The following is a 57671-nucleotide window of genomic DNA, read 5'->3' on the forward strand; positions in this document are numbered from 1 at the left end:
GCAACGACGGCAGCCGATCGTTCTGGTCGGTTGCCGTCGTGTCATCATTGAGCTATAGTGTCCCGTTAGTTTAATCCCGAGGGACGGCGAATGCCCGGCACGAAGCGTGAACACAGTGTTATAGGATGTCGGCATCTTCTTGGAATACTAACGTATTCTTCTAATTACTCTTTCAACAATTAAAAATAACAATGACCCTACAATTCCAATTTCATAAAACATGATCATCTCTTTTTCAAAAAGTCTACTATAGCGTTCTCTTCTAGATATTGCATAGAAAATAATTGTTGATACTACTCCACTGAAAACATATAAGAAGGCCAATAATAGTGTTCTCTTGAACTTACTTATCATTTTTATCCTTGAGAAATACATATCAATTAAGATTGATACTGGAACTCCGATCACTGAATAGATAATCACAAAAATTACTGAACAAAATAGACTAATGGACCAAAAATCCTCATATCCAAAAAAGATAAGAGCGCAGCCAATGGCCATAATAATACTTGAAATTAAAGATGTTAATAGTTTCACTATCACTCTTTTCTTCATTGATGAACCTCACTATATTTTTTATAAAATAATATGCCGATTTCCTATAACGTCTTATTCACGAACTTCGTAAACAATTCCATATGTAGGGTATTCGCGAAACTTTTGAACTATCCTGCCGTTACTTCAATGAAGAAGGGAGCAGTTGCCACGGCGATCTGCTCCCTGTCTAATTCAACTATCGTGTCCCGTTAGCTTAACTCCGAAATTAGGGATTCCTTATTTACCACAGGATATACACGCCCAAAGCAACAATCACCAAAATGTAAGTGCAGAGCAGAACTTTATCACGAATACTCAATGGTTTTTTTTTGATTTTTTTCTTAAAAACTCAACTTTCGCAGCTTGAAACTGGCAGATAGGCCTTGATGTAGCTAGGCAAACCGGCAATCCACTGCTGGAGTTGACGTTGTATTAGCACGGAAATCGTTTTCCCCGCCTTCACTGCGATTTCGTTGATCAAATCAAGCAATTGTTGAAGGGCTACTGCCCAATCGATCGTGCCTACTTCGTCGCATAGCAAATAGAACAGTCCGCTCATCGCTGACCCCTGCATCGAAGAAACGGCTTTTAGCACTTCATGCTCCCTTACACACCCCCTTCTCTAGCATCGGCAAACATCGGCACATCGTTCGAGCATGAATAAATTCCGCTTGACATTGTTACACCTGTAAGATATTATTTACACATGAAAGATAACAACATTCAACTCAATGGTGATCAATTACTCGCAATGCTCTCAGCACTTGCTAATCCACACAGGCTGCGAATTATCGCTGCGTTGACATCCGGTGGACGTAACTATGTCAGTCAACTTGCACGCGAGATTGGCATCAGTCGCCCGTTGCTGCATCTACATCTGCAGAAACTTGAAGACGCCGGCCTAGTATCCAGTCAGATGGAACTGTCTGATGACGGCAAAGCACTCAACTATTTTGAAGTTACCAACTTTGTCTTCGAATTCTCTCCGACGACCATCGCTGAGGCTACAAAGTCACTGACAAAAAATCCTGAAAAGTAGAGGTCTCTATGTCCGAAAAAGTGTATTTTTTAACGATCATCCTTCCGCTCGCGACGCTTTTGATTATCTTCGGTATGAGATATTACTCAGCCATTCAACAGGCAAAGTTTCGCTTCGCCAGTGATGAAGCCTACCGACAGATCACGGAAAAAGCCGTTGCCGCCCAAACCCAAACAGCGAACGCGCTCGCATCACTCGATGCCACACTTGTGGATGTCAATCAACGCTTGACAGCGATCGAGAAAGTACTAAAGGAAGTCGAATAACCAATAGGTGGACTGGGCGAAAAGAAACCGATTGAAACAACCAATCAAAAGGAGATGTCAAATGAACGAAGTGTCGCTGTTTCGCCTATATTTACTCAGAGCCGTGTACCTTTTTCTTGCCGTAGGGGGCATTGTTTTCCAATGGCCGGGGGTTATCCATCATGTCATCTATCAGGAAAAGCCATGGGAGTTTTATGAAGGCGTGGTTTCATGCATGCTTGTAGCCTTTAGTCTGCTTATGCTCGTGGGAATACGCTATCCGCTCCAGATGTTGCCTGTGCTTTTGTGGGAAATGATTTGGAAATCGATATGGCTACTCATCGTTGCGCTCCCACTGTGGTTATCCGGTCAGATAGACGAGTCAACCATTGCGAATGTCATTGCATGTTCAGTGGGATTGGTTGTTCCAATCGCTATGCCTTGGTCCTATTTCTTTGCAAACTATATACGGAAAACAGGAGAACGGTGGCTAAACGCTTCAGTGCGAGGGACAGTCGGGGTTAATCAGGAGAGGGCCAATTAGTTCGGAATATAGGATTAACCAGTTTCTTTCTGGTTTGATCCTTTTTTATTTGGCTATGTTAAATCATATTGTTGATTTTTCGAATTAAGGAAAACCGCCTCAAAGGGCGGTTAATTGAAGTATCATATCCGTTATTTGCACATCGTCAGGAGCCCCCATCCCGATTAGTCCCATAGGGTCAAATTCATTAACAATTTCTCTGATAGCTAAGAAATCACTCATATACTCCTTGGACAACTTCTTTTTATTAATAACTACCAGCCCCCAAAGCAGATTTTATACTGACTTAATGGTACCACATATTGGAAGTATCCTGCCCGTTAGCGCAACGCGGCTGCCGATCCATGTCGGCGGCCATGATTGTTTATTAACAGATGTATTTTTTGAATCACGCCCTGCTTATATAACCTTAAATCAAAAAGCCCGCTAATTTGGTCTTACCCCCGTCAAGTAGACAGTGAAAAAAAGTCAGATTATGCAACGGCCGTTTCCCGGTACTCAACCGGGGGACGGTTATTTAGTTTTTTCTGAAATCTGTTGTGGTTGTAAAACTCTATGTATTCTTCAATCGCTGTGTAAAGCGAGTCAGCTGTTTTGGGGCGAGTAAGATAGATCTTTTCTGTCTTCAGATGTGAAAAGAAAGACTCTATACATGCGTTATCATGACAGTTTCCACGTCTAGAATGGCTTGCTATCATCCCATACTCCTCTAATCGCTTGTTATAGTGCTTTGTTGTGTATTGAAATCCTTGGTCTGAATGCAGCATAGTGCCGTGGAGATCTGTGGCACTGTGAAGCTTCTCAAGCGTCTGTATGACGAGCTTCAAGTCATTACGTATCGAAAGGTGCCATGCGACAACTTCGTTATTGTAGAGATCTTGAATCACCGACAGGTAATAGAACTGCTCTCCTGCACGAATATAGGTTATATCGGTAACCAGTTTATGAATGGGTCTTTCTGCCCGAAACTCCCTATCAAGACGATTAGGGTTTACAATGCACACTTCTTTACTAAAGAAGCGTCTTTTCTTCCGTATTACAGACTGGATCTCTAGACGCTTCATCAATCTATAGACGCGTTTATGGTTAATTTGTAGGCCTTCTCTTCGCAACGCTGTGGTCATTCTTATGTAGCCGTAGTAAGGATGGAGACGATGTATGGCCATGATATGATCCCTTACCGTCTGTTCTACTTGTCGTCTTGAGTTTCTTTGTGCGCAGGTCTTAAGCCATTTGTAATAGCCTGCACGAGAGACATGAGCAATTACAAGCAGCCAGCGTAAAGGGAACTGACGGCGCATCTCTTGTATGATTGAAAACCGTTCGCCTTTTCGCGTCACTCCTTGTGTAGATTTGGATACTGCTTTTTTAGATATTCATTCTCCGCCTTCACATAAGCCAGTTCTTCTTCCAGACTTGCAAACTTCGTTTTAGGCCGTCCTTTGTGGAAAGTGTTCTGTCTACGACCATCTTCTAACGAAACTCCTTTTTGAGACTTCTTAACCCAAACGAGCACCTGACATTTACTACGGATATTCAATTGCTTCGCTACTTCTCGAGAACTCACCCCTGACTCATAAAGTCGAATGGCTTCGTTTTTTAATTGTTCCGTGTATTGGATGAATACTTGTCCCTTTTTTGCCATGAAAAATCCCCTCCGGTTGCAGCTTTCAAGTCCATTGTACCAGTGGACTTTTCTTCACTGTCAACCATAAGGGGATAATATCAATTATGCGGACTTTTATGCTACAAATCTATTTATTCTTCATATTAATTTTAAATCGATCCCCCTTATTACCACCAAAAACGATCATCCCACCTTCAGGTAGTACTACCGAATGATTGTTCGTTACCTTTGAAAAGTTCACAACCATTCCATTCGCGTCATAAACGGCAAATCCCCCACTTACCGGAGTCTCAACGTTCATGACTCGATTGGCTGATTTTCCATCAATTTTATACCACACAGCTTGACCATTGGATGGTATGTTGCAGAATGAATCATTCCCATCATAAATGGGGTGAATCGCATCTTCTCTGATATAAGATTGTCCATCGATCACTAAATGCTCTGCATGGTTCACGTTATAGAAATTCAAATCAAAAGTATCTCTTCCCTTCATAATAGGAATACTCATTACGTTTATTGCTTTATTCTTATCAACAATTTTAGTACCGGATGCGTATCCATGGTTGATATCAACGGATATATTTTTGGCCACCAGTGCTTTAGTAAGATACATGCCTGAAGTTATCTTTTCATCCAAGGCGTAGTAACTTTTTCCATTTCTATCTTCCCATACCGTTTTAGTTGACTGATTTAGAGAATTAGAATCTAACTTTTGATATTCATACATCACCATAACCGTTTGACCTAGTCCTGGAATATTTATGTAAGCGTTAAGCTTTAAATAGGTTTTTCCATTCTTCGGTTGGTCAAAGCTTAGAGTTACATTCCCATCGTTGTTTTTGAATTGTCCATTGCCCGTATATACATATTTTTGAGGCGGCAGCAATCCATTTCCTAGAGCAGGTAGATCAATCTCTCCGTTCTTTATCTCCAGATTTACCGTTTTACCTACGGTACCGTATAGTCCAGTGTAAGCAATCAAATCCGATGGCATATCCACTTTCAATGGAGCTTCAAATGTTTTTTCAGGTAGGATCTCTTTAATGATGCCCTTGGCTCTTGCATATTCCAATAGAACATTAGAAGCAAGCATACTATTGTACAAAGAACTCCCGCCCGATGAAAGCACAGCTATAGAAATATCATGTTCGGGTAGGGTAGTCAAAGCCGCGTGATACATCAACGTATCTCCACCTTTATATAATGCGGTTATTCCGTAATCACTAAACGGCGCTAAACGTACGGCATCCCAACCAAGACCATAATTAACGGTGTTTGTCTCTTCAGAAACCCACACCCCTTTTCTATACTCATGACTTTGCATGGCCTTTGCTGACTTCTCGGATAAAATATCTGTTCGATTCCCGATTAATACTTCTGCGAACTTACTTAATTCCTCAGCTGTGGAGTAGATGCCCCCTGTCCCAAGGAGATTGGCATTCTCAACGGGTAAAGACTGGTCGATCCCAGGAAAATAAGTTTTTGTGAGCCTGTCTCTATCAAATGAATCACGTTGTGTTTTGGTTGAGGTTAATTGAAGAGGTTTGCTAATATAGGTTGCAAGAAATTCGCTATAACTTAAACCGCTCACTCGTTCAATCAAGAGTTCAAGCAGCTGAAAACCATTATTACAATATACCGAAAACTCGCCGGGGTTTGACTTTAAGTGTTCTGATTGTAATTTGATCAATAATTCATCATGATTTTTCGCATCATTATCATCAAACAATACACTATTCGCATAGTGACTACCGTAAATTCCTGAAGAATGATTCATCAACATGCGTGGCGTAATCTCTTTATATCGTTCATCTGCCATTTTAAAGTCCTTGATATACGTGGTTAGCGGTTTATCAATATCAATTTTTTTAGAATCAGCTAGTATCATCGTTGCAGCAGACACATACGTTTTACTTACCGAGCCAATTCCAAACATCGTGTCTTTGGTGATCGGACTTTTGGTCGCTTTATCGTATACACCAGCGCTATCGGATAGAACAATGGATCCATGATCCATAATTGCATATTGCAATCCACTTACACCATAATCAGACATGATCTTCGAAGCCAGCTCCTGTGCCTTTTCCTTTACAGTATCATGGTTCGTTAGAGCAAAAGCAGGGGTGACCGGTATTGCAATAAGTACAGCGGTCATGAATACAGAAACCATCTTCTTCATTAATAATTCCTCCTCGATTTCTTTCTAGATGTGACTTGCTGAATTCATCATACAAGGAAGAAGGCTGTTATATGAAAAATCACCCTGAAACGAAAAAAACAATCCCTAAACAACATGTTGTCTAAGGATTGTTCGTTTAAAATGGCAGTAGGACCATATTATGAAATACGTTATGTTTCGTTTCAATGGTCATATGACCACCGTACTTGTCGCAGATTCTAGCTATGTTTGTTAATCCAATTCCATGAAATTCCGGGTTTGGTTTGTGGCTGTATAAGTGGGCAACTTCATTCTCCATATGATTCAAGATGTGAATGAGAAGGGTAGACTCGGTAGAATGTATTTTGATAAGCATGTACCTATCTTCTGCGATTTTCAACTTTTTAGAAGCTTCTATTGCGTTATCTAGCATGTTTCCAATGACAACACATAAGTCATAACGGTCAATATGGACTTCGTGTGAACATAAGTTAAGCTTCGTATCTATTCTTATGCCATTGGCTTGTCCAATATTAAGCGTATTCGTGACAAGAGCATCGATAACCAGATTCCCCGTATTCACCCGGTGATAGGCTCCCTCGACTTTATTTAATGTCGTCTTAATATGTTCCATGGCTGCTGATAACTCATTTCGTTTAATACACTCTTCAATATACAGAAACTGTTGATTCGTATCGTGAATGATTCTTTTAATGGATTTGAAGCTGTGAACGACTTTTTCATAATTCGCATCCTGATAGTCCATCTGATGTTGCAACTGCGAATTCTCATGCATGAATTGAAATTTCTCAACGATATGATCAAAAATATAGACAATCATAACGTTTAAGAAAAGAAATCCAATAACGGAAATGAAAGAATAAACGTCCTTATAAGTTAGAATACTCAGCTGGTATATACTTACGATAGGAATAACCAAGAATAATACGTAGTAACGATTATCCAAAGATAAACTTCTGCGTTTTGCAACTAGTCGTATAATCTGAATGATCGCAAACATGATCACACAACCGAGTAAAATAGCTTTCGTGTTGGCTATTTGATCTTGTTCATTTACAGGATCAAAGCTAAAGTCAACTGAATCTATGGTATAAAAAAGATAAAGGGATATAAAATTAGTGAGAGATATTAATACAGCGTAAAGTATTGAAAAAGTGAATTTGGTTTTAAATTCTACTTTATAAGATAGCGAAAAACTAAATATCATTAGCAAGGTGAGAATCGAAGATAAAAAAGGAGTGACGGGAATAACGAGATATAGGTAATCGATCAACCCAAAGATTATGAAGTAAATGAATCGGTTTTGTTTTTTAGCTGATTTATCAAAAATCGAGTTGAAGAAAAAATTAACTTGAATACCCATCAGAAGTACAATGCTAAAGACAATAAGAAAATTATTTTGAATCATATCATTCGACCTTCATAATCATAAATTTGGTGTAAACATCTTTAACCTCTTTGATTTTAGAACGTCCTATGGGTAATTCCAACCCATTGGACATGAGAACAACTCCGCTAGCAAACTTCCTCACATGAAGCAAGTTAATAATGATGGAACGATGGATTTGCAAGAAGTTACAGTCTTTTAAGGCCACAGAATAATCTGAAATGGTGCCTTTGCTTTCATAGGTTTGGTTCGTGGTCGTAAAATGCAGTTTGCTTTTTATGGTTAAACTCTTGGCAGCTTCAATACTAATAAGTTCATCATATTTTAATACCACTTCTTCATAGCCTGACTTGATGACCATATATTTTTTATTAAGTGCTTGAAAGTATTGGTACAGCTTGATGATTTTCTCTTCCAAGATCGAAGGTGCAATGGGTTTTATCAAATATTGGAATGTCATGACGTCAAAACTTTCCATCATATATTGAGGGTAACTTGTCAGAAAAATAATTTGTTCATCCAGGTTATTTAACCCTCTTATTTTACGGGCTGTTTGAATCCCGTTTATCCCACACATTTCAATATCCAAAATTAAAATATGGAATGGAGTTTCATGGCGCTCATAATAGGATACCAATTGCTCTCCCGAGCCGAATAATTCGATTTCAAATTCTATATTTGTCTTTATCGACAAAGTAATCAGGATGCTATTAACAAGCTCTCTTTGTTTCTCCTCATCATCGCAAATAGCCACTCTATACATAAATGATACACCCCTCACTTCCATTACCTTTATTCTAGAACTCTAAGTAAGCATGATACAACTTTTTGACTCTGTATAGATAACTTTTGGATGAAATGCAAATTTGAATCCCTCAATCACTTCTCACGTGATGAATGCCTAGAGTCTTAACCTAATTTGTCTCAGAGTGGATCACCAAATAAAAGGCAGCCGATCTCAAGTAGTCAGCTACCTTCAAATGTCTTTTATTGAGCTATCGTTCCCAGTTAGCGTAATGATTTACTGTGATACGGTTCACCGCGCTGTCTGTAACGGCAATTATAAGGCCCTCCTTGCGGGATGGCCACCTTCATAGCGGTAATATCTTGCACATATGCTCATTCAAGTCGTTCGAATAGACCATCTTAACGGACGGTACTTTCATGCCCCATTTAGCCATAACATTTGTGGCATCTTTAATTATCGATGCTGCCATACTCTCGTCTACTATGTAGAGGAATCTTTCTTTATTTTGTTCCGTTATATTCACTCCACCCATTTTCTGTAGAATGCTTACCAGAGGGATCTGTTTTTTCAGTGATGCTGAAACACAGTTGAACTGAAACCAACCATAATTATTAAAACGGTACAACTCTTCCTTACCCCATTTTTCTTTTGCATAATCCAGATAAACTACATCTTTTGCTGCAGGCCGGGTGAATCTCGGCAGTGTATCCGATACAATTTCCTCTAACAATTTTAACTTTCCTTCCTCACCATAGTACCGCCAGTAGGCTACTGCAAAATCGTTTACCAACTGTTCTTCCTCCACAGGATTTGAAGATTCCTCTAAATTCGATGCAATCAAAGCATGTCCTAACTCATGAATCACATTGTACCAGTGGAAATAAATTTCATAGTATTCCTCAACCTTATCCATACCAAACAGATTCCCCACAAGCTCCTGCTGTTGCTTGCTTCCATTTTTATACACCCCGGTGGTGATTTCTACAAAATGAGTTGTCGTATCATACATACTTATATCCCTCCTTAAAAGCTATTTTATTTGAATTCGAAGCCCTCAACAATGCTTGATCTCACCAACAAACTTGCCCTAACTTGTGGTACGGTTCTCCGTCCATGATCTTGAACTATCCTGCCCGTTAGCTTAATAAAATGAGCAGACTGCGGTAGCTGTTCCCCGTTAGCGGAATAACTTCAACTAGATTTCTTAATTCCTTTACTTAATCCAATTATTAATAAAATTAGTCCAAGTATTAAGAAAATCCCTACGAATATATTATCAAAAACACCAGGCATAGTTGGTTCAGATGGATACGATCCAGACCCTTTAATTTTTACTGGAGCAGCATCCCCAATATATTCAAAAACAGCAATAAATCTTTCCACTGTGTATAAAATGCCGCTTAATGCAATTAGTCCCAGACCAGATATAAAACTGCTCTTCCACATTTGTTGTTTCACCTCGCTTGTAACTATAATCCTAGGAGACTGGAAGATCGTTTGCTCAGCAGCCTTGTTATTAAGCTCTCGTGTCCCGTAAGCTTAAAGAAATATTTTTCCATTACGACAAACTTTCTAGGTATTTTTTAATAATGATTTCCCAAAAAAATCCTTTACCTGACTCAAAAATGGGGTTTCCAACACGATCCCATTTGTGTCAACGATAACGTACATAGGAAACTCCTTAACTCCGATTGCTGCCCACTTAATATTACGTTCTTGTTCTTGATCCCAAAATTGAACTTTTATAATTGCTTTCGTAAATTCGGGATTGGAGTTATGGAAGATGTTCAATTCTGTTGTTTCACTATCAGGAAGATTGCTTTTGTAAAACAAATGAATTGCATATTTTTCTGTCTCTGCTGGCTTCAATTCTTTCATGACATCTTCTTTTGTTGGACCTCCACAACCCGATACCAAAGAACCAGTGATAATAATAAAAGTTAATAAAACAAGAATTTTAAGCTTCACAAGCCCGCCTTCCTTTCTATGGAATTATACGTTTCCAAATAAGTTATTGTTGCGCTAAACTGCCCGTTAGCGCAACGCGGCTGCCGATCCATGCCGGCAGCCGCGTTTTAGTTATTTTATTTAATCCATAAATTGATAAGACGGTGGAAAAAATGCTTCTTTCGGTCGATTGTATTGATCATACTCTTGATACAGATTCAGGAACTTCTCAAGCACGACCTGTGCTTTTTTCATCAGCAAATCTTCATCAATACCTAATAGCTTTTTATTTTTCATTAGCATTTTTCCATTAATAATGGTATGTGTTACATTGCTTCCTGTGCAGCTAACTATCATTGTACGAACAGGATCTTCATAGGGTCCTACCGCAATATCATTGAGGTCTATTGCAATAATATCTGCTTTAGCGCCTACAGCAAGCTTACCTATGTCCGTACGATCAAGTGCTTTTGCTCCGTTTACTGTTGCCGCGTCAAAAAAATCGGCTACAGTCATTCTTTTGTACTCAGGTTCATCTTGGAACGTATTCATTACACTGCCATCCTCTTGATAACGTCTGAATATTTGTCGGTTATGACACATGACGTCCAAGTCCCGAGCAAGCCGCATATTTCTTATCATATCAACAGGTTGAGCATCTGTTCCGATTGTTAGATTAATACCATAATGCTGATACTTGGCGAAGGAAAACAGAGCCGTCCCCCCTTGTATTTCGGCAAATGGGGTTGATATAACACTTATTCCATACCGCGCAAGCGTTTCCAACTCACGGTTAGTCGCAACAATACAATGAGGGATAAGCAGTTTTGGGGAAAGCAAACCGATACGCTCAAAATATTCAATAGTTGTATTACCACCTAAGGCTCTTATATGTTCCCATTCGCCCAAGCCTTCGCAGGCATGAAGACGCATAGGAGCATTTTTCTGTTCTGCATAACGGATTGCACGCACTAATAGATCTTCTTTGGTCCAGCGTATCTGGCAAGGGTTTATAAATCCGCGGATAAGACCGTTCCCTTTGCCGTCAAATTCCTCAAAGTGCCGAAGTGCGTCTGAGAAGCTTTGCTCACTTCGTTTATCGTCATAGCCTTCACCAATGCCAACATAAGAACGGAAGGACGGACCTACATAGAGTCTCATCCCCATTTCAAGGCCAACCTCTGACATGATTTCATGTTCACGGTAACTTTGGCTCCAGCCATGAAAAGTTTCGCCTTCAATTGGCATTGCCGTAGTGATTCCATTACGTATCAACTGTGCAATAGAATACGTTTGTCTTATTTTAAAATCCTCATCTGTATAAGGGTCAATCGTACGATATTTATTTCCCATGACAAACCTATTTTCAGGTGAACTAGGAAAGGCAACATCAATAAGTGCATGGTCTGTGTCGATATCTGCTTCCAAATCAATAAATCCGGGGCTGATTATGGATAAGCCTGTATCAATGATCTCATCTACATGACCTTCAAAGTCCTTTCCAACAAAAATAATGGTGTCATCCTTATAAACAACTTCACCATCACGGTAAAAAACATGCTTACTGCCATCATGTCCAATCACAAAATGCCCTTTTATTTTTGTCGTTTTCATTAATAATGTCCTCCATCCTGCCTCTGCCATTCGATATCAAATAATTCTTCCGTTTCCGTTTTTCTTGCCATACCCCAATATTGATTATGCAAATAGGCAAAGCCGTTTAGTTTTGCTCTTTCAATGGTTTCTTCCGCTTCCTTTTGTGCTTGTGTTAATACTGTTCTTTCATCCACTGTCAACACTTTGTAATCACGGACCACAAATTCCCCGTCAACTAAAACATTGTCAACATCACAGCCCTGAGCACTCATGACAAGAGAATGTAACGGATTGAAATTAGGAGTAAGACGAGGATTCATTAGGTTAACCGTAATAATATCCGCACATTTACCGACTTCTAGCGAGCCTATCATGTGGTCAAGGCCAACAACCTTAGCAGCATCAATCGTTACAAGCTCCAGCATCTTCTCATGCGGTAACAGATTTGAATCCTGTGCTATTTCTCTATAAGCTTGCTGAAATTGCCTCATGCAAGCAAACATATCCAACCCTGCTCCGGATTTGGGACCGTCTGTCGTAGCAGCAATACTGACCCCCATATCGAGCATTCTGTGTATCGGTGCATGCGAGCCGGGGGCTGCTGTGGCATGCGTTCCTGTATCGGCAAGAATCTTAACTTCCTCATCGGAGAGGTAAGAGCAATGTTGTAAATGCACATGAGGGCCTAACACTGCGTTGTCCAAGTCCTGCATAGCCAAATAAAGCATACCGCCAAAACAGTCGGAATGAATGCGGGTATTATATTCCTTGGCAATACGAAGCATCTCTCTTGCCTGAAGTTTATCGTGCTCTGTCAGCTTTGTCAGTTTTTCCTTCGGTGTTGCTCCGGAAGGATTTATGGAAGTAACCATCCCAAACGGAGTTACATAGGCATAAGTTTTGCCGCCATTGGTATTATTCAGAGTTTTTATTACCTTTTCAAGGCTTGAAACCGCCTGTTCGAAGGAGACTGAGTACAGGGTACGCTTTCCGCCTGACCAACGGCTGAAATTGTGAGGCCACGGCACGTGGGAAGGGCCGGAACACACAATATCTCGAATACCGACTTCAGCATAGGCTTTAGCATTGTTTATTGCGAATATCGGATCATCACAGCGCGGCTGTGAGCCCATGACGCAGACACCTGTTGTAACACCAGCCTTCACGCGTTCAAGAGCGGAAACACGACCTTCTATATACCAGAAATCGTCTGTAACATAATGTTTGTATGTATGTGTCATTGCCGGCATCCAATAACGAGTATCTTTGACAACAAACCGGAATGCAGTATGTCCTGCATGGCCGTGTGCATCAATGAACCCTGGCATTATGATATGGTTTGAGCAGACGATTACTTCTTTAGCTGAATATTTTACTTTTACTTCTTCAGAATCACCGACGTAGATAATTTTACCTTTATCAATCGCTACAGCACCTTTTTTGATCACATTACGTTTCTTATCCATTGTAATGACGAGCCCATCCAATAAAATGCAATCGATCATTTTTTTACGCTCCTTTGGTAAGTAAAATACACTGGTAAAAATCCAATCCCTATGCTCTTTGCCAATCAAGGCTCCTCTGAGTCGGACTCAATATTCTGACTCGAAAATACTCTGCAACTTTCACGATATCTTTCTATAAAAAAAGGACGTGAAAGTTTTCATTCTCATAAATTTCATCACATTTCTTTTATTTATATTTATTAAGCTAGTTTCCCGTTAGTTCAATACGGAATCCCTCGGGTGGACTAAGAAGCTTTATGGTTATTAGATGTTCTCTGTATCTTCATTTGATTTACTTCTGAAACATATGATGTTGCCGTCAGGGTCACGAAAAAGTACTGATCTTGCTCCCCAAGGATAGGTTGTAGGCTCAGTTACAAATTCAACATCGAATGCCTTTAGTCGTTCATACTCCACATCAATATCATCAACATTAAAACTCAGTGTAATATTACCTGATCCCCAATATCTTGAAAAATCAAATTTCATATCTGATTCTGCAGCTCGTTTCGAATATATCGCCAATCCAGCACCATTCGTTTGAACTATTGCATGGGTATGATCTCCTACGGCTTTTGCTTGCAAAATGACTTCATAAAATCTAGTCAAAGTTGTAACTTCCTCTGTAATTAGACATACATCAGAAAAATTCATAACTTTTATCTCCTTTGGAATAGTTTTATACCTCACAAAAAACCACTTGATATTGAAGAATTCACGAAGCAGATGAATATTCCTTTAGTAAGATTTAACTAAACTGCCCGTTAGTGAAACGCGGCTGCCGATATATGCCGGCAGCCGCGTTTTAGTTATTTATTCCCAATAGTTCAATAACTTAGCATCATAAAGCTCGTGAATCGAGTTATTACAGCGTTCGGAGTTCCCTACGGATCAATTCGTACACATCGTTCCTATCTGTGAATACGTCTGTCATCGCATATCGCCGCCCTCGATACTCAAATGCGCTTTACTGCGAGAGGGCTTGCGATAAAATCCACTTGAAGATCAGGGAGTGCTTCACGCACCATCTCCACGACTGTTAGCATCCCTGCCTCTTCGCTGTTCTGATGTCCCATAATAATCAGCGCCTTTGAAAGTCCCATATCCGTGGCATCTCTCACATATTCGTTCGTCTCCCATTCATTCGTCTCGCCAACGATTAGGAGATCGATATTACTGCTCTCCAAGTATTTGATATGCGAACGGCCGCCTGACGCACCAGGCATCAGTCCGAATCGTCTCACTGGCATTTCCGGATCTCCGACCACTAGCATGCTATCGACTTCGAGTTTATTTTTCAGATGGGTGACTATGGTGCGGACGGTATGCTGCTCATCTGTGGGGAACGTAAGTAGGTTCATCTTCTCTGCATTGGCGTAAGCTTCCCATTCAAGCATCTTTAACATGCCTACAAGAATGCCGTCTGGCTCGTATTTGTGGACATAATCGTGTAGTCGGAAGATCGATATCCCTGATTCCTCGATGAGCATTCGCTTCCTCTCATATACGTGGTCCCCTTCCAACCATTCAACTTCATCCATATGGTTGTAGTAAGTCGGCTCGTGCGTGATTAGCAGATCGACACCCGATTCAACCGCTTGCTTGATTACAGCATAAGTCGCCATGAATACAACTGCGACTTTCCGGACCTCTGCATCCAAGCGTCCGCTCTTCAGCGTATCGACGGTCAGCTCCAGATTACCAACCGGTTCGATGAGGCGATTCAGCACTGTCTGTACAGTAATGATCATGTATTAGACCTCCTTATAGATGGATTATGTTGTTTATGTACAGCTGTATGCACTAGTTGAAGCCAATCCAGCAAATAGACTGCCACGGTTTAAATGGGCTAGAATGATCGGTCTAACGATGTGTTTTTCTAATTTCTCTTACTTTCGTTTTTCGTCCATGTTATTTCGTCCTATCTGCCGAAAGACTTCGTTTATTTTCTTTAAATAATAATTCAAGGCAGCTGTCACGTTATCCTGCCCGTTGAGTAAAGGCCGCCGTTCCTTTCGGGAGTCTTTGACTGAACTATCGTGTTCCGTTAGCTTAATCGATTTTGCCGTAATACCAACTAATGAATGTTACTGGTTTGCAAATTACCGCTTCCCATTTCTTTTCCTGGATGATTTTTTCGATATTCTCTTCTCTGGCGAGGAATACGGTAATGAATGAGTCGTAAACACATAAAAATGCATAATCCATTTTTTTCGTCCGTGATAACTATCTCGACAGGTGCCAAGTCGGTTTAGCCGCAAGATAACGAGTTATACGACCTCGTACTACCAACCTACTGAAGAACCTCGTCAAGATGAACATAACGACAAAATGTATGATAAGTGGTGCTGTTATTCTCAGGAAGTCCAATACCGCCATGAAGGAATAAAATAGAACGTATTTAATTAACCCCTGCACCCAATCCTTATGCTCGGCGTATCACTCTAGAGGTGAAAAAAAGGCACCCTCTTATCAAAGGCGCCTTTACTCGTTTACTCTAAGCATGCACTTCAGAGTCGGTTTCCAAAACAGAAATCCGCTTATTTGGAGATGAGATTACCTGCTTTCCACTGCTTTTCGCCTAGATACCAAACGTTCATCGACGACAGAATTTGTCCATTTTCACGCATGAATGTCCCGTCTGTCATCTTGCTCGGCAAGTATCTCTTTATCTTCCGCGTTATCCCTCGTCACTTTCTGAACGCCAATTGCGCTATATGATATCAAAAGAATCACAGCTATGTAATACCCCTTTACATTTAATTCAAATGGAGCGTTGTAAAGGCCAATTAGGAACATCCCATACCCGATAATCAAACCCGCAAAAGACATGCCTGTAAAAGCTGCTGTATTCCTCATCCGGTGTTTCGAGTTTTCCAAACGAATTTCATTATCTTCTGTATTGTCTCGAACGACCTTCTGTACAACGACACAGCTTATCGTGATTAACACCATGCAAAGCAGATAATAACCTTTCACGTTCAATTCCCAATCTGCGTTGTACACTCCTAGACAGAATAGAAAGAGACCTGCAGCCAAAGCAAAATACGATACTGCCGTAAAGGCAAGCGTGTTCCGTTTGCGATATTTCTGATTCATCTGACGATTCACTCCCGACTATAGAATAGAATGGTGCTGCATTCTTCTCCACTATACATTGGAGATTCGGTATAATTCTACACTATATTAGTTTTTTTGGTAATATTTAAATCATAACTAGATGATATCCACGCCTAAGAAGAGTAGCAAATTAGTTATTTCGGCCAATTCTTCTGGATGATTAACATTGATAAAAGTCTTTAGAATGGCTGAGGTTTGGTAAGGATTCGTATAGGAAATTAAAAATTTTAAAGGGTGATATTTTTTGAACTGGGCAATAAACGGGTACCCATAGGCTGGACTGTGAGTGCATTTTTATTTGGATCAATCTGTTAAGATCGGTTGAAATATCCCTACCTAAAGCGGACATTCTCTCCAAGAGGGGAGCGTCCCAACAGAGTATTGCTTTGACCCTTAATGACGATCATTTCATCGCTCCCTTTGCCTGTTCACTATGATATGGTCTACGAAGATCACCAGACGAAGGTGTGTATAGGATTTAAATCGCTGTAGGAAGCTCTCCCTAGTCAGCCGCTATTCGGAATCCTAATTGATGTACTTCATTAACTTCTAATTCCAAATTACCTGAACGATACTGTTGATATTGCTTTAAACATGTCCGTAGTTGGTCTCATATGAAAGGTACCGAGAATTAATACTTTTGGCTTAACAGACTGAGTCATTGAACACACCTTCTTTGTAGTAAATTGGAATCTTTTATCAACCCTAATTTTACCATTAAACTATCCTGCCCGTTAGGTTAACAAAAATAAGCAGGCCTCGGTAGCCTACCTAGCAAGGGTATATTGAAGAAATCCTGGGCGGAAAATTTTTATTCAGCTTGTTTTGTCTCTTCTTGCTTTCTATTGATATGAGCCGTTTCCGTTTCTTGGTCCCAGCTTACAATGCAGCCAAACGTTTCAGCGACTAATCGAAGCGGAACATAGGTCATTTTGTTTTTAATAAACGGCGGATGCTTTGCTTTTATGGTATTGGAAACCGTATTCACTTTCACATTGCCAACCGTAAAGTAAGCTGTCTTCTCATTGCTTTCGTAGATAATGAGATTGTCTATTGTACCTGAAAAATAACCGAATCTAAGCTCGGGTGTCGTATTAAACGCATCAGAAGAAACGAAAACAACTCCCTTTACCATAAACGGTTTATATTGATCCGTAACGTCTATGCCACTTACCTCAACATGTACGCTTGTAGCAGCGTGAGATGTATTGGAAAAAACAAATATGAAAATCATACACACAAGAAATGCAAACTTCGTCTTCATCTCTTTTACTCCTTAAATTTTTTATTTTCTGATTTACAACCCAAAATTTAGCCTGATTTCTTACCGCTTCCATCACTTCGACTATTCGCTAGTAACTCTCCTTGTTTGGCATAATACTACCCTTTAGCTGAGGAAAGGCTGCCATATGGCAGCCTAAATACAATGAACTATCGTGTCCCGTTAGCGTAATAAGAAAAAAGTGTTACCTTATGGATTTGTATCACTGATCGTCGTCAGAAAACCGTTCTGTCCGGCAGTATCAATGAACTGATAAATCGATTGAACTGCTGAATAGGTAAACGAATACCATTGGTTTTCAGTCGCATCATATAGCATAACATCGGGATTGCCCTTGGACTGTGATAAAGTATAAAGATTAAATCGTTTAATGCTGTTCCCTTTTTGATCCAAGAAATCAAACTGTCCACTCATGTAATAGTCCCCCGGTGTAAGCTCTATAACGCTCGAAGTGTACCTAGCAGGGGCATTCACCTTACTTCCTTTGTTCTCAAAAATATGATAAATCGCTTCGTTATAGGAACTCACATTCATTTGTTTTACTATGCTGCCCATTGTATAGTAAACTTCGTGTTGCAATGCTTTCACTGTCACGCTGTCTAGTACAAATGGGGCAGGTTCAACAGATACTGTTGAATTTCTGAATTCGACGCTACAGTTAAACGTTTCTGCAATAAAGCGAAGCGGAACCATGATGCGATTATTCTTAATATAGGGTGTTGCATCGAGTAGCGCGGGTTTACCATTTTTCACCGCTGTATTGCTCTTCAATTTTAAGATGACCTGCATATCGTTTTTTACGAGCGTAACTTTCGAACCCGACCAGTTGACCTTGGCTCCCAAATTTTCACTGATAAAACGCAAAGGCACCATCGTACGATTGTGCTTAATTTCGGGCTTCACATCGGAGGCAATAGTAATACCCTCAACTTTTATTTGCATATTTGCCGCCGCGTAGGCAGGTGAAGAGATAGATAAAATTAATGCAGCGATAATTCCTGTGAGAACCTTTTTCATTATATTATATTCCTTTCTTAGCATATTTTGGAGAACTATACTATAGACGAGAATTATGAAGTAATGTTGCGCTAAACTGCCCGTTAGCGCAACGAAGGCAGCCGATCGTTCTGGCCGGCTGCCTTCGTGTCATCGTTGAACTATAGTGTCCCGTTAGCTCAATAATGTCTTTTGTATTTGTTGAGATACCAGGTTTCAATTACTTTATAAGTGTCCTCAATTTTTTTGTTAAAACTATCAATATACTCATTCTTAATGTCCCTTCCGTTATATCCGTACTCTTCATAACAATCAATCAATATATCTCTTACATTCTCTAATTTATGGTCATACAAACATCGAATTAGTTTTTGAGTCACATTATCATGTTCGTTTTCTGGAGCTCCTCCTTGGACTAAGCCGAGAGGGTCAAATTTATTAACGATTATTCTTAGTTCCAGAAAGTCTTTTGTATACTCTTCAGATATTTTCTTTTTTAGGTCTTTATCTATGTCCCCTCAACCTCCTAATGATTGGACTATCGTGTCCCGTTAGCGTAAATAAATATCGGTTAAAAATACCCGAAATGCCTCGGGCAGACCCTATCTTTATACTCAAATTAACAACTTGCGGCTCCACACAGATTGGCAAAAAGTTTCTGGATAAAGTACATTCCTATAATAAATGCTGAGGTTAGGATCAGTAGAAACACACTAATCAAGTATATAGAGGTTTTTATAGCCCTCTTTCTTTTAACATTTATTTCTTGAACTTCTATTATTTCTTCATTCTTATTTATGGTTTTTCATCTCCTGTCGTATTTCAGATAACGCCTTTTTTACGAACTACGCAATTTCCCCATATTTGAATTATTCGTGAAGTGATTAAGCAATCCTGCCCGTTAGCGCAACGCGGCTGCCGATCCATGCCGGCAGCCGTGTCTTAGGTATTTATTAAGCTATAGTGTCTCGTTAGCTTAAGATACATTAACCTCTTGCCTGCCAGATTGTTATACGATTTCCATCTGGGTCATATAACTCAAAGTGCCAACCACATTCACCTTCCTCGATAATGTCCTCTGTACGAACTCCCTTTTCGTTTAAATACTCGTGGTACCCGTTAATATCATCCGAAAAATAAGCAGTTCTTGGAAGTGCTTTACCGTCCACCATATTTTGAACCACGGGTGCATCCGTCTTGAGCAATTGAAGGTCAGGTTGCAATATCGCATGCGTGTCGAACACGAGGTCGGGTTTAAAACCGAGTACCTCTACGTACCAAGCAGCAGAACGCCTAACGTCTGTTACCGGAATGTACGTAAAGCAAATGCGAGCTACTTTACTAATAACTTTCTCTTTGAATGCCTCTCCTAATTTGTTTGCGGTGATTACGTCAACAGTCATATCAAACAACTCCTTTTTTAATTTTTCCCTGGTTCTTCTTAATCGACTTTCAACTGTATTTTTAGATACATTCAAAAAGCTCGCGATTTCCCTCGTATCAAATCCGCTCATGTAAAACAAGACGATGACATTGCGCTCTTTATCCGTTAATTCACTAATTGCTGCCCATAACAATGTCTGCCGCTCATTTCGCAGAGCAATTTCCTCCGTAGACTCAGCCTGATACACATTTTCTAAATCATCTAATGTTTTTAGAGGATATTTGTTTTCTTTTCGGAGAAAGTCAATGGATATGCGTTTAGCCGTCGTATAGAGCCAGCTCCCGAATTTCTCAACCTCCCTTATTCGTTCGAGATTGTGCCATGCTCGAATAAAAGTTTCTTGAGCGATATCCTCAGAACGATGGAAATCCCTTACTATTTGAAAAGCAGTAGCATATACAGCATTGGAATACTTATTCACGAGGTGACTAAAAGCTTCTGTATCACCATTGACGGCCTTTGTGAATACGACAGTATCTGATTCGGTAACATACCGCATAGCATCATCTCCTTTATACAGACGAACAATCACATGATTAGCGTGCATCCTTAATGTTTTTCCCGAAATCAGAAACCTATTTGGTAAAATTATTCAATACCAACACCACGTTATCCTGCCTATTAGAAGAGCAAAGGCAGCTGATCTAAGCGATCGCTGCCTTTACTGATGTATATATTGCACTATCGTGTCCCGTTAGTTCAACGAAAAATAAAGGGGCTGCTATTTGGCGAGCTCACCCTGTTGTTACTTATAAAATCCTTACTTCACAGTTACTTCAAGGGACTCGATTGTTGTAAAAATTCGTGTGTAGACATCCTCAATATTGTGTTCATTTGCTTTATCGTTGTATAATCCATAGCCCCAATATTGATGTTCTTTATTAGATTGAAAGTAGCCTGTGGCATACATACCCGAGTTAAGATCAGGAACATCATCGTAAGATAACTCTTCGTATATAAACGGGATATACGATTTCTTAGACTCCATAAAGAAAAAAGGAATACCTTCATTTATATATTTTTTTGCGTATTTTTGATTTGCAGCTTCAGCTAGATGTTCCTTCATAATGAAAATGGCATCAAAGTCAGGCGAAAGATTCTGATCCTCTAACTGGCTAAAAGTTATTTTTTTGAAGTTCACATTTTTTTCTCTTATGTTCGGAGCATCTCCTATAACGCCAATAACTAAGCTTTTGCCTTCGTAGAGAGGCGAATCGATTGTATCGGAGTTACAACCCGCTAATACAAAACAAATAACAAGAAGGATCATTGAGATTTTATTCATTTTGCGACTCCTTTTAACACTATATTACCACAATGTGGAATCTAAGTATGTTCCACGCTAATCTGCCCGTTAGCGCAACGCGGCTGCCGATCCATGCCGGCAGCCGCGTTTTAGTTATTTATTAAGCTATAGTGTCCCGTTAGCTTAGCACTGTTACATTTGGATTGCCATCAATCGGTTTCCATCAGGATCTTCAAAAATTACGATGTTGTTTTCTAACACCTCGTTATGTATGACAATCCCGGATTCCTTCAGAAACTGGAGCGTTTGCCGAATATCGTTTGTTTTAAAAAATATCGTAGGTTGGGGTCCTAGCGACGCTCCATGGTTTGAATCCAGCAAGATCTCAGTTCCCTCGAGATGCAGCGAATAAACCGTTGACAGATGCCCTTCTAAGTAATCATCGTTGTATGGCAGATCAAATACTCGGCTATACCATTCAACTGCTCGTTTCATGTCTGAAACGTGGATAAAGATCGAGCCTACTCGTTTTTCAAGCCCGCTTCCCGCCGTTGTTTTCATTTACACTCCTCCCAGTTATTTTTAACCTATTTCACCAACCGACTACCTGTCTACAATGATTGATGCACTTTGGGACTATTCTTGTGGTTCTACCCATTGAGGGTCAGTTTCATGCTTGTAATCTCCATTCCATACGTCGAACTTATTTCCATCGGGGTCATAAAATCTAAAGTTGGTACCGCAAAGTCCTCGATCTTCGATTTCTTCAATTTCAACTCCATTAGCTTTCAGCTGGGCATGGAACTCATGAAGTTGTTCAATGCTTCTCATTTGGAAGGTTATTACAAACATTTCATAATCGTCTTTTGTCATAAAATTATAATGAGGTCTTGCGTGGTCTTTCGTTTCACAAAGAAATAGCGTTGGACCTGAATCTAAATAGAAACAATGCCCACCCCATTTTAATCCGAGAACATTTTCATACCATTTTTTTGATTTCCAAAAATCTGATACAGGTATATAAACCGTTGCAATACTTGCTATGCCTACTTGAACATTTACTTCAGTATTCGCAGACATTTGCATCCTCCCCAATGGAATATGGTATATTTTCCCTAAAAACATACCATTTGGTTGTAATCTTGTAAACGGATTCTTTTTTGTCCTGCCCATTCATGAAAAAAGGCTGCCGTATGGCAACCTTAAAGCATTGAACTATCGTGTCCCGTTAGAGCGGAATTAATAAGTGAACTAAATGTTAATTTCGTCCTTATCTTTATAACGCTCTAATAAATCTTTTACTGAGATTCCATCGATACTTAACCCCTCAATATTACAATTTCTAAGTTCGACGTTTGAAAGATTGCATGAGTCAAATATAGCGGTGCTTGAATCACTGCTTTTGAATACAACTGGCTCAATATTAACCCAACCGTCGGTTCCAGGTTCTTCGGATTGATAGATCAACGCCGGTCTCCTTCTTTTGGATATTAATAACATTAAAGTTAATACTACTATATTAAATACGATAAAACTATCCATCCAGAAGTATCAAAGATTAAGTAGAAATGTTTAAGACTTACTAAAAGCAATATTGCATCTACTAACTCGAAGTCCTTATACTTCGCGGCTTTTACTAACCACGCATTACAGCGAATAGCCATAATAACTTTCCTCCATTATACAACCGTTATTGGAAAATTGAGTCATCAATCCTTGAAGTCTTTTTATTATGCATAACTGCCCGTTAGCGCAACGCGGCTGCCGATCCATGCCGGCAGCCGCGTTTTAGTTATTTTATTAAGCTATAGTGTCCCGTTAGTTGAACAATATTATGAGATAAACTCTAACGTTGGTTTTCCTTCCTGTATGGTTTCTGAACAATTACCGTTCGAGTATTCTACTATAAACTTAGTCCAAAATGTCTTCGCAGTTATGTTTTTCTCCAACCAGGAAACGCTCCAACTCCCTTTAAACATTTCAATAACTTTATGCGCTGATTCTTTACCAATTCCTTGCCTCCGGTACTTTTTTAATATGAAAAACTCTGCAATCGAGAACTTTGGCGGTTCACAGTCTGCAATTTTCCGTACTAAAACAAAGCCCGCCAACTTACCAGACTGCATTATAAAGAATGGAAACCGACCTTCTTCTGTCCAGTAGTGGTCGAGGTACTTGTAGTCAAAAAGACCATGTTCATTCACATCGTTTTCACCATCATCTTCAAATTCACTTGTATCGTACTGATAAAATTCCATGAGGTTACGTAGTATTAACTTCTTTTCAAAGGAAACCTTGATTAGTTCCATATAATCCCCCTATATATTGGGGCTATTCTGCCCGTTTGCGCAACGTTGCTGCCGATCTATGCCGGTAACCACGTTTAGTTAATTTTTAAGCTATAGTTCTCCGATAGGCACAATCAACAATGGACTTTAGAGTATTCGTTTAAAGCCTGCTCGACTAGATTACCAAACTTTTGAATATCATCAATATAATCGAATCCATTCTTTCCTCCGAACGTCCAAAGACTATTCGTCATTCGAACAACTACAGCTTTATGATTAGGGATAACCGTGCAGGAACATCCCGATGCTCCAAGGATTTGGTATGTATCTTCAGGAAGATCAGGTCCTATTTCAGAGTTTGTAACATTTTTGTCTTGAATCCACCAAAAATATCCTAGCCTAGGTAAATGGACTGGTAGTGTGTTGGGAGTCATTATGGAGGTTACATTTTCAAATAAATCCTCAGGTAGAATCTGTTGACCTCTGAAGGCTCCCTTATTTAAATGTAAATTCCCCCATAAAGCGAGTTCCCTTGCGGTTACGTATAGATTTCGGTCACTGCCTTCGTTTGATTCAAGTCTTAAGGTTGGATAGCTGTTTGGATCGTTTATATCACATACTAGGGTTTCTTTACCTTCCGTTCTCCATTCCGTTTGGGTTAGTCCTAATGGTTTCAACACTCGTTCATTAATGATTTCAGCAACCGTTTTTCCTGTTGCATTCTTTATAATCGCGGCAAGTACCTCAGGTTTTTTCCCTTCAAAAGAAGTACCTTCTTTAAGCTTACGTACTACGCTACAATTACCTTGAAATTGTAACCCCGTGGTTCTTGTAACAAGATGCCTTATTGTCGTATTTCCGAGAATGATATTGTCATAAATAGAAAGATATTTACTAATTGGATCATCTAGACTTTTTACTGCACCATCGTTAATAGCGATTGCAGCAGCAAGTCCAACATAGGTAACACGTGTTGAATAAACGTTAAACTGTGAAAATTCATCTACCTTTCTGGCTCCCTTATGGAAGTGGTGGTTTCCTGAATACCATTCATGAATGATTTCATTATCTTTCATAATGCATACTGCCGCAGCTGATGCAGCAATACTATCTTTTATTTGTTTAGTATATTGGTCTAGACTGCTAAAGATATCCACACACATCACCTCGAAGGGAATATTTGTTCGTTTTTATGATATCATTATTGGCAATTTCTGAGAAGTGGTTTGGACAAAGCTGCCCGTTACTTTAACAAAGCAAAAAGGAGCTGCCTTCAAGCAAGCTCCTCAACTCTCGTTTTCCGTTACTTCAATGAATTATTTCCCCCCGCCAAAAACTATAACATATCCATCCAAATCTTTTACTGCGAACTCTTTCCACTTTCTGTCGCCGATATCTTCTATTTGCGGAGTATATGCGATTACAGCCCCTCTTGAGAGGAATTCTTCATACAACGACTGTACGCCGTCGTAGTCAGAATATGCACAAGTATCCCAACTCGTTGGGGGGCCAGGCCAATCTTGAGGGTAACTACTTTTAGCTGGCTTATTATTGGGGCGCACATCATCAGGCCCTTGCGCTTGTTGAAGCAAAAAACCTACACCGTCACGTTCAACATGGCCCCAATCATCAACCGTAAAACCTAATACTTCTTGATAATAATTCTGTGCTTCTGGAAGGTTCGAGACTAATCGCACCTGCAACGCATTTTTTATTCGTGCTTTAACTTTGCCGACGAAATCCTCACCCAGTTTTATGTCTTGAGCACTTTGTTCGACCAACTCAATCAACTCCTGCTTTATAATTGCCTTGGATCTTCTTATTCGAGTTTCGGTTGTACGCAACGGAATACCAAGTAAAAGACTTATTTCTTTCGCTTTATAACCCCCGATAAAATGCATTAGTGTCGGGGTACGATATTTCTCATCTAGTACATCGAATGCTTGCCATACCTCTTCAATATCTAATTTGAGCTTTAACTGATCTTCTAATGATAACTCATCAGGAATATCTTCTGCCTCTTTAAGAGGCAGTTCATGCACTTTCTACTTACGATAATGGTCTTTGCACAGATTTTTTGTAATATGGATTAACCAAGCCCCAAATCTGCCCGTGTCTGCAAGTTGATCAATTTTATACCATGCTTTAACAAAGGCTTCTTGTGTAATGTCTTGTGCTATATGGAAGTCGTTCACTTGACTGTAAGCAACTCCGTATAAAACGTTAGAATGTTGTCGAACCAGTTTGGTGAAAGCCTCTTGATCACCATATGAAGATTTTCGTACAAGATCAGTCTCGAGTAGATCCTCCATTATTTCACCCCCTCTGTTAATAAAGACGGAATATTTGATGAAAAACATTCAAAGTTATTAATAAATTTACGTATCCTGCCCGTTTGCAGGGAAAAGACAGCCGATAATCTCGGCTGCCTATTTCTAATGGTTATTACGGTATAGTGTCCGGTTAGCGAAATGACCCTATAGCCTTGATAAAGTCCCCCCCCCTTAACGGTCATTAGAACAAGCTTCACTTAGCTGCACCTTCGTTATTTAGTATCAATCTTGCTTCAACTGGGTAGTAAGGATTTAAGCTCCTGCTCTTGTCCAAATAGGTGCACAGGGACTGAACGATCGGTAGCTTCATCTACGGCTGGGAGATCTTTGCAACAAACAGATAATCAACTTCTAGTAGATCCTAAATAAAAGTCCGATGCATCCCACGCGCCTAATCCTGGTAATTTGCTCTCCTTTTATGCGAATCTCGTCCATGACCGCAGGGTTTGGGACACTTCAGTACCATCGAGAATCATCCTGTGGATGTCTTCGTTAATGAGTTGACGTGACGAATTCCACTTCTCACTTAGGTAAAACCCGCTTGACTGTACTTCGTCGAGCTCCTCCATGTAACGTGACCAAAGGCGGTGTTCGGTTAGACCTCGCTCCTTCGCTTGAGAGTGTGTGATCGGAAGCGGCCAAGAATGCCGCTCAATGATATAATGGTGTAGAAACTCCCAAGCAAGACGAGGGTTCTTCGACTTCGAAGTAACTCCGGCCGCGCCCATATAGATCATGTTCGACTGATTGCCTCCCTGCATCTTCGGCAGACCAGCCACCCCGAACTTGTCGTCGATCTTGTGATAGATCAAATCGCCGGTAAACCACATAAATCCGAAGATCATCGCAAAACCCTCATGAAGATGTCCCGCTTTGGAAGGTTCGTCCGGCTTTCGAATAATCGCGTGTACACGGTACGCGTCAATCACTTTGCGGAACGCCTCAATGGTTGCCGGACTATCGACATACCCCCTAGCAGTTGATCCATTCGGAGACAGATAGCTTCCGCCATTGCGAAAAATAAACGGCTCAAACCACTCGATATCTACGCCGATGCCAAAGCCGAACTGCGAAGCGACACCACGCTCATTGCGGATCGTCAATTTTTTACCCATCTCGATAAAATCATCCCATGTTAAATCCTCGGTCGGATACGCCAGTCCGGCACGATCAAACATCTCCTTATTATAGACAATAAGCGGGATGCTGACGTCCACCGGCAGTCCTGGCAGCAAACCGTTGTGCCGGGCGACCTTCAACGGACCTTGGTATAGATCCTCTTCGAGTCCGTCGACTTCTGCGACATAGGGATTTAAATCTACGAACATGTCTTTGATGTTGAACAGCGACCATCCGCCCGACTCGATGATATCCGGCGCCTCGTCGGATTCATAGGCGTTCTTCGATTCGAAATGATCGGTTGATTGCTCGATTACGACTCTTACGCCAGGATTCACCCGTTCAAACGACTCTTTGGCATCCATAACCCTTTGCAAATGTTGAAACTCCGTCATAAACCGCAACTCTTTCATTGTCTGCTTCCCTCTTCCTCAGCCATTACGGCGATAATGTTCTCCAGATAACCAATTGCGGCGCTTTCGAAGGCCTTGGCTTTCTCCAACTTTTCAACGCTAACTTCACGCATGTCCGGAGATAGAATTTCCGACGTCCGGATGAACGGCACGAGCTTGCAGAGTTCAGCCAGCGCGCCTGCGGCCTGCACATAGGCTTCTGACGCCAGCAACGCCAGCCGCTTCGCCTCTTCTTCAAGAGGTACGCCCCGCAGGTAAAGCGCAGCATAACGCTTCGTTTCGGCATATACCGCGGAGAGCTGTCCCATCCCGTAACGGTTCGGCGCAATATGCGGGTTACGAAGATGTCCAATCCAGCGGTCATATGCCGCCAAACCGGACGTGTAATTCAAGTACGAGGTTCGCGGTCGATATTTACAGCCGTGCTTAGCGTAGGTGATTGCGAAGCGTATCGTCCGCAGTGCTTGCTCGCGGGATGCTGACTCCCTAAGTCGCCTTGCAGTTTCTCCTGCTGTCTGTTCCAGCTTATTTCCAATACCAGCTAGAAACCGAACAGGATTGTTAATCACATCGTCGTACGATAGCGTTTTGCCTTCCGGTCGAAATGGATCAGTGAGATGAACAACGCTTTCTCGATCATCGTAGCCATAGATAACCGACCATTCATGCACATATGGCCTAGTAACCAGCGTATCAAAGTACAGCACCGGCTTCCCGGCGTCGATGTGTCTGCGGATGAACGGAAGTACCGCTTCCTCAATCGGGAGCACGATTGGGAACCGTTCTACCGCCCCGAGCAGCGGGATGGGTGAATCTGCCAGTTGACCGCATAGCATCGAGATCTCATAGCCGATTTCTCTCATCAGTCCTTGCAGCGTGGCTCTCCAGTCAAACACGTAGATGCCGTCGGCAAACGTCGTTTTATCCGAGAGCTTCATGCGGAATGCGAAGGTGGACAACCCCATGAGTTCTGCAGCTTCCCACCGATCGCCTACTGAAGCGAGCAATCGACCAATGCTGTCTACGAACGTCGACATGACAGGAGGTTCTGCATGCCATGGCCGCATCTCAATTCGTTTATTTTTGGACAATCCGCTTCCTCCCTTCTTCTCAGGCAAAAGACCTAACGAGACGCGAATATGCTCCTTCCGAAGCTTCTGACGAGAGCGGTGGATATACGTATAAATCGAGCCCGTCGTCATTCGATACATACCAGCGATCTCATCTGGACTCAATTGGCGGAAGAAGTAAGCTTTGAATATATCTCGCTCTTTTCGGTTCAAGCAATGTAACAGTGCATGAATCGTCTCGAATATTTCCTTGCGCAAAAGGTGCTCTGCCGGGTCCTGCTCCCTTATCGCAGCATCTGTCGCCGTACGTGCTAGATGGTAGAGGATGCTGTCTAGGTCCTCCCAGTCAACCTGTGAGTCATTTGATTTGGGGAACGAGAAGGATACGAATGGAAGTTCATTCCGGTGCGGTCCGCCCCGACGTAATCGCATGTTCGCTTGATTACGCACGATACGGTAAAACCAAGGAAGAAAACGACTCGTATCGACGAGTGTACCCATATGCATGAATGCACGTATAAGAGCATCCTGTACCACGTCATCAGCCATGTGGGGATCCCCTGTCAACCGCTCCGCTAAGCTGCGAGCTTTATCGCGATGCTGCTCGATCAACTCGCCGAACGCCTCGGTGTCCCCTTGCTGCGCGCGCTCCACCAGCGACTGATCTCGATCGTAGGACGACCTCCCGACTGATACAACCTTGTTTGCTGCACTTGCCTTATCTTCCGCTTCGAATGCCATGCTTTCCTCCTCGCGTCTCTTCGCCCTATTTATGTAGATGCCGCCCGTTCACTCGATTTGAACATAAATTTTAAAATAATTTATTTCCGAGTCTTTTCACATGAGAAATAGTTCTGCTAAAGCACTTCATTATCCTTTTAATGTTGCGCTTATCTGCTCAAGAATTGAAGGACTGCCACGCGTCAGCCCTTCGGCATTGAGCTATCCTGCCCGTTACTTCAATGAAAACGGCAGCTGATCGTTTGACCAGCTGCCTCTATACCATGATTCAACTATCGTGTCCCGTTAGCGTAATGAAAAAGGAAATATTGCTCCCCTTAGCTACGTCCCTTACGTCTCTCTTTTCTCTTGTAAAACCTGTCTATGATAAGGATTAAGATATGTACCATGGTTATAAGCACTGCCATCTGTATAGCCTTAATAAAACTAACCCCTACAAAATAATAAACCAGAAGCAAAATGGCACAAAAATAATAAGCAATCCCTAGAATTGATTTTATCATTTTCACCTCTCTTAGCTTACTAATTTTACCACACCCCTCATCCTCCTATGAGCCAAACTGCCAGTTACTACAAAAAGCAAAAAGGAGCGCCTCCAAGCAAGCTCCTCAACTCTCGTATCCCGTTAGTTGAATGATTAATTACGAGTATTCAATGAGATTTATCGGTTTCTGCAATCAGGTACTTTCTCTCGCACTCCACTACGATTAAAGAATGGGTTATCGGAGCATCGAGAGAGCTGTAAATAATCTAATTCTATGTGATAAATTGTAGGATAATTCACAGTTAACCTTATCCGGCATTGATTTTTTTTCCAAAAAAGGTTATTTTATAGACAGCTTAGCGATAGGCAAGTTCCTGACACGAAGGGAGATGTTTTTAATGGCAACTACTTATATGGTGGTTTGTTCTTAAAACTGAATAGCTGGCTACGCGAAAAAAGCGGGAAAACGCCCGTATTATTTGGTATGCCATCCAAAGTAACCTTTCGTGAATATTGCTGTTTGCAGATACGATGAAGGTCGTATCTTTTTTGCGTCCTGATGCCGCGCGACAGCAGCTTCTTTAGGGGCTGCTTGTCCGTGGCATTTTTGCGTCCAAAAAACAACATTAAAGGAGCTAACAAAAAAACATGATGGATTTGAAAACCTATGGCTACACAGAAATAGAATCAATTCAAGGCGGATTATTGCCCGGCAGGGTGACGGAGCTTCGGCGCGAGCGCTTCACGGTCATGACCGAGCTCGGCGAAGTAACGGCGGTGCTCAAAGGAACGTTCTATCACAGCTCGGAAACGCGCGTAGACTTTCCGTGCGTCGGTGATTTTGTCTTGCTGCACTACAACGAGAGCGGAGATTCTCTCATAGTTACGGTACTGCCCCGTCGCTCCAAGTTCTCACGCGCGGATTACTCAGGGCATGCCGCAGGCTATGCTAAAACCGTGCTGGAACAAGTCGTTGCAACTAACTTTGACTATGTGTTTATCCTTTCTTCTCTGAATTGGGATTTCAACGTTACCCGCATCGTGCGGTACCTGACACAAACCAGGCAGAGCGGCGGCCAGCCGGTCGTCATTCTGACCAAGGCTGATCTCGTTGAAGATTATAATCTCCCGCTCGCAGATGTCACACAAAGTATCCCTGATGTGCCGGTTCACGCAATCTGCAGTCATACAGGCCTAGGGCTGAACGAACTCGCACCCTACTTGATGCCTGGTAAAACAGTCGTCTTTCTCGGCATGTCCGGCGTCGGTAAATCGTCTCTACTCAATGCGTTGATAGAACAGGACGTAATGAAGGTTCAGGCGATCCGGGAAGGCGATAGCCGGGGGCGGCATACGACAACGCACCGTCAGCTGTTCATGCTCCCCTCCGGTACAATGGTCATCGATACGCCGGGTATGCGTGAGCTTGGGCTTTTTGATGCCAACGAAGGCATACGCGCAAGCTTTACCGATGTGGAGGAATGGTTCACTCAATGCAGATTTACGGATTGCCGCCATCAGGCCGAGCCGGGCTGTGCCGTTCTCGCCGCACTTGCTGACGGTTCGTTGCCGCGTGAACGGTGGGAGCATTATATTGCCCAGCAGCATGAGAACAAGTATGTCCAGGATAAAACGAGCTATCTCATCGACAAGAGGGCGAGAAACAAAACGACGGCCATGTGGAGCAAGCAAACGAAGAAAAAGGGAGGATGGAAGAAATGAATATTAAATCCGAAACGCTGATCTATGCCTTAAGCCGACGGTTCAAGAAGGACATTATCTCGGCCGACTATCAAACCATGCCGTTACAGGGCGGAACTGTGGGAAATGTGAACCTGGTAACGGGGATTGCCGAAACCGCGGATGGCGAAAAATTGCCGTACCGTATCGTGCTGAAAATCCAGAAGAAATGGGAGCGTTACGGCGATCCGGGTTCATGGCGCCGTGAATATGATCTCTATGCGTCTGACTTGGGAGCGACGTTCTCGGATGCCTTCTGCTGGCCGACATGTTATCACGCCGAGATGAATGCCGAAGAAAATGAATTCCAGCTGTGGATGGAATTTATCGATGGCGTAACCGGTTTAGACTTGACCGGTGACATGTATGAACAGGCTGCGCTGGAGTTAGGACGCTTTCAAGGCAAGCTGTATGCGGAGCAGCCCGATGTGCTGCAGAGCCTGACCAACCTGAGCCATGCGGATCTCATGAAGAATACGTATCTGCATTACCGGTCATGGCCGGTCGTCTACGATTATATACGGTCGGAGGACTGCGGATTCCCACAGCACGTGCGGCAAATGCTCATCGACATCGATGAGCACGCAGACGAGATACTCGCCCGCATCGAAAAATTGCCCCTCGTGTTATGCCACCGGGACTTCTGGGTGACCAATCTGATCTATGCCGACGGGAAAATCGTGCTCATCGACTGGGATACATCCGGATGGGGCTACCTGGGTGAGGATCTCGCAAGCCTGATTGCGGATGAAGCGGATATCGATCACATGGTCGAAAACTACCAGCGATGTGTCCCTGCGTATTACAAAGGCTTTTCGGAGTATGCGGATGTATCCCCTATCGCCGATCATTGCGTCTACGAGCTGATCCTTCTCGTATTCGGGTACAGGCTTGTGGAGGGGTATCTCCACACAGAGGATGATGACGAGAAGACGAAGCTTGTCCATACGCTCCAAAAAATCTATGAAATGAAGACCAGCCCTGCACAGGGTTGACTCTAAAAAAAGAACTCCGAAAACCCTTGAATGTAGTGGGTTTTCGGAGTTGGGTTTTCGGAGTTTCTTTCATACTCCCATTCGATCGTCGCCGACGGCTTTCTCGTGGTGTCGTAGAAGACGTGGGGCATTCCAGGAGGTGAATTGACAGTGGAATTGATAAACGTTTACGGCGTCACATCGGAAGCTCCGAAAGAAAACTCGCCGTTAGACACAGGACGGTGAACCGTATCTTATTTTCAAATATTATGGCTGCGCTAACCTGCCTGTTAGCTTAACGAAAAAAGCAACCGATCGATAATCGGCTGCCTTCTTGTTGCCTTTAACTATAGTGTCCCGTTAGCAACTATTCTGCCCATTCGTATATAATACAAAGTCAGAGTTGAATTATTACTCGGTTATTTGTTTTATTATTTTTGCTGGATTACCCGCGACTATTGTATTTGCAGGCACGTCCTTCGTGACAACTGAACCTGCAGCTACAATGGAATTATCACCAATATTTACACCAGGTAAGATTACACAGCTCCCGCCAATCCATACATTGTTTCCTATCGTTATCGGTATCCCATAACCACCTTTATTTCTATCCTTTGGTTCTACAGAATGACCAGCGGTATAGATCCCAACATTAGGAGCTATCATGCAATCATCACCAATCCTTACCTCTGCCATGTCTAAAATCGTACAGTTATAACCTGCATAAAAGTTATTTCCTACGTGTATGTTGTAACCTAAATCGCAATGAAAGTTGTGCTCAATGCTAAGCCCTTCTCCTACACTTCCAAACAATTCCCGAATAATATTTTCTTTCTTTTCAAATTCTTCAAAATCACTCCTGTTAAATTCTTGAACCAGTTTCTGAGCTCTAATGCTCTTCAACTTTAATTCTTCAGTACTTCTTTGATAATAAATTTTTTCTTTTTTGCCATCACCCATATGTATACCCCTTTTAATTTCAATTTGTGTAGTTCGGTTAAATCAAACTTATAGTTTTGGCGAATCAAAGTAAAGGCATTCCACTGCTGTCCGTTAACTCATATGTCGGATGACAAGTATTTGTACCGATAAATGACAAGAATTTATTCCGATTCCGATTTCATTTTTTATAACATGGATGGTCTGCTGTTTCTAATATTCCTCCATAGATAAGCGAGTACAGAACAAAATAAATCCATAAATAGACGTATAGGATCAACTCCAGTTTAGTAAACAAACCACTATTAAACTAAAGGCACTCCTAAGAAGGAGATAACTATTCCAACACCTTTACTTCAACAAATCAAAAAGGAGCTGCTTCAAGCAAGCTCCTTATCTTGTGTTCCGTTAGCTCAATAATCATCTCTGCTATGATATCGACATTTTTTCTTGAATTGCTTTTCTGGCTTCTTCTCGATCATCAAAATGTATCGTTCGATCCATTAATATTTGGTAGGTTTCATGACCCTTCCCTGCGATAAGTACAATATCCCCATACTCAGCAATTTGAATGGCTCTTGTTATTGCTTCTCTCCGATCTTCGATGAGTTCATATGTGGCATTTGTTACTCCATCTTCTTTTAATCCAACTTCAATATCCTTTAGGATATGTGTTGGATCTTCCGACCGTGGATTGTCCGAAGTAACGATTACAATATCACTGTACTTTGCTGAGAGATTGCCCATAACCGGACGTTTTGTACGGTCCCTGTCACCACCACAACCAAAAACTACTATAACTCTCCTCTTCGCAAACTCACGAACTGTCGAGAGCGCATTTTCTAATCCATCAGGGGTATGAGCGTAATCAGCAAGCACAAGGAAGTCCTGACCTTCATCGATGACTTCCATTCTGCCAGGTACAGTATTAAGGCTATCCAACCCTTCTTGGATTGCATCCAAAGGGATCTGTTCGGCTAATGAAGCCGTTATGGCAGCGAGCGCGTTGTACACATTAAAAGTTCCTACCATTCGTAATTTAATCGATTTCGTTCCTGCGAAGGAAACTAAATTAAATACAGTTCCTTGAGCATTCAACTGTATGTCCTTTGCCATAACATCTGCTTCATTAACAATTCCGTAGGTGAGGACTTGTGCAGCAGTTAATCTACGAAATATTGTAGATGCATTATCATCTGCATTTAAAACGGCAAATTTACGTTGAGATAGGTCAGAAGAAAAAGAATTTCCTATTCTTGAAAATAATAATCCTTTAGCGGCTAGATAATTATCCATTGTTCCATGATAGTCTAAATGATCTTGTGTTAAGTTCGTGAAAATTCCAGTTCGAAATTCACAACCTAGCACACGTCCTACATTTAACCCTTGCGAAGTGACTTCCATAACACAATAATCGATGGAAGCATCTTTCATTTTCTTTAAATTTGACTGTAGAACAGGAGACTCTTGGGTATTGATATCGGTTTCCATCGTCATTGAACCAATTTTTGTTCCAAGGTTCCCCATCAACCCCGTATGAAATCCTGCATGCGCCAATATCGATTCAAGCATATGACATGTAGTGGTCTTTCCATTCGTTCCAGTAACGCCTATCAATTTTAAGTCACTACTCGGATAACCATAAAAGTGAGAAGCTATCACTGCCATAGCATATCGAGAATCAGGCACTTTGACGGTTGGTACAGATACGTTAATATCACGCTCCACTATAAGGGCGACCGCCCCAGCATTGACTGCATCTTCAGCATAAGAGTGACGATCTTTTTGGAAGCCAGGTATACCTGGAACACAAATAAACAGATCTCCAGGGGTTACATGTTGTGAATTCATTTTGATACCAGTTATATTAACATTCACATTACCACGTACTTCAGTGATGGTTAGAAGATCAATCAATTCTTTTAATTCCACTTGAAAGTGCCCCTTTTCGGTAAATTACTTTATATATCATATTCGCCCATCGATAAATTTTTCCTCTAACATTTTCCAGTTCGTCATACATTCAGCGTGAGCGCCGTACCACAGATGATAAGAATGGGACGAGGAAGAATCTTGGAATTAGGTGCCGAAAGCTATGATGAGAACATCCCTCGGATGCATTGAGTCATCCACATCCAAATAAAAAATAGACCCGGTCGGGCAGCAAGCCTTTTATTCCCCAGCCTGCTGCACTTCCGCGCCTCTTTTTCATGTTAATTCAACTTCGAGAAACCAATGATAACGGCCTCCCGCTTCGACGGTTGCTGCCATCCCTTGCTTCATCGCATAAGACAAGTCATCCAAAAATCCTGTTGCGGGCTCTAGCGCAACGTGATACCCGCCTTGATATCCTCCGTAATTCGCCCACACCGCGAAATAAGGCACTTGTTCCACCGGAAAATACATCATAAGCGACTCGCCTGTGCTCGGATCGTGAAGTCCTGCCCGTCCTTCCGGCAGCTCGCCTCGGAAATAATACTTCTCCGCCGTCCCTGCCGTCATCGCTTCAACTTGATGCAGACAAATCTCTGGATGATCCTCGAACGGAATCGGCCAGCTTCGCACGTCCCCCGTTTGTCCAAGCCTCTCATGCTGTGAGTATGAAACAACGATCTCATTCAGCTCGGATGGGACGATGATCTCCATCCCTTCATGGACGGCGAATAACGGGTGCGCCGCCCACAAGAACGAGAGGGGGAACGGGCTGGGATTGTACACCGTATAATCGATCCGCAAGCGTTGTTCTTCGGTGAACGAATACGTTTTGCTCAGCCGGTACGGCAGCCGCACGCCATGCACATGACAGCTGAGTCGCTCATCTGCGATCTCGACCTGCCATGGTATGGACCACACCTCGCCGTGGTCAGGCATTTCCGTCCCCTGCCAAGGATGATCCGGATAGGTGCATGCGTTGATCGTCGGAAACATCTCATCCCAGCCGCTGCCGTCGCTGTCTGCGAATGAAGTCGCGTACCCCTTATTCCCAAGGGGACCAGCGGCTTCCGATAACCACTCTCTACCTGTCCGAAGATGCTTGAGCGATATCATTTTGCTGCCGAGTGCGGGCACGACCTTGATCTCCATCCATGCATTACGAACAACCCATATGTCATGACCCGACTGCTGCTCACATCGTTCCCATCGTGTCATACAAGCAGCTCCTCTCTACGCCAGTGCCAAATGAATCATGGCCCCTTGATGGATCGGATCCAGCGCCAGCGCTTGCTGGAAGCTCTTCTTCGCTTCCTCTTGGTTGCCGAGCCCCAGATGACCAAGCCCCATCATATAATGGCAATGGATGCGGTTCTTCTTGTTCAAATCTTCTTCGAACACGAGGAAATCCGGCAACGAGACGGCAAAATAATCAATTTTCTGCTCGATGAATAGATGCTGCTCGCCGAAGTCGATCAACTTATTGAACCGACTACGCGCCGCTTTCTCATCGCCTAATTGACGCCATGCAACCCCTTGGTAGAAGATCATATGCGGCGGTTGGTCGTTATAATATATCGCGCTCGTCGGCTCATCCAACCCTCTCGAAGCGAGCTCCAAATAGTGCTGCGCGATCTCTTGATCTCCCAGCTGCTGATAAGCGCAGCCCAGGTAGTAATGAATGTTGTTCTCCTGCGCGCCTTCAAGCTTGCCTTCGTTAATATTGAGCGGATATTGCTTCGCCAGCAGCAATTGATCAATAGCTTCTTGAACCCGGCCTTCCTGCAGCAGCTTCTTCGCCCATTCCACGCGAGCGATGACATATTGGGCTGGTACTTTCCCTTCGCCACCTTCCCAAGGATGGAAATGCCGATTCAGAATCAGACCGATCGCTTCCTCATGACGGCCCTGCAAATTGTAGAGCGTAATATATTCCAGATAGAGATCATCGCGCATTTGAACCAGCGCCATATGCTTCTCCATCATGCTTAGTCGCTGTTCCGGCGTGTAAGCAAGCTTCTTATAGAGCTGATCCAGCTCATAATAGACGCGCGCATCCGCTGTATTCAGGGAGAATGCTTGCTCGAGCGATGCCAACGCGGCCTCAGGATTCCCTTGTTTGTTGAAGTAAGCTAACGCAAGATTGCGATGCGCCGTAGCGAACGTGTCATTCAGCTGTACAGACTTCTTCCAATAGGTTACGGCTTCCCCGTGCCGCTTCTTGTCATAGAGCAAATTACCGAGATAGTACGGCGCCTTCGAATCGTTCTCACGCGCATCCGTCGCATGCTTCAATACGATGTAATCCTGCACGGTATTCGGGAAGCAATAGGTTGGATCTGCCGCCTCAGCCTGCTGATAGAAAGCGTCGCATTCATCGGCACAGCCAAGCTTCATGCTGTAGAACCCTTGGTAGTAGCGTATCATCGGGTACACGTGACCCGCCGAACGTGAAGCGATACGATCGAGCACAGTAAGCGCCTCCGTATATTGACCGGCGTCGGCATAATCTTGTGCCAGCGCAATATAGCTATGTGCATTGCCTCGCATCAACCCTTCCAACTCTTCGAAGCATTTCACTGCATTGACGGTATCCCCGACTTGCTCATACATGTAAATGCGTTCATTGCGAGAACCGAATTCAATCGGATCTAGCGCGATGGTCTCCTCCGTATACCGCGCCGCTTCTTCGAGGCGGTTCAGTTTGCGTAACACCAAGCTCTTCAGATTGCGGGCTTTATAGTTCCGCATTTGCATGCAGAGCGAGCGGTCCAGGAGTTCTAACGCTTCCTCATACGCCTCTTTCTCGCAGGCGATTTGCGCGAGCGCAAAGTATCCTGCCGCCTGCCACGCTGCCGACCACACCGATTTGTAGAATGCGGCAAAGGCTTCGTCGAGCCGACCTTGCAGCTTGAGCGTTTTTCCGAGGTTATAGAAGGGCTCGCTGTCATAAGGTCTAGCATTATGCCGAGTCAGCGTCTCGATCGCTTTCCTGAAATAAGCTTCACTCTGTTCTAACAGCCCCCGACGTAACAACAGCTGGCCATATGCGTTGTTGAGTCGAATATCTCCCGGGTCACGGCGAAGACCTTCCAGATAGTAGGCATCCGGTTCATACGTCGCATGACGATACTGCTCCAGATGCAGCCCCGCGAGATAGAGTGCTTCCGTATTTGCTAATTCCTCCGGTTCGCCAATGGCCTTAGCCGGATCTGGTGTCTGCTCGACTTTCTTCGGCCTTGGCTGATACGAGATGAGCTCTCTTCCGCTTGCTGTGGATACAGCCAGTACGAGATCTTCCTCGCGATCCTCCGGATACAGTTCCGCTGTGATGGTGAAGGGTGCCGTCGGCGACAGCGTTACCGTCTTGTCAACGTATGTGGCCCGAGCGCTGATAAGCCGAACGTGCGCATCCTCGAAGACCGACGTCGCATACGCATGAGCTGTGATCGACTGATCTGTCACTTCCAAATTCACGGCCGCATCGATGGACGCATTCTTCACCATGCCAAGGTGTTTGTAAGGCATGAAATATTGCTTGAAGCTCTTCTCTTCATACGGCTGAAGCCATGTAAAATCCGGCTGATTATCGGTATACACACCGGTCATGAGTTCAATGTACGGGCCGTCCTCGTCCGTCAAGTTGCGATCCCATGCCTGTCCGAACTCGCCATGGCCCCAAGTCCATTGCTTTTTACCCGGAGAGACATGCTTATTCGCGATGTGCAGAATGCCGGCTTCCATCTGGTGGTCATAACCGCCAACGAAATTGTAATCAGAATGGTACGCCATATACGATGTCGGCACAGGAATATTGGAATATTTCGAAATGTCGACCCCTTCGGAATAGTCCATCTTATAATACGTTCCGGTCGCGATCGGAAATTTCGATACATCGCGTTTGCCATGGTCGAATACAGCATGCACATCCGGCGGAAATACCGATTGCGTATGATCATTGACGGCTACCGCTGGATTCGCCCACCAGAGGAAGGTCTGCGGCTCGGATGTACGATTGTACATTTGGGCATGTATCTCAAGATACGCTTTGCCCGGGTGCAGCGTAAATCCAGTCGTCACCTTCGTCCCGTACATGCGATCGATTTCTCCGACCCATACCGTCTTGCTGCCGTCTGGGTTCTCTTCAATGCGGTATTCGACGGGGCCGAACGTATTCGGGCGATGATGCTGCGGCCAGTTGAACTCGATGCCGCCCGAGATCCAAGGACCGGTCAGGCCGACCAATGCGGGCTTGATCACTTGGTTGTGATAAACGAAATCATATTGATTCGTCTTGTCGATCGCGCGGTAGACGCGACCGCCGATTTGCGGCATGATCTGGATCTGAACATATTCATTCTCGAGGAACACCACTTGATACGGCTTTATCACTTTATCATCGTAAATTTTATCAATGACCGGATTCGGATAGACGCGGCCCGAGCTGCCTTGATAGACCCGCTTCTCGAGGAACATGGGATTCTTATCCGGCTCTCCTACCTCATATGTTGGGATGTCAATCGTCTCTTCCCATACTTTCACGCTCTCTACTAACGTTGTCATGGTCTGTACCCTCCTAAGATAATCGTTGTCCGTTGATATCCCCATCTTACGAGCTCCCGGCTGCGAATACCATGAACGATAACAGGATAATGATGGATTATATTATGATTTTATACTCTATTCCCACATTGACATTCCAGATCGGAAGAAGCATAGTAGAAACATGGATACGATCAAAAAACAAGACGGCTTCCAGTCGCAAAAATTAATCGTTCTGCCGGAACATATCCTGGCGGAATATGCAGCACATCCGCTGATCCGGTCACTGTATATCACCGACATCGGCTACTTTCCGCAGGCGCTCCACCACTATCGTGAGCGTCCTGAAGGCAACCTGTCCTACATTATCATGTACTGTATCGCCGGCGAAGGTTGGGTCCGATTGAATCAGAACAAGCTGCATCCGATGCACAAAGGATCGATCATCGTCATCCCAGCGAACACGCCCCATGCCTACGGGTCATCCGAATCCCACCCATGGACTATTTATTGGTTTCATATGCGGGGCGAGAATACAACTGCTTTCTTCGAGGGCATTGATTCGTTCACGGCGCCATCGCAAGTCTCGGTGGAGAAATCGACGCAAATCATTGAGCTGTTCCATGAATCCTATGAACTTCTAGAGAAAGGATACTCGTTAAATCATATTATTTATGTCTCGCAATTGGCCTGCCATCTCGCCGCGCTCATACGCTTCTCGCAGCAGCAGCTGAGAGTCCCGAAGTCGCGGCAGAACAAACAAGATATGGAGGAATCCCTGCAATATATGAGCGCGCACATCGAACAGCCGATCACGCTGCATGAGCTGGCGGAGCAAGCGAAGCTGTCTGTGCCCCATTATTCGGCACGGTTCAAGGAAGCGACGGGCTACTCGCCCATCGATTACTTTCTACGGCTCAAAATCCAGCGCGCGTGCCAATATCTTGACTTAACGGATCAGAGCATCAAGGAAATCAGCCTTCAGCTCAGCTTCCAGGACCCCTACTATTTCTCCCGCATATTCAAAAAAATAATAGGGAAGTCCCCTTCCGCGTACCGAGATACACGGAAGGGATGACTTCCCTGAGTAAAAAATTATGATTCCTTAGACACACTGTATGCGGTACATCAGACTATCGAAATCGCCGCGCAGCGGCAGCTCGATACCAATGTTCATCAGCGCCCTGCCCGTCCTTGTGCCTTCGAGCTGATCAATCCGGTAGGATTGATCGGCCTGAAGCCCTTGCAGACGAAGGCGCGGCAGCGGTTCCCCAAGACGCTGGGAATGCAGGAACCCAAATAGGACGCTCTCCGAGCCGTCTAGGCTCACATATTGTACGGCTGTAACGCCTTTATGCTTCAAGGCTGGCAGCCGGTATTGCTGTCCGTATTGAATCACCGGGCGAATGTCTTTGTACTGCTGTACGAAGGCAGCCGATTGCTCGATCAGTTCATCGCTCCATTCGTTCAGATTCGACCCGATCCCGAGCGTCCCCATCATGGCGCTGTGGAAGCGGTACGCCAGTGACGTCAATCGCTTATTCATGCCGCTAGGCGATTCCGTCACCCAACAGGTCATGAGTTTCGGCGGATACGCATACGAGAATCCTTCCTGAATGCTCAGGCGATCGAAGGCATCCGTGTTATCGCTCGGCCACGATTGATCCGCATAGCGAAGGATACCAAGATCAATCCGTGAGCCCCCGCCAGCACACGTCTCGAAGGCGACATGCGGGAAGCGCTCGCGCAACTCGGCCCAAATCTCATACAGTGTCTGCACGTGGCGAATCCATACTTCCTTCTGACGATGGATCGGAAGATCCTTCATGCCCGGCTCTGTGATCGTACGGTTCATATCCCATTTAATGAACGAAATGTCATGCTTCGATAGCAGATCGATCATGAACGTTAAAATATACTGCTTCACTTCCGGCTTCGAAATGTTGAGCAACAGCTGATTGCGCAGCTCTGTCCGTCCCCGCGTCGGGAAGTGATAGACCCAATCCGGATGCTGGCGATACAGCTCACTGTCCGGATTAACGGATTCCGGCTCAACCCAAATGCCGAATTCCATGCCGAGCGCATGCACCTTCTCGATCAGTTCATTCAATCCGTTCGGGAACTTCTCCTGGTTCACGAACCAATCCCCAAGCCCCGCTCGATCATGGTTACGTGCTCCGAACCAGCCGTCATCGACGACGAACAGCTCTACGCCTAGCTTCGCCGCACGTTCAGCCAGCGCCATCTGATCCTTCGCATTCACATCGAAATAAGTCGCTTCCCAAGAGTTATACAATACCTTCCGCGGCTCTTGGCTCGGAATAATATACTGGTATTGATAATGATGGAGATGCCGGCTCATCTCGCCGAATCCACCTTCCGTATACCCGCCGACGAACATCGGCGTATCGAAGCTCTCCCCCGGACCAAGAATCCATTCACTATCGAAATCATTAATTCCGCCGGTCACCCGGACTTGGTTGAATGATGATTTCTCCGCCGTAATCTTCCAGTTTCCGCTCCATGCCAGCGCGCCGAACCAGACTTGTCCGCGTTCTTCCGTTGCCTGCCCGCTATCCACGGCGAACCATGGATTCGCATGACCGTCCGTGAAGCCCCTGCGGGATTCGATCACTTTTTTCCCTTCCGATAATAACGTATTGCGTAGTTGGAATTCCCCGGACCATTTGCCCGTGACATGCGTTAACCGATAATCGGGTATGGTCGGAAGGCTCCACGCCGCAGATTGCATGCTCTCCAGAACGATGTCATGCTCTCCCGTATTGACGATGCGCACGGAACGCTCGATAAGATCAAATTCCGGAATGACCGCATACGTCAGATGCACCTCAAGCGGATAGATGCGGTCCTTCATCGTCATGACCAACGTTTCTTTGCCATCCTGCTGTACAATCTGATGTCCAGTATAATCCATGCAAAGGTCGCGTACGCCATCCGGCCAGATGACCTTCAAGGAAGGCTCGCTGTAGACGAGTCCTCCCCAGAAGCTGTATTCTTCGATCTCCCTTTCCAGTTCCATATCAAATGAGCTATGGCCCCTGTTCGTAAGCAGCGGAATGCAATCTTCCACGTCTACGAGTGTACCCCAATACAGATGCTGCAGAATGCCTTTCGCGTTAATACCGAATACATAAGAGGAGCCTTTCGTCTGAATTGCGAAAATGCGATGCTGTTCTTGATACTGAATCACTAGCTATCCACCTGCTCTCAACGATTTCGTGATGTTTTATTGCCCCGTTACTTCCACAATTCCAATCGTGCCTGATAGTTCTCGTTATAGACTTTCTCGAGCTTTGCAAGTCCGGCAGCTTCCACTTCCTTCATCATCTGGTTGTACATATCCGTAACTTGCTGTTCTGTCGGCGCAAGCGCCATTTTGAGATAATACTTGTTGATCGTCTCGCCCACCTTCTGCTCCATGATCGCTTCCGGCGTACCGCCTGCAGGACCCAGATTGTCGTAAGGTGCCGTATCGTATGCCGTATCCGCCAAGTTCTTGATCGCGAGATCCGTCGTTGGATCCGATTTATAGCGTCCGATCAGATCGTAAGGCGTACCGTCCGAACCCGGACCGTTCTTGATCATCCATGTCCATTTGCGAATGCCCGTTGTCTTGGAAGCTTCATTCCAATCTTTCGTAAAAGCATCCAGCACTTCTTGGCGCGGAACGTGCTTCCCGTCCTTCATGTCCCAATCCTTGCCTTCTAATCCCCACATTAGCAAATACTGGCCTTCTTCGCTAGCTAAATAATCCAACATTTTGATCGTACGCACCGGATCTTTATTCGTCTTCGAGATCGTTACGCCGTCCCAGCCCAATGAGCTCTTCGGTCCGTATGTTGTCTGGTCAGCCGCAATGTTCGGCCCTAGCACTTTGTATTGATAGAGCTGTCTCTCTTCCTTATTCGTGCCTTCCGGCGCATCCGCCTTCAGCAGCGTATTCGGCGCCCCTACGTTCCACGATGCATTCGCCGTGGCGAACACGTTGCCTGCGGCAATCTTCTGTTCATACTGCTTGGTCTTCATCGTCGCCCACTCTTTATCGATCAACCCTTTGTTATACAGGGAATTAATGAATTTCATCATGTCCAAGTACCTCGGATCGCGGATATCTTTCTTCAGCTCCCCATTTTCCTCGTAATAGGTCTTCATGCCGAACATTCCTTTGAACGTCCACTGCACGCTCCCCATATCTTCCCCGTTGAGCGTCATCGGAATGGAAGGCTTGCCGTCGACCGTCGGATATTTCTCTTTGAATTTCACGAGCAAATCTTCGAATTCTTGCGCCGTGAACGGTTCACCGTTATTCACCTTATCGCCGACGCCAAGCTCCTTCAGCATATCCATCCGCATCAAGAAGCCGAATACCGGGTATTTCTCGAGACCGTACCAGTTCGCCAAATAGTAGTTCTTCCCGTCAGCGCTTCTCGTCTTCTTGAGCGTATCGCCGTACATCTTCTTAATGTTCGGGCCGTATTGGTCGATCAGATCATTCAGCGGAATGATCGCCCCCGAAGCAATGTACTTGTTCATGATATCGCTTCCACGATCCAACATGAGAACATCCGGCAAATCGTTGCTCGCGAGCATCAAGTTCAGCTTCTCGAGCGGGTTCCCTGTCGGCTGCTGGATCTCCACCGTTACGCCTGTCTTCTCTGTAATCGCCTTCGCCACCGGGTTCGTGAACGCATCGCCCGTATTCTTATCGAACCATGTCAGCTTGATCGGAGCTGTATCGTTCGCTGCCGAATTCGATCCTGCTCCTGAACCTGTCTCATTGGAAGCCGAATTCGAACCGCAGCCAGCCAGCAAAGATAGAACCAATACCGCTGATACAACTAAGTTTAACTTCTTCATACATTAACCCCTCTCTGAAGTTCGTATTGATGGTTGCCTACTGAATCTAAGATTAATTGTAAGAAGCCTTGATTCGATAATCTATAACGCAATGTTATTATTCATAGTGGAAAACGTCTTTCATCGTTGAATGGCTAGGTCATCTCTTAGGTGTGCCGCTTCGGGATGCGTACCGTTACAGTCGTCCCAATGCCCAACCGGCTAAAGACATCGACCCCATACGCATCGCCATAGGTCAACTGAATGCGGTCATTGACGTTCTTAATCCCGTAACCTGATAGATTATTCGCCGTCTGGAAGGCGTCCTCTAGATTCCTTGGCGGCATACCCGCGCCATCGTCGATCACTTGGAACACGATATCGTCGCCCTCCGCATAGAGCTTCACGATGATGTTAATACCCGACTCGTGACAGATGGCATGGTTAATGCAATTCTCAATGAACGGCTGCAGAATTAGCTTGATCGTCTTATATTTGAACAGCTCTTCGTCGAGGTCATAATGCATATGCAGCATGCCCCGGAATCGAATCTCTTGAATCGCAATGTAGTTCTTCACCAGTTGAATCTCTTGATTCACGAGAATAATCCGCTTGCCTTTGTTCAAAGAGATTCGGTAATATTTCGCGAGATAGTTCACCATCTCGTAGACCTTGGTGCCGCCTTCCTTCAATGCAAGTGAGGAGATCGAGGCAAGCGTATTGTATAGAAAATGCGGATTGATTTGGGCCTGCATCGTCGTTAACTCCGCTTCTTTCGTCGATATTTCCTTCACGTACACATCTTCGATCAAATCTTGAATTTTGGAAGCCATCTTGTTGAAAGCGAACGATAACTGCCCGATCTCATCATGCCCCATGGACTGGATGGAGACTTGGAAATCCCCCTTTTCCACTTTGCGAATATAGAGAAGCAGCTTCTCAATCCGTTTCGTAATGAGCTTCGTCGTCACATAGATTAATAGGATCGAAGCTGCAAAGGCGATCACCGCGACCCATACGATGCGTGCCGTCGCCTTATTCGTATTCTCGAGCAGCTCATGATACGGGACGGTGATGACGGTCTTCCATCCGTTGCTCAACGCCTTGTACGTGAAGAACCGATCCTCCCCATTCACCTGCTTGTCGAACTTGCCGGAGGTCGACTGAAGATCATCCGCGATCGGGAATGTATCGTATAATTTCTTCGACGCCAGATTCTTGTCGGATGTCGTAATGACGCGGCCGGCCTGGTCGATAATATAGACGCTTTTGTTATTGTTCTCTTTCTCAATGAGGGAGTAGAGCTCAGCGTCGCTAATCTGGATAATCAAGATCCCGTAAGGATGTGTCAGGCTGAAGTAGCTCAGCGAGCGCGCCAGAATCAAGGTATGCTCGTCCATCTGGGTATAGACCGTGTCGCCCGCCGCTTCAATGGCCATCCGCCGCACCGCCTCAGGAAGCTCATCCGTATATCGAATATATTCGCCGTCCGAATACAGCGTTTTATTATCCGTATAAATGGTGATCCCCTGTACATTCGTGTTGAGTGCGAGCATCGCGGAGAACTGCCGATTGATGTACTCGAAGGCATCCAAATAATAGAACGCCTGCTCATAATCATTCGACAGGTAATTGCGAAGCTGCGAGTCCATGTACATGATATTGGATAACTGATGATAGTACTCCAATCGATTCTCGATATTCGTGTTGATTTGATTCAGTGTGCCGCTCAAGCTCGCATACGTCTGCTCCGTAATCTGATCCCGGGTCGAGGTATAGGAATAATAAATCATACCGAAGAATGGAATGATCGATAGTAGAAAAATGATAATAAACTTGTTGCGCAGCTTCAAATCCATCATCCATGACAGCCGATGGGCGATCGTTTGCCAGAAACGCAGCTTCTTATAGGTTTTTTCGGTATTCATTCGGCGTGACTCCTTGATGCTTCAGGAATAGGGAAATGAAGTATGAAGTACTCTCGTAGCCTACTTTTTGCGCAATATCCTGGACTTTCAGCGAAGGATCCGATAGCATCTGCTTGGCTTTCTCGAGCCGAATCCGCGTCAAATAATCATGAATCGTCACGCCGGTCTTCTCTTTGAAAATCGACCGCAAGTAATTCGGTGACAGGTAGACTTGGCTGGAAAGGCTCGTAATCGTAATCTGCTCATGATAGGTCTGCTGAATAATGGAACTCACCTGGTGCACCAGCTTCAAGTTCTTATCCGTGAACCGATCCTTCATCGAATCCATCATATGCCTCAGTATCTGACTGACGGCCTCTTCGATTTCATGGATCGTCTGGCAATCATAAATCGCATGGTATACATTTGCCCGCGTCTCCGCCGTATGCGTATCCGAAGGATTACTGCGAAGCTGGTCCTGAATTCTTCCCACAAGATCCAGCGCCCAATCATGAATGAACTTCTTGCGCACCCGCAGTGTCACTAGCCGCGTACAATACTCCTGCAACATCCAGACAACCCGTTCCTCCTCCATCTGTTGAACCGCTTCCAACAATTCGTTCTCTGCAAAAGGCGGCAACTGATCGCTGTCCATATTCATGTACATATCCTGTGCGAAAATCACTTTGCCGTACCCCGTATAAAAGAGTTCGCTTAACACCTTCCTCGCATGATCATATAGCGCGTGGACTTGCGCAAGTGGTCCAACCTGTTCCGTGACGGCTAACGTGACCATAAAAGGCAGTGCTTGCTTCACTGCCTGCGCAAGCTCGACCCAGAACAAGCGCTGCATCACGCGAGGATGACTGTCCAACAGGATCAGCATCTCCCCTTCACGCAGCGAGACATCGTTCCAGGACAACTGGCACGAGAGGAAATAATGGCCCATGAACGTACGGAGCTGATTCATCGCATCCTCAATGAACATCTCTCGCTCCTCGACATGGTCGTCGATGGAGACCAGAACCACAGTATAATCCGCCGGATTGGATCTTCGTTCCAACCGCTCGAAGCTTTCCATCAAGTTGCTTTTGCGATCCTCGTTCTTCTCATAGATCAGTTCCTTCAAGATGTTCGATTTGGTCACTTGAATCGATCTATTTTTCAACCGAACTTCTTCGCACTTCTCTTTGACGCGCGTCATCACACTTGCGATCTCTTCCAGATCCAGCGGTTTCAATAAATAACCGACGGCGCCGACATTGAGTGCCGACTTCACATATGTAATTTCATCATGTCCCGTCAAGAAGACAATCTTCATCCAATCGAACTGCTCCGTCACCTGCTTCGCGAGTTCAATGCCGTTCATGATGGGCATCTGAACGTCCGTTAGCACGATATCAGGCTGGATCATCTGGATTTTCTCCATCGCATCTTTGCCGTTGATGGCCGTACCCGCTACATAAATCCCCATCTCTTCCCAACGAATGATGTCGCGCATCATTTCTAATTCTATCTCTTCATCGTCTACTAGAAATATGCTGTACATGATGACCACTCCTTGTTCGCTGACTTTTAACTTATTATAGCTTTCTTTGCATGCCTTTCTGAATCCCTTTTCAAAATGTAAGTTATTTTCAAGCATCATTCGGAACATTGTCATATCGACATCTATTTTTTCGCGATCTTATAATTTTCTTATCACAAGAAACTGCGAGGTGTCACACATGCAAACAAACATGAACGTACACGATGGACGAGAGCTCACGATTCCTCGTCGGAAGCTATGGACGGTCTTCAAAGAGCAGAAATACCTTTTCCTCATGATGCTGCCCGCCTTGATCTGGGCCTTATTATTCGCCTATACACCGATGGTCGGCCTGTACATGTCCTTCGTGAATTACCAACCGAACCTAGGCGGATTCTGGACAACCTTGTTCCACAGCGAGTTCGTAGGGTTCGATTGGTTCGAGTACTTCTTCACGAACGGAGACTTCCTGATCGTATTGCGCAATACGCTCGCTTCGACGTTAATTACATTGTGCTTCTCGTTCCCGATGCCGATCTTGATCGCCATTGCGATCAACGAAATCAAGAGTGTCCGCTTCAAGAAAACAGTACAGACCGCATCCTATCTGCCGTATTTCATCTCGTGGGTTATCGCGGCGAATATTATCGTAACTCTACTGTCATCGGATGGCGCCATAAATGCAATTCTTAAATTTTTCCATATTACCGATGAGAGCATCTTGTTCTTGCAGAACGGCAAGTACTTCTGGTGGATCGTCGCGATCGGCAACACTTGGAAGGATATGGGGTACAGTTCGATCATGTATTTGGCAGCGATTTCAGCCATCAATCCAGAGCTCTATGAAGCTGCCAAGGTCGACGGGGCCAATCGGTTCAAGCAAATTCGCTATATTACGCTACCGCACCTGAAGCCAACCATCGTCATTCTATTGATTCTAGCACTCGGTGGCATTCTGAATGCCGGCTTCGACCAGCATTTCTTGCTCGGCAATGAACTGACCAAAGACTACTCCGACGTCTTGTCGACGTATTCGTTCCGCTACGGGATTCAAAATGGCATGTTCTCGTACGCCTCTGCCGTAGGCATGTTCAGCTCGGTTGTGGCCTTCATCATCGTCTGCATCGTCAATTTCACCGCCAAAAAAGTTAACGGGCAATCCTTATTTTAAGGCAATGGGAGGGACTATCATGAAAAGCAAAAAAAGCATCGCAGAATATATATTCGACATAGCACTCTATCTGTTCCTCACGGTCATCTTCATCGTCACGTTCTACCCGTTCTGGAACATTCTCGTCATCTCGTTAAATGATGCGACCGATACGCTGCGGGGCGGGTTATACTTCTGGCCGCGGGAAATAACCTTCGACAGTTATCTTACCATCTTCCGTAATCCAGAGATCTGGAGCGCCATTCGTGTCACGCTCTTGCGTACGATCATCGGGACATCGCTCTCGATCTTCTGTATCTCCATGCTCGCCTACTCGCTGAGTAAGCGGCATCTGATTGGTTGGCGGTTCTTCTCGTTCTTCTTCGTCTTTACGATGTATTTCGGCGGCGGATTGATTCCGACGTACATGGTCATCAAATCGCTAGGATTAATCGACTCCTTCTGGGTCTTTATCTTCCCGGGACTGATTGGCGTCTTCCTCATGATTCTGGTCCGTACGTTCATCGAACAGCTGCCCGGCGAGATCGAAGAGTCCGCGAAGATCGATGGCGCCAACGACCTGCAGATTTTCTTCCGCATCGTCATGCCGCTGTGCGTACCTGTGCTCGCGACGATCGGACTGTTCCTGGCCATTGGGCACTGGAACTCCTGGTATGACTCGTACATCTACACGTACAAGCCGGAGCTGAAAACATTGCAAGCCGTCCTGGTCAAAATTCTGAATCAATTCCAGACTGCGAGCATGATGTCCGATGCTCAGCAGCTGGCGAAGAGCAATTCCCGCGTCCCGGTATCCAGCGAGAGCATTCGGATGGCAGTCACGATGGTAGCGACGCTGCCAATCGTCCTCGTCTATCCGTTCGTGCAGAAATATTTCGTCAAAGGGATGATGATGGGCGCGATCAAGAGTTAATCCAGCTTCATTCGAGAACAAGAAGGGGCGATCCCTGGTCTATCTCTTAGACCAAGGACCGCCCCTTTCCGTTGTTCATCATCAGCTGATTATTCGTGTAAAGCATCTAAGGCGTGATCCAATCGATATACCCCGCCTGCTTCGACATCCAGCGACACCTTCTTATCTCCATACTGCACCGTGATGTTCCCTGCGACATATGCGTAAATCGTCGTACGAACCAGCTGGTGTTCCTTCCATTCGATATCGACTTCCGCATTTCCCCTTGCCCGGAGTCCCGTCACCGTTCCCGATTCCCACGCCTTCGGCAATGCCGGCAGTACATGAATGCTTCCCATCTGACTCTGCAGCAGCATCTCGGCCATGGCGGCTGTTCCGCCGAAGTTCCCGTCAATGACGAAGATATTCGTCTCCGCGCCTGCAATGCCTGGAATTGAATACGACAGCAAATTCTCGAAGCATAAGCTCCCAATGAGATGGGAGACGTGTCTATACGCCTTCTCCCCGTCCTGTAGCCGTGCAAAATAGAGCCCGAAGAGCGCTGCCGTAAATTCAATATCCTCCAGCTCATCCTGCGCCATTCGCCGCTCCAGGCTGACTCTAGCTGCTTCGCTGAGTTCAGGTGTCCCTTCCGGGGTTATCTGATGAGCCGGGTACAACGCCACCAGGTGCGAAAGATGCCGATGCTCCGGCTGCGCTTCCTCATAATCCTCCAGCCATTCTTGCAGCTGGCCGTTCTTGCCGATCTGCAGCGGGGGCAGTACCGCGATGGCCTCCCTCACCTGCTGCTGGAAGGCATGATCTGTCTGCAATCGGTCCGCTGCATCCAGACAGAAGGTGAACAATTCGCGTACGAGCACTTGGTCTAGCGTCGATCCCATAGACAGCTGCTGCACGCCTTGACTCCGATCATCGATGTAGAAGTGATTCTCCGGTGAATTCGAAGGTCCCGTGACGAGCCAACCACGCTTCGGATGTACCGTCATATAATCCAAGAAAAATTCGGCCGCTTCCTTCAAGACGGGATAAGCACGCTGCGCTAGAAAATCTTGATCCAAGCTATAGGCATAACGCTCCATTAAATGCGTTGCAATCCATAATCCGCCCGTCACGTTGAGCCCCCAAGACGTCTCCCAGCCCGGAGCCGTGAATCCCCAAGCATTAGAGAAGACATGTGCTACCCAGCCTTCGCTGCCATAGAAATCGCGTGCCGCAGAACGGCCAGCCTGTGACAACGCTTCGATATAGCGCATTAAAGGCAGGTGGCATTCCCCAAGATTCGTCACTTCCACCGGATAGTAGTTCATTTGTGTGTTAGTATCTAGATGGTAATCACAGCTCCATCCCATCCGGCAGGCTTCCCCATCGTTCCAGATGCCCTGCAGGTGCAATGGCAGCGGCGAGTCCTCCCGCGAACCGGCAATCATTAAATAACGGCCATATTGCAGGAATAACGCGAACAGTTCGGGGTCATCGGCTTGTCCCGTCTTCAATAACCGCAGACGTTCGTCCGTCGGCAGGCTTGCATGCCCAGACTCACCTAGCTGGATCGTGACCTTGCTATAGAGTTGACGGTAATCCTGGATATGATCGGCCCGCAATGCGTCATACCCTCTCGCTATTGCACGTTCGATCTGGTTCGAGCAAACTTGCATCCACTCTCCGTCCTCGGCACGATAGTCCGTGTTCACCGCCAAATAAACCCAAGCTTCATCGGCATCCGTGACGATCAGTTGCCCCGCTTCTTCGCGCAGCGATCCGCCGGACGTGATCAACTTGATAAGTCCTTCACTCCAGACGCCGCATGTCCCATTACTGTGGACTTGCTCCGTTGCCTGGCATCGAAAGGCGATGGTATCCTCGTTCACGATCTCCGCTGCGAATGATGCGGTTCGTCCTGCAACACCAAGCTGGAAGGAAATGCTCCCGGATTCTTCTCCCCAAAGACGTGCTGCAACAATATGATCCGCATGGGTTGCGAACACCTCGCGCATGATCTTCTTACCATTTACGTTGTAGAACGCTTGGTACACCGCCTGCTCTAACCGCAGCTCTCGGCTGAACTGTTCCGCCTTGCCCGATGCTGTGAACCGGAACAATACATCCATGAGCGGCAGGTTCGTGCCGTAATTCTGCTTCCTCGGCTGCAGCATCTGCTTCGCCAATCTATCTCCCGCCGCATAGTCGCCTGCAAAAAAATGCTCCCGCATCGCCTGCAAATCAGCTTTTCCATTCGACTCACTTACCGCTGGCTCGGATTGGCCCGACCAGAACGTCACTTCGTTCACACTCCAGGTCTCCGCATCGGTGCCTCCATAAATCACCGCGCCGATTCTTCCGTTGCCGATCGGAAGTCCTTGCGACCACTTTGTGCCTGGATGGTTATACCATAACTTCATATTACTCATGTCTCATTCTCCTTCTCATTCATCATTTGATTTCGCTAGTGAAAAGGCGGCTCCGATCATCCGGAACCGCCTTGCTGATGCTTTGCATGCTACGGACGATTCTATGGATTCGCCGTATAGATCGTAAATAGCAAATCTCGCTGATCTTCATTCATCCATGTCCGGCCGCCGTCCAGCGACAATCGGGCCATCCCGTTCGCATACGGATTATCATCACGATAGGCAAAGCCGTAATTATTATCCGTGCTCTCTGTATAAGCCGATTTCGGAGATTTCAAAATGAGACCGTATTTCTTCGTGACATCCAGCCCCTTAAGTCGCGGATAGATCGAATACGGCGACACGGATCCTGGAATGTTATAAGGCGTGAGCGATGCGGAGAAGATCGTATCTACTGGATTATTCGCATCGTCCAAGGTCACGAGATCGAAGTAATAAGCATCTTTGGGTACGGCATTGACATAGCTCTCATAAATGTAGATGTCTAGCTTCGGCAGATCCGAATGCTGCAGCGTAAAGACTTGCATACGCTCCACGTTAGCCCGAACATCGGAATAGGAACTGTAATCGCCTCCGCTGCTGTCTTGATCGATACGCTGCCCAACCGCATCCGGTATATGGTAAGCCTCGATTTCGTTAATCGAAGGCACGCCATAATTCGTCTTCAGTATCAACCGGATCTTAGACGTGGTTAGCGTCGGGAACGTCAGCTTCCGATGGTCGCCTACCGTAAACCCTTTCGTAATATCCTTGTAATTCGCACCGTCCCAGTATTGCAGCGCATAGTTCGCGATTCGGAAATTCGCATCCCTGAACTCTTTGATGACAACCTGATTCAGTGTCGTGTCCTGTCCGAAATCCACTTCAACCCATTGATCATTCACTTGTCCATCGGCGGCATTCCAACGTGTTGCTTCATTGCCATCCGTGATGCGCGCGGCATCATAACCTGGATTAGCCCAAGTGGAGGAGACTTGCACCGGCTTGCCTAGCGCTAGATTGACAGGCTTCTCCGCCTTTCCTGAACCTTTGCCCTTCGCGATGCGAAGGATCGCGGTCCCTTTGGCTGGGAGCTTATACGTATAGCTGCCCTTTGCTGTACCTTGCTGATCTCCGCTATATAATTCCGTAATGGCATAGTTGTGGTTTGGCTTTAGTCCGAGATCCTCGAACTTCACCGTAATATTCTGTTCCTCCGACGTCCAATTCGACAGTCCGACGATCCGGTTGTCTTCGGCGTCGGTCGTATAGATAACGGATGGCGAATGCTCCTCTTGATGATAGAAATTGGTCATGTTCACCGGCTTAGCTGCTTTACCCTGCTTCACCAGCGCTAACAATTCCTTGTTCTTCACCCATTTCCATCGGTCGTCGGCGACAAACGGCAGATTATCGCCGAGCAGCCAATGTCCGCCACCGAGTGCTACCGTCGTCGCCAGGAGCTTTGCATCCCGCTGGCTGTATTTGTGCCAGAAGCCCTGAATCACGTATTCCGGCATATACATATCCGGGTCATTGTAAGCGTACAACGTTCCATTCGTCCACCAGGAAGCAGCGCTGTTCATCGCTTGCCGCTCGATCCCCGAGTAACTCGCTACGCCGAGTGATGTATCGCAAGCGGCACGCCGACCGTGAGCGAATGCAGCAGGCAGCAGCGGTGCGATCGACTCGTTAATGTAGATCGGGCGGTTCGCTGCGAGCACCGTATCGCGGATAATGCCGAGGCCGATGCGATAATTCTGCATACCGTTGGCTGATGGGTCATAGTGCTTGCCCTCATACATGCCCATATCGATGAAATCCAGCTTCAAATAGTCAAAGCCCCATGCAATGTATTGCTCAACGTTGCGCTTAATCACTTGCTGCGCGACAGGATGCGTTGCGTCCAGCGCGTAGGTATTCAAATAGGTCTTGATTAAATTTCCTTGCTCATCGCGCAGGCAGATATCCCGATGGGTCAAATTCGAGCCTTCCACCGGCAAGTCCAGCCATCCCTCATAAATCGTGAACGGAGTCGAATAGCCTCCGACCTTCAATCCCTTTTCGTGAACATAATCGGCGAACTTGGCCATCGCATCCTCGAACGGCATTCCGCCTTCAGGCTGGAATCCCCCATCCAAATTGAAGTATTGATAACCAAGCGGCTTCAAATGCTCTGCCACATAGTCGACCATTGGATACATCGCTTCGGCGGTTGCGTAGCTGTCGTGCGAATAGAAGGTGTTGTACCCCATCGGCACTTCACCCTGCCATTCCATATGCGGTTCTCCCATGTTGTATACGCTTCCGTATTCCTCTAAGCCTTGCTGATAATCCTCATAAAACCCAAGGAAGAACTTGTCCGAAGCAACGGACTTGCCGTGAATTGATCCGCCCCAGTTATACAAGGAGAACGCGGTTAACGCGCCATTCTTCGACGCCGCTTCCCCGAGCTTCTGGCTGCTCTTCCATTGCTTCACGGTCGCCGCGCCCGCAACGATGCCCTGCTTGTCCGTGTTATCGAACATCGATGCGACCCAATGGCTAATCCCATTGAACTTCTCCCATGTCAATTCCTCGCCATGGAAGCGGTCCGCACCATTCTGACTGTGACCGAATTGATCGACGGGTGCTACCCCAAAGTCGAAGTTATTCGTATATGGCGTCGTAAAGATCCGCTTGTCCATGCCAGCACCGATATCCAGGTTATCGGCTGTAATCGGTTCCAGGATCTCGACCGTTAGCTGATTGTCATTATGAACTTGCATATCGACGAGAATGTAAGATGACTTCGGATAGACGTAAAAGTTCACATCCATCGTTATGCCGGAAGCGAACGTATTGATCACCGTCAGCTTCTTCCCATGCTTCCCGTAAGCATCATCCTGAAGTGAACTCCACTCGGCGGTGCGGGATACAGCATCTAATGAGCTTAACCGCTCTTCGTGCCCCGTCAGCTTCGCTTCCGAATGAAATCCTCTGACCATCGTCGTGCCAGACCACGAGAAATCGCCTGTACCCGTCGTAAGATCATAACTCAGTTCAGATTTGCCGTTAGTGACTTTTACCTTCTTGTTCTTGTTCGTAAAAAGAGCTTCAGATTGCGCACTTGCAGACTCCGCAGAACTCCATACAGGCCATAATGAACTGCCTAATACCATAATCAGGAGCATGGCCAAATACCTCGTTTGAATCCGATTGATCATCCTATTGCCTCCTCGAACTGTACTTACGTCCTATTGTAAGGAGCCATGTCCGAACGATCTATAACGCATAGTTACGTTTCATAGTTGAAAACGTCTTTCATAGATTTTTTTGCTCAACAAATGCCCATTCATTCTGGTAACCTATGTAATAAATAGCGTGAATTGAACTACGAGGGAGCGAATATGATGAAACCGATCCGATTCAGTATCCTTGGCGGAGGATGGCGAGCGAACTTCTACTTGAAAATTGCTGCGATGCTGCCGGACTACTTCCAGGTCCGTGATGTGTACGTGCGAGATCCGCTGCAACGGGAGCGGCTTCGAACCACATGGCATGTTCGTACGCCGGACACGTTCGAGCAGCTGCTCCAATCTTCCGATTCGGAATTCCTCGTGCTTGCGATATCCAAAAACGCTGCTGCACCTATGCTGCTGGAGCTATCCAAGTTACCACTACCCTTGCTAATCGAGACGCCGCCCGCCGTAAGCTTGGACGAGTTGGATCATCTCCTAGAGAACATCCCTGCAGAGGCGCGTATTCAAGTCGCAGAGCAGTATCCGCTGCTCCCGATGATGCAGTCCGTGACCTCATTCATCCAAACGGGCAAGCTAGGCGACATTCAGCATCTTCAAGTCTCGTTCGGACATGGTTATCACGGAATAAGCCTGATACGTAAATGGTTGGAGTTATCGGATGCAGCAGCAGGATCTGTGACAGGCTTCCGGCTGCATTCAAGCATCATGGAAGGACCCTATCGAGGTCAATTGCCGGTCAGAGAGCGAATGATAGATACATCACAGGACCTCGCTTTATTGCAGTTGGAGGATGGACGAAGTGCCCTATTTGATTTTACGAGAGATCAATATTTCTCGCCGATTAGGCAGAACCGCATCCTCATTCGTGGCACGAGAGGTGAAATACGAGATGATCAGGCCACGTACATGGCTGATTACAAGACACCGATTAACAGCGCGTTGACACGCATGCAGTCGGGGACTGGCGGCAGTCTTGAGCCGCTGTCGTTGCAAGGCGTCCTATGCGAAGGAAATTGGCTCTATCGCAATCCGGTTCATCCCGCTTCGTTGTCAGACGAAGAGCTCGCGATCGCCCATGTCCTGTTCCAGATGAGAGATTATGTCCGGCATGGCGACCAGAAGGGCTATTCGCTCCGAGAAGCATGCCAGGATGTCTACCTCGCCTTGAAGATGGAGGAAGCGATCCAATCCGGTAACCGGATCGATTTCAATCTCAATCGTATCTAAAACGAAGACCATTCCCCACTTGTGGGGAATGGTCTTCTCAGCTTCGAGATGAATACATTCGTTATTACGCCTTAATTTGCATAATTTTATAGATTTTTGACTCAGCAGGCTCCAAAGTAATCTGCAGAACCTTCACCGCCTCTTGCTCCACGCCTTCCCATATATCCCATACACGATAGGATTGATTCGACTCCAAACCAACCCGTTCAAGCGATATCGACTTATGCGCGGCTTCCTTGCCGCTGAAGTTGAACACCGCTAAATAGATGACGGATGAATCTTCTAATCGATCCAGCACGAAGACATCCGAAGCGCGATCCCCGAAGTTTCCTTCAACCGGTCTGAATGTTCGACCTAACCGCGCAAGCCCGTTCATCTCTTGATTTCCAAGCCAGGCCTTCGCCCGCTCCGCGGCTTCC

General features: G+C 45.1%; 48 protein-coding genes and 2 pseudogenes (1 of these 50 cut by a window edge). 9 read left to right on the top strand and 41 right to left on the bottom strand.

Annotated features, from left to right (window positions below; genetic code table 11):
- Positions 1 to 147: 147 nt before the first annotated feature.
- Together ACFQZR_RS20785 and ACFQZR_RS20790 are read right to left on the bottom strand one after the other, a co-directional pair.
- Entirely contained in the window at positions 148 to 555 is a 408-nt protein-coding gene (locus tag ACFQZR_RS20785) for a hypothetical protein (RefSeq protein WP_018757704.1), read from the bottom strand.
- 331 nt (positions 556 to 886) lie between these two features.
- Positions 887 to 1093: pseudogene (locus ACFQZR_RS20790) on the bottom strand (IS4 family transposase); the annotation flags it as partial.
- A 150-nt stretch (positions 1094 to 1243) separates the two neighbouring features.
- Between ACFQZR_RS20790 and ACFQZR_RS20795 the strand changes: the two are divergent.
- From ACFQZR_RS20795 to ACFQZR_RS20805, 3 genes are all read left to right on the top strand, one after another.
- Positions 1244 to 1576: an ArsR/SmtB family transcription factor gene (locus tag ACFQZR_RS20795; RefSeq protein ID WP_379349499.1), complete on the top strand. Its 333-nt coding sequence runs from the start codon at positions 1244 to 1246 to the stop codon at positions 1574 to 1576.
- 8 nt (positions 1577 to 1584) lie between these two features.
- Positions 1585 to 1842: a hypothetical protein gene (locus ACFQZR_RS20800; protein WP_379349501.1), complete on the top strand. Its 258-nt coding sequence runs from the start codon at positions 1585 to 1587 to the stop codon at positions 1840 to 1842.
- 61 nt (positions 1843 to 1903) lie between these two features.
- Complete coding sequence (locus ACFQZR_RS20805; protein ID WP_379349503.1) at positions 1904 to 2365, top strand: hypothetical protein; 462 nt, start codon at positions 1904 to 1906, stop codon at positions 2363 to 2365.
- 473 nt (positions 2366 to 2838) lie between these two features.
- Here ACFQZR_RS20805 and ACFQZR_RS20810 read toward each other — a convergent pair.
- The 28 genes and pseudogenes from ACFQZR_RS20810 to ACFQZR_RS20945 form a co-directional block, all read right to left on the bottom strand.
- A protein-coding gene (locus ACFQZR_RS20810) for an IS3 family transposase (RefSeq protein WP_379349505.1) occupies positions 2839 to 4010 on the bottom strand; the annotation gives its coding sequence in 2 pieces (ribosomal slippage) (positions 2839 to 3737 and positions 3737 to 4010; 1173 coding nt in all).
- A gap of 109 nt (positions 4011 to 4119) precedes the next feature.
- Positions 4120 to 6174 carry a serine hydrolase domain-containing protein gene (locus ACFQZR_RS20815; RefSeq protein ID WP_379349507.1) on the bottom strand — a complete coding sequence of 685 codons (2055 nt, stop codon included), beginning with the start codon at positions 6172 to 6174 and terminating at the stop codon, positions 4120 to 4122.
- A gap of 136 nt (positions 6175 to 6310) precedes the next feature.
- A complete protein-coding gene (locus ACFQZR_RS20820) occupies positions 6311 to 7582 on the bottom strand; it encodes a GHKL domain-containing protein (protein ID WP_379349509.1) in 1272 nt (423 codons plus the stop codon).
- A 1-nt stretch (position 7583) separates the two neighbouring features.
- Positions 7584 to 8324 carry a LytR/AlgR family response regulator transcription factor gene (locus ACFQZR_RS20825; RefSeq protein WP_379349511.1) on the bottom strand — a complete coding sequence of 247 codons (741 nt, stop codon included), beginning with the start codon at positions 8322 to 8324 and terminating at the stop codon, positions 7584 to 7586.
- A 328-nt stretch (positions 8325 to 8652) separates the two neighbouring features.
- The gene (locus ACFQZR_RS20830; RefSeq protein WP_379349513.1) at positions 8653 to 9318 is read right to left on the bottom strand and encodes a hypothetical protein; all 666 of its coding nucleotides are present in this window, start codon (positions 9316 to 9318) and stop codon (positions 8653 to 8655) included.
- Positions 9319 to 9500: 182 nt separating this feature from the next.
- Positions 9501 to 9755, bottom strand: coding sequence for a hypothetical protein (locus ACFQZR_RS20835; RefSeq protein WP_379349515.1), 255 nt, complete (start codon positions 9753 to 9755; stop codon positions 9501 to 9503).
- A gap of 126 nt (positions 9756 to 9881) precedes the next feature.
- Complete coding sequence (locus tag ACFQZR_RS20840) at positions 9882 to 10277, bottom strand: hypothetical protein (RefSeq protein ID WP_379349517.1); 396 nt, start codon at positions 10275 to 10277, stop codon at positions 9882 to 9884.
- A gap of 120 nt (positions 10278 to 10397) precedes the next feature.
- Positions 10398 to 11870, bottom strand: coding sequence for a chlorohydrolase family protein (locus tag ACFQZR_RS20845; RefSeq protein WP_379349519.1), 1473 nt, complete (start codon positions 11868 to 11870; stop codon positions 10398 to 10400).
- Positions 11870 to 13426, bottom strand: a complete 1557-nt coding sequence (locus ACFQZR_RS20850; protein WP_379349521.1) for an amidohydrolase family protein — start codon at positions 13424 to 13426, stop codon at positions 11870 to 11872. Before ACFQZR_RS20850 ends, ACFQZR_RS20845 begins: the two co-directional genes overlap by 1 nt.
- A 195-nt stretch (positions 13427 to 13621) precedes the next feature.
- Positions 13622 to 14011: a VOC family protein gene (locus ACFQZR_RS20855; RefSeq protein WP_379349523.1), complete on the bottom strand. Its 390-nt coding sequence runs from the start codon at positions 14009 to 14011 to the stop codon at positions 13622 to 13624.
- Positions 14012 to 14313: 302 nt separating this feature from the next.
- Positions 14314 to 15108, bottom strand: a complete 795-nt coding sequence (locus tag ACFQZR_RS20860) for a Nif3-like dinuclear metal center hexameric protein (RefSeq protein ID WP_379349525.1) — start codon at positions 15106 to 15108, stop codon at positions 14314 to 14316.
- 301 nt (positions 15109 to 15409) lie between these two features.
- Positions 15410 to 15565: a DUF2711 family protein gene (locus ACFQZR_RS20865; protein ID WP_379349527.1), complete on the bottom strand. Its 156-nt coding sequence runs from the start codon at positions 15563 to 15565 to the stop codon at positions 15410 to 15412.
- Between the two features lie 414 nt (positions 15566 to 15979).
- Positions 15980 to 16468: a YiaA/YiaB family inner membrane protein gene (locus ACFQZR_RS20870; protein WP_379349529.1), complete on the bottom strand. Its 489-nt coding sequence runs from the start codon at positions 16466 to 16468 to the stop codon at positions 15980 to 15982.
- Positions 16469 to 16579: 111 nt separating this feature from the next.
- Positions 16580 to 16735 (bottom strand): annotated as a pseudogene (locus ACFQZR_RS20875) (helix-turn-helix transcriptional regulator); the annotation flags it as partial.
- A 244-nt stretch (positions 16736 to 16979) separates the two neighbouring features.
- Positions 16980 to 17036: a hypothetical protein gene (locus ACFQZR_RS20880; RefSeq protein WP_379350920.1), complete on the bottom strand. Its 57-nt coding sequence runs from the start codon at positions 17034 to 17036 to the stop codon at positions 16980 to 16982.
- Positions 17037 to 17288: 252 nt separating this feature from the next.
- Positions 17289 to 17741, bottom strand: a complete 453-nt coding sequence (locus tag ACFQZR_RS20885) for a copper amine oxidase N-terminal domain-containing protein (RefSeq protein WP_379349531.1) — start codon at positions 17739 to 17741, stop codon at positions 17289 to 17291.
- A 207-nt stretch (positions 17742 to 17948) separates the two neighbouring features.
- Positions 17949 to 18776 (bottom strand): copper amine oxidase N-terminal domain-containing protein, encoded by an 828-nt coding sequence (locus ACFQZR_RS20890; RefSeq protein ID WP_379349533.1) that lies wholly within the window; start codon positions 18774 to 18776, stop codon positions 17949 to 17951.
- Positions 18777 to 19741: 965 nt separating this feature from the next.
- The gene (locus tag ACFQZR_RS20895; protein WP_379349535.1) at positions 19742 to 20746 is read right to left on the bottom strand and encodes a sigma-70 family RNA polymerase sigma factor; all 1005 of its coding nucleotides are present in this window, start codon (positions 20744 to 20746) and stop codon (positions 19742 to 19744) included.
- Between the two features lie 213 nt (positions 20747 to 20959).
- Positions 20960 to 21484, bottom strand: coding sequence for a hypothetical protein (locus ACFQZR_RS20900; protein WP_379349537.1), 525 nt, complete (start codon positions 21482 to 21484; stop codon positions 20960 to 20962).
- Positions 21485 to 21637: 153 nt separating this feature from the next.
- The gene (locus tag ACFQZR_RS20905) at positions 21638 to 22006 is read right to left on the bottom strand and encodes a VOC family protein (RefSeq protein WP_379349539.1); all 369 of its coding nucleotides are present in this window, start codon (positions 22004 to 22006) and stop codon (positions 21638 to 21640) included.
- 75 nt (positions 22007 to 22081) lie between these two features.
- Complete coding sequence (locus ACFQZR_RS20910; RefSeq protein ID WP_379349541.1) at positions 22082 to 22525, bottom strand: VOC family protein; 444 nt, start codon at positions 22523 to 22525, stop codon at positions 22082 to 22084.
- Between the two features lie 171 nt (positions 22526 to 22696).
- Entirely contained in the window at positions 22697 to 22912 is a 216-nt protein-coding gene (locus ACFQZR_RS20915) for a hypothetical protein (protein ID WP_379349543.1), read from the bottom strand.
- Between the two features lie 365 nt (positions 22913 to 23277).
- The gene (locus tag ACFQZR_RS20920) at positions 23278 to 23754 is read right to left on the bottom strand and encodes a GNAT family N-acetyltransferase (protein WP_379349545.1); all 477 of its coding nucleotides are present in this window, start codon (positions 23752 to 23754) and stop codon (positions 23278 to 23280) included.
- A gap of 113 nt (positions 23755 to 23867) precedes the next feature.
- Complete coding sequence (locus ACFQZR_RS20925; RefSeq protein ID WP_379350922.1) at positions 23868 to 24896, bottom strand: serine hydrolase domain-containing protein; 1029 nt, start codon at positions 24894 to 24896, stop codon at positions 23868 to 23870.
- Between the two features lie 153 nt (positions 24897 to 25049).
- Positions 25050 to 25775, bottom strand: a complete 726-nt coding sequence (locus ACFQZR_RS20930) for a sigma factor-like helix-turn-helix DNA-binding protein (protein WP_379349547.1) — start codon at positions 25773 to 25775, stop codon at positions 25050 to 25052.
- Positions 25776 to 25778: 3 nt separating this feature from the next.
- Positions 25779 to 26045, bottom strand: coding sequence for an RNA polymerase sigma factor (locus ACFQZR_RS20935; protein WP_379349549.1), 267 nt, complete (start codon positions 26043 to 26045; stop codon positions 25779 to 25781).
- Positions 26046 to 26482: 437 nt separating this feature from the next.
- Positions 26483 to 27598, bottom strand: coding sequence for an extracellular solute-binding protein (locus ACFQZR_RS20940; RefSeq protein WP_379349551.1), 1116 nt, complete (start codon positions 27596 to 27598; stop codon positions 26483 to 26485).
- Positions 27595 to 29409, bottom strand: coding sequence for an RNA polymerase sigma factor (locus ACFQZR_RS20945; RefSeq protein WP_379349553.1), 1815 nt, complete (start codon positions 29407 to 29409; stop codon positions 27595 to 27597). The genes ACFQZR_RS20940 and ACFQZR_RS20945 overlap by 4 nt, the downstream gene beginning before the upstream one ends.
- Positions 29410 to 30541: 1132 nt before the next feature.
- Here ACFQZR_RS20945 and rsgA point away from each other — a divergent pair.
- Complete coding sequence (gene rsgA / locus ACFQZR_RS20950; protein WP_379349555.1) at positions 30542 to 31615, top strand: ribosome small subunit-dependent GTPase A; 1074 nt, start codon at positions 30542 to 30544, stop codon at positions 31613 to 31615.
- On the top strand, positions 31612 to 32628 hold the full coding sequence (locus tag ACFQZR_RS20955; RefSeq protein ID WP_379349557.1) for a phosphotransferase: 1017 nt from the start codon (positions 31612 to 31614) through the stop codon (positions 32626 to 32628). Before rsgA ends, ACFQZR_RS20955 begins: the two co-directional genes overlap by 4 nt.
- Before the next feature lie 390 nt (positions 32629 to 33018).
- On the opposite strand, the gene ACFQZR_RS20960 is transcribed toward ACFQZR_RS20955, so the two are convergent.
- The 4 genes from ACFQZR_RS20960 to ACFQZR_RS20975 all read right to left on the bottom strand — a co-directional run bounded on the left by ACFQZR_RS20960 (position 33019) and on the right by ACFQZR_RS20975 (position 40041).
- Entirely contained in the window at positions 33019 to 33567 is a 549-nt protein-coding gene (locus tag ACFQZR_RS20960) for a sugar O-acetyltransferase (RefSeq protein WP_379349559.1), read from the bottom strand.
- A gap of 408 nt (positions 33568 to 33975) precedes the next feature.
- Positions 33976 to 35478, bottom strand: a complete 1503-nt coding sequence (locus ACFQZR_RS20965) for a UDP-N-acetylmuramoyl-L-alanyl-D-glutamate--2,6-diaminopimelate ligase (protein WP_379349561.1) — start codon at positions 35476 to 35478, stop codon at positions 33976 to 33978.
- A 276-nt stretch (positions 35479 to 35754) separates the two neighbouring features.
- Complete coding sequence (locus tag ACFQZR_RS20970; RefSeq protein ID WP_379349563.1) at positions 35755 to 36696, bottom strand: aldose epimerase family protein; 942 nt, start codon at positions 36694 to 36696, stop codon at positions 35755 to 35757.
- Between the two features lie 15 nt (positions 36697 to 36711).
- Positions 36712 to 40041, bottom strand: a complete 3330-nt coding sequence (locus tag ACFQZR_RS20975) for a DUF5107 domain-containing protein (RefSeq protein ID WP_379349565.1) — start codon at positions 40039 to 40041, stop codon at positions 36712 to 36714.
- Between the two features lie 163 nt (positions 40042 to 40204).
- On the opposite strand from ACFQZR_RS20975, the gene ACFQZR_RS20980 reads away from it, so the two are divergent.
- The gene (locus ACFQZR_RS20980; RefSeq protein WP_379349567.1) at positions 40205 to 41098 is read left to right on the top strand and encodes an AraC family transcriptional regulator; all 894 of its coding nucleotides are present in this window, start codon (positions 40205 to 40207) and stop codon (positions 41096 to 41098) included.
- 27 nt (positions 41099 to 41125) lie between these two features.
- Here the strand turns inward: ACFQZR_RS20980 and ACFQZR_RS20985 are convergent, their stop codons facing one another.
- The 4 genes from ACFQZR_RS20985 to ACFQZR_RS21000 all read right to left on the bottom strand — a co-directional run bounded on the left by ACFQZR_RS20985 (position 41126) and on the right by ACFQZR_RS21000 (position 48333).
- Complete coding sequence (locus ACFQZR_RS20985) at positions 41126 to 43231, bottom strand: alpha-galactosidase (protein ID WP_379349569.1); 2106 nt, start codon at positions 43229 to 43231, stop codon at positions 41126 to 41128.
- A gap of 47 nt (positions 43232 to 43278) precedes the next feature.
- A complete protein-coding gene (locus ACFQZR_RS20990; RefSeq protein ID WP_379349571.1) occupies positions 43279 to 44898 on the bottom strand; it encodes an ABC transporter substrate-binding protein in 1620 nt (539 codons plus the stop codon).
- Between the two features lie 146 nt (positions 44899 to 45044).
- A complete protein-coding gene (locus tag ACFQZR_RS20995) occupies positions 45045 to 46805 on the bottom strand; it encodes a sensor histidine kinase (protein WP_379349573.1) in 1761 nt (586 codons plus the stop codon).
- Positions 46783 to 48333: a response regulator gene (locus ACFQZR_RS21000; protein WP_379349575.1), complete on the bottom strand. Its 1551-nt coding sequence runs from the start codon at positions 48331 to 48333 to the stop codon at positions 46783 to 46785. Before ACFQZR_RS21000 ends, ACFQZR_RS20995 begins: the two co-directional genes overlap by 23 nt.
- Positions 48334 to 48511: 178 nt before the next feature.
- Here ACFQZR_RS21000 and ACFQZR_RS21005 point away from each other — a divergent pair, with 178 nt between their 5' ends.
- Together ACFQZR_RS21005 and ACFQZR_RS21010 are read left to right on the top strand one after the other, a co-directional pair.
- The gene (locus tag ACFQZR_RS21005) at positions 48512 to 49483 is read left to right on the top strand and encodes an ABC transporter permease (RefSeq protein WP_379349577.1); all 972 of its coding nucleotides are present in this window, start codon (positions 48512 to 48514) and stop codon (positions 49481 to 49483) included.
- Positions 49484 to 49502: 19 nt separating this feature from the next.
- Positions 49503 to 50396, top strand: a complete 894-nt coding sequence (locus ACFQZR_RS21010) for a carbohydrate ABC transporter permease (protein ID WP_379349579.1) — start codon at positions 49503 to 49505, stop codon at positions 50394 to 50396.
- Between the two features lie 89 nt (positions 50397 to 50485).
- Here ACFQZR_RS21010 and ACFQZR_RS21015 read toward each other — a convergent pair whose 3' ends face one another.
- Positions 50486 to 52804, bottom strand: coding sequence for a glycoside hydrolase family 95 protein (locus ACFQZR_RS21015; RefSeq protein ID WP_379349581.1), 2319 nt, complete (start codon positions 52802 to 52804; stop codon positions 50486 to 50488).
- Positions 52805 to 52905: 101 nt separating this feature from the next.
- Positions 52906 to 55989, bottom strand: coding sequence for a discoidin domain-containing protein (locus ACFQZR_RS21020; RefSeq protein ID WP_379349583.1), 3084 nt, complete (start codon positions 55987 to 55989; stop codon positions 52906 to 52908).
- Between the two features lie 183 nt (positions 55990 to 56172).
- On the opposite strand from ACFQZR_RS21020, the gene ACFQZR_RS21025 reads away from it, so the two are divergent.
- Positions 56173 to 57252, top strand: coding sequence for a Gfo/Idh/MocA family protein (locus ACFQZR_RS21025; RefSeq protein ID WP_379349585.1), 1080 nt, complete (start codon positions 56173 to 56175; stop codon positions 57250 to 57252).
- 64 nt (positions 57253 to 57316) lie between these two features.
- Here ACFQZR_RS21025 and ACFQZR_RS21030 read toward each other — a convergent pair whose 3' ends face one another.
- Positions 57317 to 57671 carry the 3' portion of an alpha-galactosidase gene (locus ACFQZR_RS21030; protein ID WP_379349587.1) on the bottom strand. The gene runs 1709 nt beyond the window's last position, so the window shows 355 of its 2064 coding nt (coding positions 1710–2064); its start codon lies off the right edge, out of view; its stop codon occupies positions 57317 to 57319.

The organism is Paenibacillus sp. GCM10027629 (assembly GCF_042676425.1).
Classification (GTDB): domain Bacteria; phylum Bacillota; class Bacilli; order Paenibacillales; family Paenibacillaceae; genus Paenibacillus_K; species Paenibacillus_K terrigena.

Coding starts and splice junctions, on each gene's coding strand:
- ACFQZR_RS21010 (WP_379349579.1), top strand. CDS start 49,503: ATGAAAAGCAAAAAAAGCATCGCAGAATATATATTCGACATAGCACTC.
- ACFQZR_RS20940 (WP_379349551.1), bottom strand. CDS start 27,598: ATGAAAGAGTTGCGGTTTATGACGGAGTTTCAACATTTGCAAAGGGTT.
- ACFQZR_RS20820 (WP_379349509.1), bottom strand. CDS start 7,582: ATGATTCAAAATAATTTTCTTATTGTCTTTAGCATTGTACTTCTGATG.
- ACFQZR_RS20925 (WP_379350922.1), bottom strand. CDS start 24,896: ATGTGTGTGGATATCTTTAGCAGTCTAGACCAATATACTAAACAAATA.
- ACFQZR_RS20860 (WP_379349525.1), bottom strand. CDS start 15,108: ATGATCATTACTGTACAGACAGTGCTGAATCGCCTCATCGAACCGGTT.
- ACFQZR_RS20920 (WP_379349545.1), bottom strand. CDS start 23,754: ATGGAACTAATCAAGGTTTCCTTTGAAAAGAAGTTAATACTACGTAAC.
- ACFQZR_RS20800 (WP_379349501.1), top strand. CDS start 1,585: ATGTCCGAAAAAGTGTATTTTTTAACGATCATCCTTCCGCTCGCGACG.
- ACFQZR_RS20995 (WP_379349573.1), bottom strand. CDS start 46,805: ATGAATACCGAAAAAACCTATAAGAAGCTGCGTTTCTGGCAAACGATC.
- ACFQZR_RS20890 (WP_379349533.1), bottom strand. CDS start 18,776: ATGAAAAAGGTTCTCACAGGAATTATCGCTGCATTAATTTTATCTATC.
- ACFQZR_RS20935 (WP_379349549.1), bottom strand. CDS start 26,045: ATGGAGGATCTACTCGAGACTGATCTTGTACGAAAATCTTCATATGGT.
- ACFQZR_RS20955 (WP_379349557.1), top strand. CDS start 31,612: ATGAATATTAAATCCGAAACGCTGATCTATGCCTTAAGCCGACGGTTC.
- ACFQZR_RS20815 (WP_379349507.1), bottom strand. CDS start 6,174: ATGAAGAAGATGGTTTCTGTATTCATGACCGCTGTACTTATTGCAATA.
- ACFQZR_RS21000 (WP_379349575.1), bottom strand. CDS start 48,333: ATGTACAGCATATTTCTAGTAGACGATGAAGAGATAGAATTAGAAATG.
- ACFQZR_RS20785 (WP_018757704.1), bottom strand. CDS start 555: ATGAAGAAAAGAGTGATAGTGAAACTATTAACATCTTTAATTTCAAGT.
- ACFQZR_RS20905 (WP_379349539.1), bottom strand. CDS start 22,006: ATGAAAACAACGGCGGGAAGCGGGCTTGAAAAACGAGTAGGCTCGATC.
- ACFQZR_RS21025 (WP_379349585.1), top strand. CDS start 56,173: ATGATGAAACCGATCCGATTCAGTATCCTTGGCGGAGGATGGCGAGCG.
- ACFQZR_RS20910 (WP_379349541.1), bottom strand. CDS start 22,525: ATGTCTGCGAATACTGAAGTAAATGTTCAAGTAGGCATAGCAAGTATT.
- ACFQZR_RS20945 (WP_379349553.1), bottom strand. CDS start 29,409: ATGGCATTCGAAGCGGAAGATAAGGCAAGTGCAGCAAACAAGGTTGTA.
- ACFQZR_RS20865 (WP_379349527.1), bottom strand. CDS start 15,565: ATGGATTATGCATTTTTATGTGTTTACGACTCATTCATTACCGTATTC.
- rsgA (WP_379349555.1), top strand. CDS start 30,542: ATGATGGATTTGAAAACCTATGGCTACACAGAAATAGAATCAATTCAA.
- ACFQZR_RS20795 (WP_379349499.1), top strand. CDS start 1,244: ATGAAAGATAACAACATTCAACTCAATGGTGATCAATTACTCGCAATG.
- ACFQZR_RS20895 (WP_379349535.1), bottom strand. CDS start 20,746: ATGCACGCTAATCATGTGATTGTTCGTCTGTATAAAGGAGATGATGCT.
- ACFQZR_RS21005 (WP_379349577.1), top strand. CDS start 48,512: ATGCAAACAAACATGAACGTACACGATGGACGAGAGCTCACGATTCCT.
- ACFQZR_RS21020 (WP_379349583.1), bottom strand. CDS start 55,989: ATGATCAATCGGATTCAAACGAGGTATTTGGCCATGCTCCTGATTATG.
- ACFQZR_RS20805 (WP_379349503.1), top strand. CDS start 1,904: ATGAACGAAGTGTCGCTGTTTCGCCTATATTTACTCAGAGCCGTGTAC.
- ACFQZR_RS20975 (WP_379349565.1), bottom strand. CDS start 40,041: ATGACAACGTTAGTAGAGAGCGTGAAAGTATGGGAAGAGACGATTGAC.
- ACFQZR_RS20835 (WP_379349515.1), bottom strand. CDS start 9,755: ATGTGGAAGAGCAGTTTTATATCTGGTCTGGGACTAATTGCATTAAGC.
- ACFQZR_RS20885 (WP_379349531.1), bottom strand. CDS start 17,741: ATGAAGACGAAGTTTGCATTTCTTGTGTGTATGATTTTCATATTTGTT.
- ACFQZR_RS20830 (WP_379349513.1), bottom strand. CDS start 9,318: ATGTATGATACGACAACTCATTTTGTAGAAATCACCACCGGGGTGTAT.
- ACFQZR_RS21015 (WP_379349581.1), bottom strand. CDS start 52,804: ATGAGTAATATGAAGTTATGGTATAACCATCCAGGCACAAAGTGGTCG.
- ACFQZR_RS20960 (WP_379349559.1), bottom strand. CDS start 33,567: ATGGGTGATGGCAAAAAAGAAAAAATTTATTATCAAAGAAGTACTGAA.
- ACFQZR_RS20900 (WP_379349537.1), bottom strand. CDS start 21,484: ATGAATAAAATCTCAATGATCCTTCTTGTTATTTGTTTTGTATTAGCG.
- ACFQZR_RS20855 (WP_379349523.1), bottom strand. CDS start 14,011: ATGAATTTTTCTGATGTATGTCTAATTACAGAGGAAGTTACAACTTTG.
- ACFQZR_RS20970 (WP_379349563.1), bottom strand. CDS start 36,696: ATGACACGATGGGAACGATGTGAGCAGCAGTCGGGTCATGACATATGG.
- ACFQZR_RS20990 (WP_379349571.1), bottom strand. CDS start 44,898: ATGAAGAAGTTAAACTTAGTTGTATCAGCGGTATTGGTTCTATCTTTG.
- ACFQZR_RS20845 (WP_379349519.1), bottom strand. CDS start 11,870: ATGAAAACGACAAAAATAAAAGGGCATTTTGTGATTGGACATGATGGC.
- ACFQZR_RS20825 (WP_379349511.1), bottom strand. CDS start 8,324: ATGTATAGAGTGGCTATTTGCGATGATGAGGAGAAACAAAGAGAGCTT.
- ACFQZR_RS20980 (WP_379349567.1), top strand. CDS start 40,205: ATGGATACGATCAAAAAACAAGACGGCTTCCAGTCGCAAAAATTAATC.